The organism is Haloglycomyces albus DSM 45210 (assembly GCF_000527155.1).
Taxonomy (GTDB): domain Bacteria; phylum Actinomycetota; class Actinomycetes; order Mycobacteriales; family Micromonosporaceae; genus Haloglycomyces; species Haloglycomyces albus.
Genome location: NZ_AZUQ01000001.1, coordinates 802,446 through 860,116 on the forward strand (window position 1 = coordinate 802,446; position 57,671 = coordinate 860,116).

Annotated in this window: 47 protein-coding genes, 1 pseudogene and 1 riboswitch (2 of these 49 cut by a window edge); of the genes and pseudogenes, 30 read left to right on the forward strand and 18 right to left on the reverse strand. The window is 60.8% G+C overall.

Features of this window, described 5'->3' with window-relative positions; translation table 11 throughout:
- Both HALAL_RS0103775 and HALAL_RS0103780 read left to right on the forward strand, forming a co-directional pair.
- A protein-coding gene (locus HALAL_RS0103775) for a type VII secretion protein EccC (protein ID WP_025272719.1) crosses the window boundary here: on the forward strand, window positions 1-2,279 show its 3' portion. Its footprint begins 1,765 nt before the window's first position; the window shows 2,279 of its 4,044 coding nt (coding positions 1,766-4,044); the start codon falls outside the window, past its left edge; it ends in the stop codon at window positions 2,277-2,279.
- Between the two features lie 110 nt (window positions 2,280-2,389).
- Window positions 2,390-2,944 carry an isochorismatase family protein gene (locus HALAL_RS0103780; RefSeq protein WP_025272720.1) on the forward strand — a complete coding sequence of 185 codons (555 nt, stop codon included), beginning with the start codon at window positions 2,390-2,392 and terminating at the stop codon, window positions 2,942-2,944.
- Between the two features lie 4 nt (window positions 2,945-2,948).
- Here HALAL_RS0103780 and HALAL_RS0103785 read toward each other — a convergent pair whose 3' ends face one another.
- Together HALAL_RS0103785 and HALAL_RS0103790 are read right to left on the reverse strand one after the other, a co-directional pair.
- The gene (locus tag HALAL_RS0103785) at window positions 2,949-3,716 is read right to left on the reverse strand and encodes an isoprenyl transferase (protein WP_025272721.1); all 768 of its coding nucleotides are present in this window, start codon (window positions 3,714-3,716) and stop codon (window positions 2,949-2,951) included.
- 818 nt (window positions 3,717-4,534) lie between these two features.
- A complete protein-coding gene (locus HALAL_RS0103790; protein ID WP_025272722.1) occupies window positions 4,535-6,376 on the reverse strand; it encodes a phosphoenolpyruvate carboxykinase (GTP) in 1,842 nt (613 codons plus the stop codon).
- An 834-nt stretch (window positions 6,377-7,210) separates the two neighbouring features.
- Between HALAL_RS0103790 and HALAL_RS0103795 the strand changes: the two genes are divergently transcribed.
- Together HALAL_RS0103795 and HALAL_RS0103800 are read left to right on the forward strand one after the other, a co-directional pair.
- A complete protein-coding gene (locus HALAL_RS0103795) occupies window positions 7,211-8,464 on the forward strand; it encodes a hypothetical protein (protein ID WP_156937584.1) in 1,254 nt (417 codons plus the stop codon).
- A gap of 48 nt (window positions 8,465-8,512) precedes the next feature.
- On the forward strand, window positions 8,513-9,145 hold the full coding sequence (locus HALAL_RS0103800) for a hypothetical protein (protein ID WP_025272724.1): 633 nt from the start codon (window positions 8,513-8,515) through the stop codon (window positions 9,143-9,145).
- An 18-nt stretch (window positions 9,146-9,163) separates the two neighbouring features.
- Here the strand turns inward: HALAL_RS0103800 and HALAL_RS0103805 are convergent, their stop codons facing one another.
- Entirely contained in the window at window positions 9,164-9,910 is a 747-nt protein-coding gene (locus tag HALAL_RS0103805) for a Fic family protein (RefSeq protein WP_025272725.1), read from the reverse strand.
- Between the two features lie 395 nt (window positions 9,911-10,305).
- Between HALAL_RS0103805 and acs the strand changes: the two genes are divergently transcribed.
- From acs to HALAL_RS0103820, 3 genes are all read left to right on the forward strand, one after another.
- Window positions 10,306-12,264, forward strand: a complete 1,959-nt coding sequence (gene acs / locus HALAL_RS0103810) for an acetate--CoA ligase (protein WP_025272726.1) — start codon at window positions 10,306-10,308, stop codon at window positions 12,262-12,264.
- A gap of 367 nt (window positions 12,265-12,631) precedes the next feature.
- Complete coding sequence (nhaA, locus tag HALAL_RS0103815; RefSeq protein ID WP_025272727.1) at window positions 12,632-13,876, forward strand: Na+/H+ antiporter NhaA; 1,245 nt, start codon at window positions 12,632-12,634, stop codon at window positions 13,874-13,876.
- A gap of 136 nt (window positions 13,877-14,012) precedes the next feature.
- Window positions 14,013-14,951 carry an alpha/beta fold hydrolase gene (locus HALAL_RS0103820; protein ID WP_025272728.1) on the forward strand — a complete coding sequence of 313 codons (939 nt, stop codon included), beginning with the start codon at window positions 14,013-14,015 and terminating at the stop codon, window positions 14,949-14,951.
- Window positions 14,952-14,977: 26 nt separating this feature from the next.
- Here the strand turns inward: HALAL_RS0103820 and HALAL_RS17320 are convergent, their stop codons facing one another.
- On the reverse strand, window positions 14,978-16,006 hold the full coding sequence (locus HALAL_RS17320; RefSeq protein WP_025272729.1) for a GNAT family N-acetyltransferase: 1,029 nt from the start codon (window positions 16,004-16,006) through the stop codon (window positions 14,978-14,980).
- A 728-nt stretch (window positions 16,007-16,734) separates the two neighbouring features.
- Here HALAL_RS17320 and HALAL_RS0103830 point away from each other — a divergent pair.
- The 3 genes from HALAL_RS0103830 (at window position 16,735) to HALAL_RS0103840 (ending at window position 18,498) form a co-directional block, all read left to right on the forward strand.
- Window positions 16,735-16,986 carry a hypothetical protein gene (locus tag HALAL_RS0103830; RefSeq protein WP_025272730.1) on the forward strand — a complete coding sequence of 84 codons (252 nt, stop codon included), beginning with the start codon at window positions 16,735-16,737 and terminating at the stop codon, window positions 16,984-16,986.
- Window positions 16,983-18,071, forward strand: coding sequence for a hypothetical protein (locus tag HALAL_RS18435; RefSeq protein WP_156937585.1), 1,089 nt, complete (start codon window positions 16,983-16,985; stop codon window positions 18,069-18,071). Before HALAL_RS0103830 ends, HALAL_RS18435 begins: the two co-directional genes overlap by 4 nt.
- Before the next feature lie 190 nt (window positions 18,072-18,261).
- Entirely contained in the window at window positions 18,262-18,498 is a 237-nt protein-coding gene (locus tag HALAL_RS0103840) for a hypothetical protein (protein WP_025272732.1), read from the forward strand.
- A gap of 763 nt (window positions 18,499-19,261) precedes the next feature.
- On the opposite strand, the gene HALAL_RS0103845 is transcribed toward HALAL_RS0103840, so the two are convergent.
- Both HALAL_RS0103845 and HALAL_RS0103855 read right to left on the reverse strand, forming a co-directional pair.
- Window positions 19,262-19,864, reverse strand: coding sequence for a hypothetical protein (locus HALAL_RS0103845; protein ID WP_025272733.1), 603 nt, complete (start codon window positions 19,862-19,864; stop codon window positions 19,262-19,264).
- Between the two features lie 379 nt (window positions 19,865-20,243).
- Window positions 20,244-21,410, reverse strand: a complete 1,167-nt coding sequence (locus tag HALAL_RS0103855; RefSeq protein WP_025272735.1) for a helix-turn-helix domain-containing protein — start codon at window positions 21,408-21,410, stop codon at window positions 20,244-20,246.
- 152 nt (window positions 21,411-21,562) lie between these two features.
- On the opposite strand from HALAL_RS0103855, the gene HALAL_RS16485 reads away from it, so the two are divergent.
- From HALAL_RS16485 to HALAL_RS0103870, 3 genes are all read left to right on the forward strand, one after another.
- The gene (locus tag HALAL_RS16485) at window positions 21,563-21,751 is read left to right on the forward strand and encodes a hypothetical protein (protein WP_156937586.1); all 189 of its coding nucleotides are present in this window, start codon (window positions 21,563-21,565) and stop codon (window positions 21,749-21,751) included.
- A gap of 208 nt (window positions 21,752-21,959) precedes the next feature.
- On the forward strand, window positions 21,960-22,097 hold the full coding sequence (locus HALAL_RS18440) for a hypothetical protein (protein ID WP_156937587.1): 138 nt from the start codon (window positions 21,960-21,962) through the stop codon (window positions 22,095-22,097).
- A gap of 2 nt (window positions 22,098-22,099) precedes the next feature.
- Window positions 22,100-23,134: an rRNA adenine N-6-methyltransferase family protein gene (locus tag HALAL_RS0103870; protein ID WP_035534345.1), complete on the forward strand. Its 1,035-nt coding sequence runs from the start codon at window positions 22,100-22,102 to the stop codon at window positions 23,132-23,134.
- A gap of 754 nt (window positions 23,135-23,888) precedes the next feature.
- Here the strand turns inward: HALAL_RS0103870 and thrC are convergent.
- The 5 genes and pseudogenes from thrC to HALAL_RS0103895 all read right to left on the reverse strand — a co-directional run.
- Window positions 23,889-25,154 (reverse strand): threonine synthase, encoded by a 1,266-nt coding sequence (gene thrC, locus HALAL_RS0103875; protein ID WP_025272738.1) that lies wholly within the window; start codon window positions 25,152-25,154, stop codon window positions 23,889-23,891.
- A gap of 11 nt (window positions 25,155-25,165) precedes the next feature.
- A riboswitch (SAM riboswitch) is annotated at window positions 25,166-25,282 on the reverse strand.
- Between the two features lie 117 nt (window positions 25,283-25,399).
- Window positions 25,400-26,206: a dihydropteroate synthase gene (gene folP, locus HALAL_RS0103880; protein WP_025272739.1), complete on the reverse strand. Its 807-nt coding sequence runs from the start codon at window positions 26,204-26,206 to the stop codon at window positions 25,400-25,402.
- Between the two features lie 132 nt (window positions 26,207-26,338).
- Window positions 26,339-27,097, reverse strand: a complete 759-nt coding sequence (locus HALAL_RS0103885) for an HAD family hydrolase (protein WP_025272740.1) — start codon at window positions 27,095-27,097, stop codon at window positions 26,339-26,341.
- A gap of 151 nt (window positions 27,098-27,248) precedes the next feature.
- The gene (locus tag HALAL_RS17325) at window positions 27,249-28,517 is read right to left on the reverse strand and encodes a DUF5667 domain-containing protein (RefSeq protein WP_156937588.1); all 1,269 of its coding nucleotides are present in this window, start codon (window positions 28,515-28,517) and stop codon (window positions 27,249-27,251) included.
- A gap of 237 nt (window positions 28,518-28,754) precedes the next feature.
- Window positions 28,755-29,300 (reverse strand): annotated as a pseudogene (locus tag HALAL_RS0103895) (ECF subfamily RNA polymerase sigma factor, BldN family); the annotation flags it as partial.
- Window positions 29,301-30,359: 1,059 nt separating this feature from the next.
- On the opposite strand from HALAL_RS0103895, the gene HALAL_RS0103900 reads away from it, so the two are divergent.
- From HALAL_RS0103900 to HALAL_RS0103935, 7 genes are all read left to right on the forward strand, one after another.
- A complete protein-coding gene (locus HALAL_RS0103900; protein WP_025272743.1) occupies window positions 30,360-30,617 on the forward strand; it encodes a glutaredoxin family protein in 258 nt (85 codons plus the stop codon).
- Between the two features lie 155 nt (window positions 30,618-30,772).
- The gene (locus HALAL_RS0103905; RefSeq protein WP_025272744.1) at window positions 30,773-31,498 is read left to right on the forward strand and encodes a redox-sensing transcriptional repressor Rex; all 726 of its coding nucleotides are present in this window, start codon (window positions 30,773-30,775) and stop codon (window positions 31,496-31,498) included.
- A gap of 4 nt (window positions 31,499-31,502) precedes the next feature.
- Window positions 31,503-32,822, forward strand: coding sequence for a glutamyl-tRNA reductase (gene hemA / locus HALAL_RS0103910; RefSeq protein ID WP_025272745.1), 1,320 nt, complete (start codon window positions 31,503-31,505; stop codon window positions 32,820-32,822).
- 4 nt (window positions 32,823-32,826) lie between these two features.
- Window positions 32,827-33,753: a hydroxymethylbilane synthase gene (gene hemC / locus HALAL_RS0103915; RefSeq protein ID WP_025272746.1), complete on the forward strand. Its 927-nt coding sequence runs from the start codon at window positions 32,827-32,829 to the stop codon at window positions 33,751-33,753.
- 214 nt (window positions 33,754-33,967) lie between these two features.
- Complete coding sequence (locus tag HALAL_RS0103920; protein WP_025272747.1) at window positions 33,968-35,542, forward strand: uroporphyrinogen-III synthase; 1,575 nt, start codon at window positions 33,968-33,970, stop codon at window positions 35,540-35,542.
- A gap of 163 nt (window positions 35,543-35,705) precedes the next feature.
- Window positions 35,706-36,683, forward strand: coding sequence for a porphobilinogen synthase (gene hemB / locus HALAL_RS0103925; RefSeq protein ID WP_025272748.1), 978 nt, complete (start codon window positions 35,706-35,708; stop codon window positions 36,681-36,683).
- 379 nt (window positions 36,684-37,062) lie between these two features.
- On the forward strand, window positions 37,063-37,623 hold the full coding sequence (locus HALAL_RS0103935) for a dihydrofolate reductase family protein (RefSeq protein ID WP_025272749.1): 561 nt from the start codon (window positions 37,063-37,065) through the stop codon (window positions 37,621-37,623).
- A 44-nt stretch (window positions 37,624-37,667) separates the two neighbouring features.
- Here HALAL_RS0103935 and HALAL_RS0103940 read toward each other — a convergent pair whose 3' ends face one another.
- The 3 genes from HALAL_RS0103940 to mqnE form a co-directional block, all read right to left on the reverse strand.
- Window positions 37,668-37,913 carry a DUF4229 domain-containing protein gene (locus tag HALAL_RS0103940; protein WP_025272750.1) on the reverse strand — a complete coding sequence of 82 codons (246 nt, stop codon included), beginning with the start codon at window positions 37,911-37,913 and terminating at the stop codon, window positions 37,668-37,670.
- A 103-nt stretch (window positions 37,914-38,016) separates the two neighbouring features.
- Window positions 38,017-38,436, reverse strand: a complete 420-nt coding sequence (locus tag HALAL_RS0103945; protein WP_025272751.1) for a hypothetical protein — start codon at window positions 38,434-38,436, stop codon at window positions 38,017-38,019.
- Between the two features lie 17 nt (window positions 38,437-38,453).
- A complete protein-coding gene (gene mqnE / locus HALAL_RS0103950; RefSeq protein WP_025272752.1) occupies window positions 38,454-39,629 on the reverse strand; it encodes an aminofutalosine synthase MqnE in 1,176 nt (391 codons plus the stop codon).
- A gap of 381 nt (window positions 39,630-40,010) precedes the next feature.
- Here mqnE and HALAL_RS0103955 point away from each other — a divergent pair, with 381 nt between their 5' ends.
- Together HALAL_RS0103955 and HALAL_RS18445 are read left to right on the forward strand one after the other, a co-directional pair.
- Window positions 40,011-41,465 (forward strand): C40 family peptidase, encoded by a 1,455-nt coding sequence (locus HALAL_RS0103955; protein WP_025272753.1) that lies wholly within the window; start codon window positions 40,011-40,013, stop codon window positions 41,463-41,465.
- A 291-nt stretch (window positions 41,466-41,756) separates the two neighbouring features.
- A complete protein-coding gene (locus tag HALAL_RS18445) occupies window positions 41,757-44,063 on the forward strand; it encodes a hypothetical protein (RefSeq protein ID WP_156937589.1) in 2,307 nt (768 codons plus the stop codon).
- On the opposite strand, the gene HALAL_RS19165 is transcribed toward HALAL_RS18445, so the two are convergent.
- Window positions 44,060-44,188, reverse strand: coding sequence for a hypothetical protein (locus HALAL_RS19165; protein WP_281171597.1), 129 nt, complete (start codon window positions 44,186-44,188; stop codon window positions 44,060-44,062). The two genes, HALAL_RS18445 and HALAL_RS19165, sit on opposite strands and share 4 nt — an antisense overlap.
- 172 nt (window positions 44,189-44,360) lie before the next feature.
- Here HALAL_RS19165 and HALAL_RS0103975 point away from each other — a divergent pair, with 172 nt between their 5' ends.
- The 7 genes from HALAL_RS0103975 to mqnC all read left to right on the forward strand — a co-directional run bounded on the left by HALAL_RS0103975 (window position 44,361) and on the right by mqnC (window position 52,131).
- On the forward strand, window positions 44,361-44,654 hold the full coding sequence (locus tag HALAL_RS0103975) for a YrhK family protein (protein WP_025272756.1): 294 nt from the start codon (window positions 44,361-44,363) through the stop codon (window positions 44,652-44,654).
- Window positions 44,655-44,861: 207 nt separating this feature from the next.
- Window positions 44,862-46,169 carry a DUF2254 domain-containing protein gene (locus HALAL_RS0103980; RefSeq protein WP_025272757.1) on the forward strand — a complete coding sequence of 436 codons (1,308 nt, stop codon included), beginning with the start codon at window positions 44,862-44,864 and terminating at the stop codon, window positions 46,167-46,169.
- A gap of 111 nt (window positions 46,170-46,280) precedes the next feature.
- On the forward strand, window positions 46,281-48,623 hold the full coding sequence (locus HALAL_RS0103985; RefSeq protein WP_025272758.1) for an FdhF/YdeP family oxidoreductase: 2,343 nt from the start codon (window positions 46,281-46,283) through the stop codon (window positions 48,621-48,623).
- A 230-nt stretch (window positions 48,624-48,853) separates the two neighbouring features.
- Window positions 48,854-49,174, forward strand: coding sequence for an HPr family phosphocarrier protein (locus HALAL_RS0103990; RefSeq protein WP_025272759.1), 321 nt, complete (start codon window positions 48,854-48,856; stop codon window positions 49,172-49,174).
- 47 nt (window positions 49,175-49,221) lie between these two features.
- Window positions 49,222-50,067: a menaquinone biosynthetic enzyme MqnA/MqnD family protein gene (locus HALAL_RS0103995; RefSeq protein ID WP_035534350.1), complete on the forward strand. Its 846-nt coding sequence runs from the start codon at window positions 49,222-49,224 to the stop codon at window positions 50,065-50,067.
- A 116-nt stretch (window positions 50,068-50,183) separates the two neighbouring features.
- Window positions 50,184-50,960, forward strand: coding sequence for an FAD-binding oxidoreductase (locus HALAL_RS0104000; protein ID WP_025272761.1), 777 nt, complete (start codon window positions 50,184-50,186; stop codon window positions 50,958-50,960).
- A 19-nt stretch (window positions 50,961-50,979) separates the two neighbouring features.
- Window positions 50,980-52,131, forward strand: coding sequence for a cyclic dehypoxanthinyl futalosine synthase (mqnC, locus tag HALAL_RS0104005; protein WP_025272762.1), 1,152 nt, complete (start codon window positions 50,980-50,982; stop codon window positions 52,129-52,131).
- A 36-nt stretch (window positions 52,132-52,167) separates the two neighbouring features.
- On the opposite strand, the gene HALAL_RS0104010 is transcribed toward mqnC, so the two are convergent.
- From HALAL_RS0104010 to HALAL_RS0104020, 3 genes are all read right to left on the reverse strand, one after another.
- Window positions 52,168-53,874, reverse strand: coding sequence for a CDP-glycerol glycerophosphotransferase family protein (locus tag HALAL_RS0104010; protein WP_156937590.1), 1,707 nt, complete (start codon window positions 53,872-53,874; stop codon window positions 52,168-52,170).
- 169 nt (window positions 53,875-54,043) lie between these two features.
- Entirely contained in the window at window positions 54,044-55,744 is a 1,701-nt protein-coding gene (locus HALAL_RS16490; protein WP_025272764.1) for a CDP-glycerol glycerophosphotransferase family protein, read from the reverse strand.
- Window positions 55,745-56,034: 290 nt separating this feature from the next.
- A complete protein-coding gene (locus HALAL_RS0104020; protein WP_025272765.1) occupies window positions 56,035-56,823 on the reverse strand; it encodes an IspD/TarI family cytidylyltransferase in 789 nt (262 codons plus the stop codon).
- Window positions 56,824-57,106: 283 nt separating this feature from the next.
- Here HALAL_RS0104020 and HALAL_RS0104025 point away from each other — a divergent pair, with 283 nt between their 5' ends.
- Window positions 57,107-57,671 carry the 5' portion of a phosphocholine cytidylyltransferase family protein gene (locus HALAL_RS0104025; RefSeq protein ID WP_025272766.1) on the forward strand. Its footprint extends 128 nt past the window's final position, so the window shows 565 of its 693 coding nt (coding positions 1-565); the start codon lies at window positions 57,107-57,109; the stop codon falls past the right edge of the window.

Here is a 57,671-nt window from a genome sequence, read left to right on the forward strand (position 1 = left end):
GTAAAAACGGAGCCGACCTGGAGCCCTTGCCGGCCTTGATGATCGTGGCCGACGAGTTCTCCGAAATGTTGGTGGCCAAACCCGAGTTCATCAACGTGTTCCTGCAGATCGGACGTATCGGGCGTTCCATCGGGGTCTACATGCTCCTCGCCTCGCAGCGTCTGGAAGAGGGAAAGCTCAAGGGTCTCGACACCTTCCTGTCCTATCGCGTCGCGCTGCGTACCTTCTCCGCCTCCGAATCCCGCACGGTCATCGGTACCGGGGACGCCTACGAACTACCGCAGGCACCCGGTCACGGTTACCTACAGATTCCCAGTGAGGGACTGGTCCGCTTCCGCGCCTCCTACGTCGGTGGCGACTACAAGCGAACCTACAAGCGCCACACGTCCAAAGAAGAGCGTGCCGCGGCCGTACAGCACCGCGTCCAGCGCTTCCTGCCCGGACACGTGGAACTTCCGCCCGAACCGGAGCAGGAGAAGAAGCCGGAGGACGACGGCGACGAGGTCGTCAAGATCATGGGCGAGGACGGGCAGCCGTTGTCCGAACTCGAAGTTCTGGTCAATCACGTTCGCGGCCAGGGCAAACCCGCGCACGCGGTATGGCTGCCTCCGTTCGACAAGCCGCCCACAATCGACGAGCTGCTCCCGCCGCTGGAAGCCACTCCCGAGCGTGGCCTGTCGGTGCCGAACTTCCCGCTGAACAACAAGCTGACCGCCATCGTGGGTGAGGAAGACCGTCCACGCGAACAGAAGCGTGTGCCGTTCACCGTGGATCTCTCGGGTGCCGGTGGTTCGCTCGCCCTGGTCGGTGGGGCGCAGTCCGGTAAGTCGACCATGCTGCGCAGCATGGTCTCCTCGCTGTGTCTGACGCACACTCCACGCGAAGTTCAGTTCTACTGCCTGGACTTCGGTGGCGGTACGCTCCGCGGCCTCGCCGACCTCCCGCACGTGGCCGGAGTCTTCGGCCGCCGCGACGAGGAAGGCATCCGGCGTACCTTCCAGGAAGTGGAGATGATCCTCAACGAGCGTGAGGAATACTTCACCAACAACAACATCGACGGTATCGGTACCTTCCGGCGTGGAAAAGCCGAAGGTAAGTTCACCGACGACCCACGCGGCGACATCTTCCTGGTCATCGACAACTGGTTGACCGTCCGCGAGGACTTCGACAACTTCGTCGACACCGTCCGCACCATCGGTAACCGTGGTCTCTCCATGGGAATCCACGTGCTGGTCACCGCCAGCCGTTGGGGCGACATTCGTATGAACATGCGCGACATGTTCGGCACCAAGTTGGAGCTCAAGCTCTCCGACAACATGGAGTCCGAAGTCGACCGCAAACTGCAGCTGAACGTGCCGAAGAACCGCCCGGGACGCGGTCTGACGTTGAACAAGCTGCATTCCATGGCCGCCGCGCCGCGCATCGACGGCATCCGCGACGCCGACGACCTGTCGCCCGGTGTGGAGGACATGGTCAAGCAGGTCAAACAGGCCTGGCAGGCCGAGCCTGCCCCGCCGTTGCGTCTGCTGCCACGCGAAATGCCGCCGCAAGAGCTGCTGCAGGTCGCCGAGAACAGCGCCAAGCCGGGTATTCCCATCGGCATCAACGAAGCAGGGCTCAAGCCGGTGCATTGGGACCCCAGTCAGGACCCGCACCTGCTCATCTTCGGCGAGGCCGAATGTGGGAAGACCAACCTGCTACGCCACATCGGTCGCTACATTCAGGACAACTACGACCCGAAGAAGGCCAAGATCCTGAACATCGACCTGCGGCGCGACATGATCGAACAGATCACCAAGCCGACCTTGTTGGATTACGTCATGAGCACCGACAAGATGAAGAAGGCCGTGGAGGGCATCGCGCCCCTCATCGAGAGCCGACTGCCCGGCGACGACGTCACCCCGCAGCAGCTGCGTGACAAGTCCTGGTGGAAGGGCCCCGAACTGTTCGTCATCGTCGACGACTACGAAACGACCGGTTCCGGACGCACCAACCCCTTGGCCAAGTTCTCGGACTTCATCGGGCAGGGCACCGACATCGGTTTCCACTTCATCATCGCCCGTCGCATGGCCGGTGCCGCGCGCTCCGGTTCCGACCCGGTGCTCGGAAAGATCAAGGACGCCGAGTGTCCCGTCTACGTGATGAGTGGTCGTAAGGAAGAAGGAAACATCGTCAACAAGCTCCGCCCGAAGCCGCAGCCTCCGGGCCGAGGCACCCTCGTCACCCGTAAGGACGGCGAACAGCTGGTGCAGACGCCGATGATGCCGTCGCTCAAGTAACTCGGCGGCGTTTGACGGTCTGAGCAGAGCGAACGGGGGTCCCACCGCTGTCGGTGGGACCCCCGTTCGCGTCGTACGCACGGCATTGCCTCATGCGTTATGCTGAAGACATGAGTAAGGCACTGATTGTCGTAGATGTACAGAACGACTTCTGCGAGGGTGGCTCCATGGGCGTCACCGGCGGGGGTGCCGTCGCGGAGGCCATCACCGACCTGATCCGCAATTCGCCCAAGCGCTGGGACCACATCGTGGCCACGCGCGACTGGCACATCGATCCGGGCGGCCATTTTTCGCCGGAGCCCGACTTCCAGGACTCCTGGCCCCCGCACTGTGTCGTCGGCACCGACGGAGCCGAGTTCCACCCGTCGTTCAACTCCGAGGCGGCCGAAGCGATCTTCGACAAGGGCGCCTACGACGCGGCGTACTCGGGATTCGAAGGCAACCGGGGCGAGGTATCGCTCAACGACTGGCTACGGCAAAACGACGTCGACACCGTCGACATCGTGGGGATCGCGACCGATTACTGTGTGAAGGCCACCGCCGCCGACGCCGCCGACAACGGATTCGACACGACGGTACTGGTCGACTACACGGCCGCCGTCGCCGAGGAATCCAAGACCACCGCCCTGGACGACCTCCGCGAACAAGGCGTCAGCATCGCCTAAACGCTCATTTCCCGTAGCGTCGATTACGGGTGGCGAACGACCGCAGCGCACGCAGAAAGTCAACCCGCCGGAAACCCGGCCAATACGTGTCGGAGAAAAAGAACTCCGAATACGCCGACTGCCACAGCAGGAAACCGCTGATGCGCTGTTCCCCGCTGGTACGAATGATGAGATCGGGGTCCGGCTGCCCATTGGTGTACAGGTGCGAGGCGATGGCCTCGACATTGATGTCGGCGGCGACGTCCCGCAGAGAACGGCCCTTGGCGTCCTCACCTTCCAGATACGAACGCACCGCGTCGGCGATCTCCTGCTTACCGCCGTAACAGACCGCCAAATTCACCCGTACCCCGCTCTTGTGCGCGGTACGGTTCTCCGCCTGCTTCAAAGTCTTGGCGTGCTCGGTGTTGAGCAGATCCAGAGCGCCAACGACCTGCAGTTTCCACGGCCGCTGGGGTTCGGCCAGCTCGTCCGCCAACTCGGCGATGATATCGAGCAACGGCTCGACCTCGTCCTTCGGTCGAGACAGATTCTCCGTCGACAGCAGATAGATGGTGACATGGCGAATGCCCACTTCATCACACCAGGCCAGCATGCGGTTCACGTGCTTGGCCCCGGCACGGTGCCCGTCCGCCGGGTCTTTGTACCCCATATCGCGCGCCCAGCGACGGTTACCGTCGATCATGACGCCGACGTGCTGCGGCAAAGTACGACCCGCGAGCTCCTTGGTGAGCCGGCGTTCGTAGATTCTGTAGAGAAGTTGAGAGAACACCACACCCCCATTGTATTTTGGTTGGTGGGTGGGTGACCGCTCAGGCCCCTGCACACCACGCCGCCTTTGGTTGGTGGGTGACCGCTCAGCCTGTCCCAGGCACTCCATATTTGCGCTGCGGGGGATTCTCACGACCTGAAGGTCGCTACGATTCCTCCTCGCGCAAATCTGCAGCACCTGGAACAACCTGAGCTGCTCTCCAGCTCTACCGCCGCTGTACTCCGCGCCTACGGCGCGTCGTTTGCGGCTCGCCGGTTGGCTTATCCGTGGGACCAGTCTGGCGGTTGAGCTCTTGAGGACAAAACAGGCAGCTCGACCGCCGAATACACGAACTTCGCGCTGTTAGTGGCTCGCCGGTTGAGTTAGCGGTGGTCTGGCTCTCCCTCGACGTACATACGTGTCTACCAGCACATATGCGCATTGGGTTGGAAGCTCATCTTGCGATCAATCGAGGAAATCGATGAAGCGGTGTCGGAATCTGGAGACCAATGAGATGTCGGAAATGACACTGTGACTCTGAGATTAATTCGGAAAATGACGTTTCCCTCAGCTGAATAAGCGGACGTATTCGGGATACCCACAGGGAATAATCCAAATGTCATGCCGCACGATCGCGGCATTAACTCGGGGTGCCGTCCCCTCCGGCGCGTCGAATACGTGCCGAAGAATCCAGTTCGATTGCATACGTGAAACGGAAATTCGGGTAATCCCGAATACGTCCGCGCTCGGCGCGCTTGCCCAAAAGACGCCGATGTCCCTGCGGCTCCGTCTCCCGGAACCGCAGAGGCCAGGGTCGGTGCGGCTCGCGCCGCACCGAGAATCTACTTGTTTTCGTCGATGACGTTGATGCCGAGGCGGTTTTTCAGGGTGTCGAGTTCCGACCACAGCATGGTGGGCAGGCGCTCGCCGATCTTGGAGAACCACTCTTCCACCAGCGGAATCTCTTCTTTCCACTCGTCGACGTCGACCTTGAGCGACTTCTTCAGGTCGTTTTCGTCGAGGTCGAGCCCCGATACGTCGATGGATTCGGGCGTCGGGTTGAATCCGATGGGCGTCTCCACCGCGTCGGCGTTGCCTTCGATGCGCTGCACGATCCACTTCAGTACGCGGATGTTCTCCCCGAAGCCGGGCCACAGGATGTCGCCGTCTTCATCGCGGCGGAACCAGTTGACGTAGAACACCGACGGGAGCTTGGACTCGTCGACGGCTTCCTTGCCCATTCCGACCCAGTGGTTGAAGTAATCCCCGGCGTTGTAGCCGATGAACGGCAGCATGGCCATCGGGTCACGCCGCACCACACCGACCTTTCCGGCGGCGGCAGCGGTGGTCTCACTCGACAGCGTCGCACCCATGTAAACGCCGTGGACCCAGTCTCGCGCTTCGGTGACCAGCGGAATGGTCGTGGCGCGACGACCGCCGAAGAGGATCGCGTCGATCGGTACTCCACGCGGGTCCTCGTAGGAGTCGGCCAGAATCGGGCACTGTTTGATGGGGGTGCAGAACCGGCTGTTGGGGTGCGAGGAGGGCTCTTCGGAGTCGGGGGTCCACTCGCGGCCCTTCCAGTCGGTGGCCTTGAGCGGCGGTTCGCCCATGCCTTCCCACCACACGTCGCCGCCTTCGGTCAACGCGACGTTGGTGTATAGGGTGTGACCCTTCTCCAGGGTGCGCATGGCGTTGGGGTTGGTCTTGTAGTCGGTTCCCGGAGCCACGCCGAAGAGGCCGTATTCGGGGTTGGACGCCCATAGACGGCCGTCCTCTCCGAAGCGGAGCCAGGCGATGTCGTCTCCGAGCGTCTCGACCTTCCATCCGGGCAGCGTCGATTCCAACATCGCGAGGTTGGTCTTACCGCAGGCGGACGGGAAGGCGCCGGTAATGTGGTAAACCTTGCCTTCCGGCGAGGTCAGACGCAGGATAAGCATGTGCTCAGCGAGCCAGCCCTCGTCACGTCCCATGGCCGATCCGATGCGCAGCGAGTAACACTTCTTGCCCAGCAGGGAGTTACCCCCGTAGCCGGAACCGTAGGACCAGATTTCGCGGCTCTCGGGGAAGTGGGAGATGTACTTGGTGTCATTGCACGGCCAGGCCACGTCGCTTTGGCCCGGCTCCAGCGGAGCGCCGACGGAGTGCAGTGCCGGAACGAAGTCGGCGTCGGCACCCATGGCTTCGAGGACATGGGTCCCCATGCGGGTCATGATGTGCATGGAGATGGCGACGTAGGCGGAGTCGGTGAGCTCGACTCCGAACATCGGGCGCTCTGCTTCGAGAGAGCCCATGCAGAAGGGGATCACGTACATGGTGCGACCGCGCATCGAGCCTCGGTAGAGCTCGGTCATGGTCTCGCGCATGTATTCGGGAGAAGTCCAGTTATTGGTGGGACCGGCGTCTTCGGGCTCGGTGGAGCAGATGAAGGTGCGCTCTTCCACTCGGGCGACGTCGGTGGGGTCGGTACGGGCGAGGAAGGAGTCCGGCTTTTCGGGAATCGGCTCCAGGGTCCCGAATGCGACCAATTCACCGGTGAGGCGTTTCCATTCGGCGTCCGAACCGTCGCACCACACGATTTGATCGGGAGTGGTCAGTTCGGCAACCTCGGCTACCCACGCCAGTAGCCGTTCGTGTTGAGTCGGAGGGTTTTTCAGGCCGGTAACGATGGTAGCGCTGGATATATCGCTCACTGTCACTCCTTTGTGCAGTCGCGGTCGGCTGGCTCGGATGGCAGTTCAGCTGGACCACGGGTGAAAACAGCTAGAACCCGAACGCGCACGCACGGCAAACCGGTCGCCGAACCTACCTTCGGTAACCGGTTCCGCTTCAGGCGGCATAGCCCCTGCGCTTTGCGTTCTGGCCGTCAATCCTCGGATCAACGGTGCTAACCCGACAATACCTTTCGGGGGATTATTCGCGCATCATTCAAACACGAGCAATGGATATATTGTGTAGCAAGTCTCGGAATTATAGCGGAAGTGTGCGCATTTGAGCGCAAAATAAGCACAATTGTTGCTTTGGCGCGCGATTTCAATCGCTCAAGTACGCAAGGGGCGGCAACTCGTCAATCTCGATGTTTTATTACTCAACAGAATGAGGGGTGGTGTGCCCCGGAGGGCCCTAGGACACACTACCCCTCAGTAATATTCACGTTATTAAAACAAAAGCGACTAGTCCGCCCGCTCATTGCAGAAGACGAGGCTGCGGGCAGCACCGGTCTCCATCGCCTGGCGTACAACCCCGCAGCATAGACAGATAACACAATATCAAGCCCTGTCGCCGTGACCGCTCCCTTTGCCGCACTGAATCCATGACGTCATCCGCCGGTGCCTGACTCCAAGGCACTCGGCATTGTAGAGGAGCAGTATCGATTACAAGTCGAATATGGCGCTTTGACGCTATAGGCACTGGAAGCCTGAGGAAGTAACCGACTACACACAAGTATGATACGTTATACCTACATACAGACACCTAGTGATGTGTCTATTTCGCAACCAATTTTGAAAGGATCATGAATGAATCAACCCCCCGTTCTTTCTCCCCCTGACCGGGTTCCGAGATCCACATTGCGCTGGAGCATGATGTGCGCACTCGTAACTACTTGTACTGTCGCTCTATCCGTGGTAATGGGATCATCTGTCGCCGCGAATGAAAGTGAATCCGAGCCGACGGCAATGACGGTTCGGCTATCGCAGGAAGTCTCGACCGCCAACGCGGTCACAGCCGCACTCTGGCCCCGTGACACAGAGGTGCTTGACGTTAAAGATGGAGAAGAGGTTCCACTCGTTCAGCTTCCCCAATCCGCGATAAAGCAACAGCGGCCAAACCTGTTCGAGGTACACCTCAATCCAGACGACATTCCGGACGGCTACCTGGATAAACAAGGAATGGCCGACATTGAGGTCTCCGTCCGAGACACAAAACAACATTTGGCCGGTCAATCCACGGGAACGGTTCAACTTGGTGTGGGTAAGCTCGAAGGCACCTGGGTAGACGCTGGAGCATACGACGAAATCGTTGCGGCAAGCCGCTCCTCTGAACCGGAATCGGTTGGCCTTGAAGTCAATATGGACTTGAAAGAGACCACAACCACTGGCGATTCGGATCGTCGGACCGCCTCCGGCGACGAGTCACCAACGTGCATTGCATGTGTATGTGTACCGTCACCGACCAAACTCTATGAAAAGTCGGTGTGGGCGACGATTTCCACCGCCTACCCCAAGGAGAACGGCCAGTCGAAGGCTTGGCTGGAATACTCAAAGAGTTACAGCCATTCGTCCACTTTTGGAATGGCAGTCAATTTCGGGGGTGGCTTTGAGTCCAGTGGAACGAGGACGGTGAGCGGCTCCTGGGGACAGAAATGGGCGGCTGAAAGTGCCAAGAGAAGCTTTCGAGTGCAAGTTGCGTACGGCTACTACCGTTACGACTATAAAGGGACCGACTGCGACGGTGATGAAGAATCGTATTACCGTTGGCGTCCTATACGAGAGACGGGCGGTACCAAGGATATAAACCTCAGCATCAACCCGAGTTTTTCCGATCACTGCACCACTGTTTCTAAAGGAATCTGGTCTCGTTATCGTGGCGATGGGAAAGCCTATACGAACAGTCGCGGAGTGAAGATTCAGGATTACTTGGGATTCAAGCTCAGCGTGAAGTCCAATTTCGCGACCGAGAAAACACTTCACTATAACGCTCCATACGAACGAGAGATGTGTGGAAACGACAGTCGGGGCATAGGTTTCTCAGGCAAACACAGAGAGCTGTAAACCGTTGAGGGGTAGTCGTGTATCGGCTACCCCCGTATAGGAGTGTTGATGAAACCAACTGCTATCGCAAGCGGTCTTCTGGTTTGCCTGCTGTTGCTGGGATGTTCCAGTGAAGAGCGACGTCATACAGAGCAAGAGGGCCCCTTGTCACTTCTCGAACCGTCTCAAGGGCTCACCAGCGTTGTCATAGACGATGAGGACAGTGGCTCGGCCACGTTTGGCTCGTATCTGCCATGTATTTTTGACGACTTCGACGATTCCGAAATCACTCTAACCGACGTTCGTCCCCATTTCGAATTCGGCAACGAGGAGTTCGATCTGACTATTCGCCGCTTCGATCGCGGATCCAGACGAGATCTACCTCCATTTTCGATCACAAGCATGAAAGGGACCCCATACGAACCAGAAGATCAATCGGCGGAGGACGTCGGCAATGATCTCGAGGAGTTTAGCGAATTGACGACCACTAAAACCTGCGCCGATGCAGCCGAGGACTCGGCGGTAACAGAACTGATGATGACCTTTCATTCCGACGGCGAGGGTGTGATCGTCCACGGGTTCGAAGTCGATTACGTGACCCAGGATGACGACGAGTACACCTATTACAGCGAGCTGTACATGGTGCTCTGTGGCTCCGAAGTCGACGTGGTAGACGAAGACGACGTTTGCAATCACCAGTAAAGAGGCAATCGGAAATGCCTAGCCCGCGCGCTCGTTGCAGATGGCGAGGGTGCGGGCGGCACCGGTCTCCATCGCCTGGCCGTAGTGCTTCAGCCAGCTACGGACACCGTCCGGCGTTCCGGTGCTGAACGACTTGGACGAGCCGACGTATTCGGGCTGGCGTTCCTTGTGTCCCAGGTTCAAGGCGATGAGGAAATGCGGGTCCATGCCTTGCTCGGCCAGAGTCAACTTCGCCGCGGCTCGTGCCACGATGTCGTTGGCCAGTGGGAAGGCCTGCAGGGACAGCAGTTCACCGTGGATCACGGCGGCTCGCAGGGTCGGGGGCAGATCGCTGGTCGGATTGGAGACCAGAGCACACAGCGCGTCCATGCGGGCCGAACCCGTTTCGTCCAGGTTCGGGCGGCCCGGCTGCGGGCTCCCCTGGGAGACGTCGAAGTCGCTGGTGGCGAACATGTGCAGACGGGCCAATACGTATCGCGGCGATGAGCGCCATACGCCTACCAAGGACGGTAGGGCCTCATTGACCCGAATGGCCCCGCGCACGGTGGCATCGCTGCCGTCCCAAGCCCGTAGCGAGTCGACGTCGAGTTCAAAACCTTCCAGCTGCAAGGTGGCAGCCGTTTCTGCGAGCGCTACCTCGTCGGCGACGGCGGTGTGGTCGCTTTCGAGGCTCTTGTGCCACATCATGCGTTCGACTGTGGCGCGCGCGTTCTCAAGCGCGTCAGCGACTTCGGACAGTTCCATCAGTGGTGCTAGTGGATCCACGGCTGCGAGAGTACTCCCGTCATGTCTCGAATTGATATCAATGGTCTCTCTTGTGGTGTTATTGATGGCCCATAAGCTGGACTTTTTTCATCTACCGTGTTACAAGTACTCGCTATCCTCCGATCCCGACACACCCTTTTTCATTAAACGTCCGCCATCAGTCCAGTTAAGAGCCTTGCAAGCGCATGGACGACAATCCGGTGTTATAAATCTCTTGTTAATTATCGGCAATATTTCATGCGCACATGTTTACGCTTTTTGCACATTTGGGTTCGTTTTTCGCGTTATCCACTCAAGGGGGCGCAGATGACAGTCGCTACGCAAGGTTGTAGTGTTACAGAACATAGACTTGTTTCACAAACCTGTGATCGCGTGGATACATTAAGGAGCATCTGGTGGCTGACAAGAACAAAGACACTCTTGCCAACCTGCTTAATGAAGACCGGAGTTTTCCCCCACACGCCGACTTCGCCGCTGCAGCAAACGTGAAGGCGGACGCCTATGAGGAAGCGAAGAACGACCGCCTGGCCTTCTGGGACAAACAGGCGCAACGCCTGGACTGGACGAAGAAGTGGGATCGGGTACTCGACTGGTCCAACGCACCGTTCGCCGAATGGTTTGTGGGCGGAGAGCTCAACGTCGCCTACAACTGCGTGGACCGGCACGTCGAAGCCGGGAACGGCGACCGGGTGGCCCTGTACTGGGAAGGCGAGCCGGGCGACGACCGCCGTATTACGTACAACGAACTGTCCGCTGAAGTCAATCGCGCCGCCAATACCTTGACCGACTTCGGCATCGAGGCGGGCGACCGCGTCGTAATCTACATGCCGATGGTTCCCGAAGCCGCGATCGCCATGCTGGCCTGCGCCCGCATCGGGGCGGTCCATTCGGTCGTATTCGGTGGCTTCAGCGTGGACGCCCTCAGCGACCGTATCCAGGACGCGGGCGCCAAGATGGTCATCACCGCCGACGGTGGCTTCCGTAAAGGCAAGCCGTCGGGCCTGAAGGAGACGGTGGACGCAGCCGTCGAACGCTGCGACACGATCGAGAACGTTCTGGTCGTGCAGCGCACCAAACAGGACGTGGCGTGGACCTCCAAGGACCACTGGTGGCACGAGACGGTATCCAACGCCTCGTCCGAGCATCAGCCGAAGAGTTTCGACTCCGAACATCCGCTGTTCATTCTCTACACTTCCGGCACCACGGGGAAGCCGAAGGGAATTCTGCACACCTCCGGCGGCTACCTCACGCAGACGTCGTACACCCATCACGCGGTCTTCGACGCCAAACCCGACAGCGACGTCTTCTGGTGCACCGCCGACGTCGGCTGGGTGACCGGGCACTCCTATATCGTTTACGGCCCCCTGTCCAACGGCGCCACTCAGGTCATGTACGAGGGAACACCCGATACCCCGCACAAGGGCCGGTTCTGGGAGATCGTGGACAAGTACAAGGTCACCACGCTCTACGCCGCCCCGACCGCGATTCGTACCTTCATGAAGTGGGGAGACGACATTCCCGCGCAATACGATCTGTCCTCGCTGCGTCTGCTGGGCAGTGTGGGCGAGCCGATCAACCCGGAGGCCTGGATGTGGTACCGGGAGAAGATCGGTGGCGGCACGGCCCCGATCGTGGACACCTGGTGGCAGACCGAGACCGGTTCGATCATGATCTCGCCGCTTCCGGGTGAGACGGCCACCAAGCCCGGTTCGGCACAGGTCCCGCTCCCGGGAATCAGCATCGACGTGGTGGACGACGACGCCAAGTCGGTCGGTGCCGGTGGCGGTGGTTTCCTGACCATCGGGGAACCGTGGCCGTCCATGCTGCGCGGCATCTGGGGCGACGACGAGCGTTACAAGAAGACCTACTGGTCTCGTTTTGAGAACCTCTACTTCGCCGGGGACGGCGCGAAGCGCGACGACGACGGCGACCTGTGGCTGCTGGGCCGGGTCGACGACGTCATGCTGGTCAGCGGCCACAACATCTCCACTACCGAAGTGGAGTCGGCGCTGGTCAGTCACGAAACGGTAGCCGAGGCCGCCGTGGTCGGTGCCTCCGACCCGGTGACCGGGCAGGGCATCGTGGCGTTCGTGATTCCGCGCGGCGAGGCCGATTCCAGCCCTGAGCACCTCAGCGAACTACGCAATCACGTGGCGCAGACGCTGGGACCGATCGCCAAGCCGCGTCAGGTCATGATGGTGGGCGAGCTGCCCAAGACGCGTTCGGGCAAGATCATGCGTCGGCTGCTACGCGACATCGCCGAAGACCGCGAGCTCGGCGACGTCACCACCTTGCAGGACTCCAGCGTCATGTCCCGCATCAAGGAAGGTCTCTCGACCGGTTCCGACGAATAGGGTTTCACTACCACGGCCGCTCCTCGAATCTCGGGGAGCGGCTTTCGCGTACCCCGGAATTTTAAGAATTTTCAAAGAATCGGCGTTCTCCGCAAAACGCACGATTGCGATATATACTCACTGTGTTACGCACCTTCACGCGAACTCCACTCCACAAGTGAGCGCCTTAGCTTCCTACCCAAGGATTCCGATGATGACAATCGCGCCTCCGCACCACCGTCGATGACCGCGATCCCGCCGGTGACGCACCAAATAGAAGCAGGAAACGAACTATGGTCGTTTATCGACCACTCCGGTAAAGTATCACCGGGATATCCCAACGTAACCGACGTCAGGCCCTAACAAGCCTGCCCTATTAAGGAGCCCGATGCCGAAGCGAATCTCCCAGAAAGTACGCAAGCCCCAAGAAGAGCTTCTCAGGTTTCTTCGCATCGAGACCACCGGTGGAATACTCCTCCTCGTCGCCGCCGTCCTGGCCGTCATAGTCGCCAATTCGCCCTGGGGCGAGCTCTATTCCGACGTCCAGGCCACCTACCTCGGTATCGACGGCATTCTCAAAATGAATGTCCAGCACTGGGCGTCCGACTTCCTGCTGGCGTTCTTCTTCCTCGTCGTCGGTCTCGAACTCAAACGCGAACTCGTCGTCGGCCAACTGCGCGACCCCAAAAAAGCCATGCTCCCCGTCATCGCAGCCGCCGGCGGAATCATCGTCCCCGCCCTCGTCGCCGTGGCCATCACCTGGGGAACCGACGACGTCGGCAAAGTCTGGCCCGTGCCCGTCGCCACCGACATCGCCTTCGCACTGGCCGTCCTGGCCGTATGCGCCCGCTCGTTGCCCTCCAGCCTGCGCATCTTCCTACTGACCCTCGCCATCGCCGACGACATCGGAGCGATCGCCATGATCGCGTTCCTCTACAGCAACATCGAGCTCTGGCCGCTCGTAGCCTTCGTCGTCACCCTGGCGCTCTGGATCTTCCTGCAACGACGCCGCATCAACAGCGTCTGGATCTACATCCCACTGGGACTACTCGGCTGGTACTTCCTCCACGAAGCCGGAGTACACGCCACCATCGCTGCCGTACTGTTCGGACTCGCCACCCGTGTGAAGCCCGATAAGGGCGAAGACACCGAACACACGCCCTGCGTCAAAGCCGAGCACGCCCTACAGCCGTTCAGCGCCGGAATCGCGGTACCCGTATTCGCCTTCTTCAGCGCGGGAGTGGCCGTCAACGCCGACACCATGCAGGAATTCAGCTCCAACAACGCCGCGCTCGCCGTGGTGGCCGGACTGTTCTTCGGTAAGTTCGTCGGAGTGACCGGTGGTGCCTGGCTGGCCGCCAAGTTCAAACTCGGCAGCCTGTCCGACGACCTGAAATGGACCGACATTTCGGCCGTCGCCATCCTCTGTGGTTGCGGATTCACCGTGGCACTGCTGATCGCCGAACTGGCGTACCCAGGCGGAGACCTCGCCCAACAGCAAGAACTCGTCAAGACGGGTGTCCTGGTCGGCTCCACGATCTCCGCCATCGTCGGCGGCAGCATCCTCGCCCTACGCTCCCGCGTCGTCGGACGACAGAAGCAGGCGAACGAAACCGAAGAGACGGCGACCTAAACCCAACGCCGCCTCCCAAGAGACGGCCAACAACCGAACGAACCGAGCCCCGGAGATCCGACGCGCGTCAACAACGGATCTCCGGGGCTCTTCCATCGGCCACGCAACATGTCGGACGTATCGATACACTCATAGAGTGTCCAAACAACGCCTACAGCAATACTCCGACAACCTTGCCCTGCTTCCCGGCGATTGGAACCACCACTTCGTAGACGCCAACGGCCTGCGGTTCCACGTCGCCGAAGCCGGAAGCGGCCCCTTGATCCTCCTGCTCCACGGATTCCCCGAATTCTGGGGTACCTGGACACATCAGATTCCCGCGCTGGCCAACGCCGGTTACCGCGTCGTCGCCGCCGACCTGCGTGGATACGGTGCCAGCGACAAGCCACCACGTGGCTACGACGCCTACACCATGGCCGCCGACATCGTCGGCCTCGTACGCGCACTCGGCGAACGACAAGCGCACGTCGTCGGGCACGACCTCGGAGGCATTCTGGCCTTTGCCGCAGCCTCGTTTCATCCGCAACAGTTCCAGTCGCTCACCATCGTCAGCGCCGCCCATCCACTGCGGCAACGTGCGGCTCTAGCAGTGGACCCACGCGGTCAACTGGCCGCCTCCAAACACCTGCTGGCATTTCAACTCCCCCGCTACGACCGGCGCTTGATCGCCGACGACGCCGCCCAAATCGGGCGGCTCATGGGACGTTGGTCGGGACGGCAATGGCGCGAGACCGAAGATTTCCGGGAACATGTGAGGCTGTGCCGCAACATGATGCAGATTCCCCAGGCGGCGTTCTGCGCTTTGGAGGCCTTCCGCTGGCCGTTCCGCACCTCAGTCGGCCTGGCAGGACGGCGATTCGTCAAACTGATACAACAACCCTTTGACGTGCCGACTCTGCAATTGCACGGCGACAGCGACACCTGCGTACTGCCGCGCACCGCACAGGGTTCCGGCCGCTACGTCACCAATACCTACGAATGGCGGTTGATTCGCGGTTGTGGCCACTTCCCGCAACGGGAACGGCCGGAACAACTCAGCAAAGAAATCCTGGATTGGGTCAACCAAAATGCGTAAGGTCGGCCGACCCAATCGTTCTGGACTCACTCCAGTTTCTTCTGAAGCACGCCTTCCTTGCCGAACAGGCGGTATCCCACCGCTTCATTGATCGCGATCATGTGATCGTTGACCGTGGCGTTACCGGTGGCCACGTACTTCATTCGCGGACGGTAGCTCTTCAAAAGCCGCTGATTGGCGATCTTGACCAGCAAACCGAGGCGATGTCCCCGATGTTCGGGGTCAACGACCGTATCGCCTTGGTGCGCCCAGGTTTCGCTACCGGCTGGAACCGAGATATTGGTGTCGGCAACGACCGTATCGCTGGAACGATGCACCGCGACCGTCTGCAGAGCCAGGTCTCCACGCCGGAGTTTCTCCACGCGCTCGCGTTTGATGCGGGTTCCGTCTAGGTCGGCGGGCTGCAAGTCCCAATCCCCCAACGGCATATCGGTGAGTAGGTACTCCTCCATGCGAGCGACGCCGTCGAGATACTTCTCTGGAATCATGCCCACCCAGCTGACGATGTCGTAATCGGTCGCCTTGGGTTCGGCTTCCAGCTTCAGCCGCTCGATTTCGTCTTCATCGACCGATTGCAGATCGACCCGACGGAGGTCCTGGGTGTTGGCGTCCTTGTATCCGAACTTGGCACCGAAGGGAACGGCCGTGTCGGGTACTTCGGTCTCGCCGTAGGGCAATACGGCCCAGGCTTGCAGCGACGTGCGCCCTTCCTCGCGGGCGACGTTTTCCAAGAACTCCACGAATCGGCTACCGATGCCCCGGCGACGATATTCGGGATGGACTTCCAGCTCGAAGTCGAAAATGTGGGTATTGTCGGCGTCTGACAGATACCCCTTTGCCCAGGCGACAAGTTTTCCGTCGACGAAGCCAAGCCAACGTTTGGTGCGAGCGTACTTCTCACTCGCGAGAAGTTCAGCCAACAGGCTCGCTTCACTCACGGGCGGCAGTTTGGAAAAGTCATTTTCCTCAACCAGCTTGATTAGGTCGAGCCAGTCATCAATGTGTCCGGGATTGTTGGGGTCAAGTGGAACGATATCGAGCGCGACTTTAGCCATGCTCTGAGTTTCCGGTACCGATCACCATTGGTCAATCGAATTTCAATTCGGGCTTTGCGTTTCAACTGTTCTTCACAGCACCCGATCAATCTACCCGGATACAAGCGAAACCGCAGTTGGGAACCAGAGTCAAGTATCTGACACCAGAATACGCATTCGGCTTGGCCGACACGCGTTTGTGGTTGTTGACTTTAAGTTAGCGATGCGCGACACTAACGCACGCTGGGTGATCCCGATGGTCATCCGGGGGTCTTTGGTAAATATCCAATTTGCCGAAACCAGCGACTCGCCAGATACAGCTGACAACTTGTGCTGGCGAGTCGCCCCCAAACTACAAAACCCCGAAAGGAGGTTTCGTGTTCTCACACATCGTAATGCATCGTGCGCGTCTTTTCCAGTCACGAGCCGGTGTCGCTGGGCGCGTCAGTTACTACTGATCTCGCACCTGACCGGCTTATTCACTACATTCACTACTGATACCAGCTAGTTCCTTATCCGCGTGTGTCTAGAAACGGTCGACCGTGGTCGCCGTTGGAGGGCACTCGTCTACCCCGTCATGCCGTAACGCAGGACATTGCGTCAATAGGCAGCGCCTGGACGGGAAGAATCGCGGATTATCCGGCTGGGGTCATTGGGTGTGTGGTGGCCGGTCTCGACTGTTTGTTCTGTGCTTTTTCATCGTTTTTCACTTATCCTCCGATCCCCGGGGAGAATGGAGACCCACCATCATGCCTGAACTCTTGGGCACACTGACATGGGACGACTCCCGTGTCGACATTGTTCAACGCTTCGGACGCGACACCGTCTGGATCACCATTGACAACGACCTGGCCGCAATTGTCCACGTGACCGGTCAATTCCTCCGTCCATACAACGGCTGGACCATCCCCGACGACATCCAAACCTGGCTACTGCGCGAAGCGATCGCCGCGCATATTCTCCAATCCTTCCACCGCACCGGTGAGGAGGCGGACCAATGAACACCAACACCTCCACACTCTTCGCCATTTACGAAGTCCTCCTCATCGCCTACCTACTAGCCGCTCCACTGGTCCTCCTCCGAGCCCGGGTGTGGGAGGCTCAACCTGCCACTGCTGGTGCAGCCTCCGGAGGTCGGCCGCCCAACCACAGCAGAGGTGAGGGAAGTGCCGCCTGGCCTCGGCAACTCTGGGAGCGACTGCGCCGCAGCGACACCCACGATCAAGTGCCGATGGGTCGATCCACCGAGTCGGATGGCACCAGGTCGTCGTCATCTCGGCAGGCGTGGGTTCAGCATATGGACCCGAGCGGCCCGCATTCGGCAACCACAGTGGGGCACCAGCGGCATCGATCCGATAACCGAGAATGCTGGGGCAATCGGGAACAGGATTCGGCCCAGGGAGTCTGGAGCTCGGTGTATCGCAACTGGGGTGCGGGCCGTCAGAAGCAGAGCCCGGGTCGTCACCGGGCGTTGCGTCGGTCGGACTCCTACTCCCACCGCACGGGTCGGAAGGTGACCGGTCGCCGTCACGTCTCCCACCGATACACGACCCGACGATCGAAGACCCACCGACCGGTAACTGATCTGGCTACGGCCCACCGGCCGGTATCCCACCCGCTTGTGGCTGATTGGTCGGCGGATGGTCGGGCTCAGTTTGTGGGGTCGCGTCGGCGGTGGTTGACTCCGCACACCGACCCACACCGATCCATGAACGGGCCATTGATGACCAGCGTGGGCTTCCTCGGCTACCGAGTCGAGGTGCGGTATGTGTCGCTCATGTCGGCCACCATCATCGCCGTCCACCCCGCCACTGGACAGAGAATCGTGTTGGGTTCGATCCTATGGGACGCCAAATACTCCGACCACGTCCTCTGGGCCGACACGCCAGCCCGCCAGAGCCTCGTGCCCAACGGCAGCTTCAACTACTTCTGGCTCAACGAACGCCTCATCGCCCACGTTGAGGCGATCTTCCATGATCGCACCCAACCGGCTTCGGTGGTCTCGGATCCCAGGGAGGTGACGGCTAACCATGCCAGTGCGTTATATGCCGATCGGTACGTTCAATCTAGGCACCATCGCGCATGAGGAGTATCGCTTCCACGGACGCCTGGATGTTTGTTCCTCGAACGTGTTCCTGTTCCACATCAATGAAGCCGACAACGATCACCCGCCAAATTCTGTGCGGAGATCCGGACCGCTTGCAACGTCTAGCGCTGTTTCTAGTGTTCCTACCGGTCATAGCGACGGTTGGGGTGGAGGCCCCGACTACGTCGATATGTCGTTTGAACGCGAGCCTCCGGACGTGTTGGCCAACTGTGCCGATCTGATCAAGCCCACCATCGTGCTCTACGACGACGAACTGTTTCAACGCACGGTTACCAATCCCAACTGGCTACACCGCCTATCGGCCACACTCCAGAAGACGGTTGGGCCGCATCTCGACCCCCAACGAGCAAGGGTTCCCCGCACGGGCAACCCACCTCGACCGCGTCGGATGCTGCGGCCCAAGTGATCGCACCGAGCCACGTCACACAGCACTACAAATACCACCAGCCGTGAGGCGTGCATTGTCTTTACTCCGGTTTCCTTCTCCTGACAACCGGCGCTGCGGGAGAGGGGGACCAGGCCCTGTCGGAGCTCTGGAAGGTGGGCAACTCCGATAGGGCCCTTTAATTACGTAAGACCCTGCAAATACGATTCCGACATGCCCAGAGGCGAATCTTGGTTTGCCCATAGTCGGCCTGACAATCACAAGCCATTTGACCAGACCTCAGCATTTGATTTCGCCGAATCTGAAGCAGTCAATATTTCGTCCACCTTTTCGAGTCCTTCCTCCAACGACCCCAAGGTGTCATCTACCAGACTGCTACTGGACCCCTCCGTCGCGCGTTGGATCGTTTCCAACGCTTCTTCAACCTGTCCTCGGGCAGTCTGAACGTGCGCATCACATTCTGTGCGAACTGAGTCAACAAGGTCGAATACAGCTGACTTCAGTTCCGCAACACTACCGGAACTCCCAACTGACGGACCCGATCGTGCGGCCACCCATGACGTAGCGGCATGCTTGGCATAAGCCGCAGCAGCTCCACCAGCAGCAGCCCCTCCCGCCACGCCAGCAGGTCCAAGCGCTTTAAATCCACTAAACGCGCCAGCTGCCGTCGAAACCCCACTCACGATGTTATGAAGGAAATCTCCAGCAAATCGACTGCGGTTCTTTGATTTAGCAATCTTAAATACTGAGGGCTGTCCTCGTCCTTCAGGTTTCCCAATGCCCCTCATTTAGCAGGCTCCAAATGTCCACATTGCATTGAAATCATCAAAGGTATATCTGACATGAAATCGGTGGCAATCGCTTTAACATCTGCGGTATTCGCCATCTCTGCGATCTTTTCGCATGCCCCCCAAATAGATACAAACTTATGGGCTAGAATCCAGACCCCTCTGTTTAGACCACTGATCTCAATATAGTTTTCTTGATCTGGACCGATGCGGAACTTGTCAGGTGAATCAGGAAGGTTTCCCCAACTCACAGCAGTAGGAGCCATCTTGAATGACCGCAGGAATGATTCAACAGAGTCCGCCTCATAATCGAATTGAATGAGAAGATTTAGTTCTTTCAATCGAAAGAAGTGCCGTTTGATTTCGAGTCGATTCAAGTGGTCGTTTTCTGATTGAACATCCTTTACAAGACTGTCGATCCCGTACTTGCGCTGGCTATGTAGCTCGGCATTATGATGACTGATGCGCCAAACGGCCCATTCTTCATCTGTGACTTCTACGGTCTCCATGCCGAGTTGGACTTCACAACACTCAAGTTCACGGTTTTCATTGAAGTACGGCCCAAGCGATGTGCCTACAGGGATGATTGTCTTGACCATGAAGTTGCCTCCTATATGGCGTCCTTATACGCTTCAGCTGTGCTAATAGCTTGTGTTATTACAGCATTGAACGAACTGGATTCCTGACTACAACGCGCGAACGCCGAAGCGGCGAGCAACCTCGGTGACCGGATACCCGTCTAAAACTTCTATCACCGCTCGAAAGCGGTACTCGACAATCCAGTCTGCTTCGTTCTCCACCGATATGAAGAGAAAGCGTAAGTGAATACCCATCGCATTTAGGTCAGAAGCATCAATAATGTAATGAGCCCGTAAGCCTGCGGAAAGACCGTCAAAGGCCTTCAGAAACCTTGGTATCAAGGAAGTCCAGAGCCTTCACACACACTGGAATTACGTGCTGGCTTCCGGAGCAATAATATCACTCACGGAGTGATTCAATCCTGGCCGTGTAGTCCTCTGCCAACGCAGGGGAACATTCGTCAAGCGCCGACTCCAGCTCAGCAGCAACCATAACCAAAGACGGAAGACTCTTTCGAGCCCCTTCAAGGGCCTGCACTCCAAGTGCATGAGCTTCTTGAGCCTCACCTTGGTGCGCCGCTACAACTCCTAGAGTCAAACGCGCCTCAGCCATTCGCATCGGGCTCAAATCCTCTCCACTTCGACCCGTGCCTTGGCGCAGGACTTCGTAAGCATGGGAGGAAGCAAGGGTGTCAGCACCAGCGAGACGATACGTATCCATTGCGTAAAAGTTATGTTTTGCCGGATCAACGACAAAATGGTGGTCAGTCCGATCAGGTATCGACATTGATTCCACTACTTGTCGCGAAGCATCCAGTGCTGTTCGCACCTGTTGGGCATTCCCAAGCCGTGCAAGTGCCTTCGCTTCCTGCGAGAGAAGTTGGGCTGATACATAATAGTTTCTTCCAACCCCGAGGCCGGCTTTCGTTTCCGTGAGAACGTCCCGGTATCGACCTTGTGTGAGGTTGAACCAAGCTGACATCTCAAACGACCATGCTTCAATTTCCCGGTGCCCTGCTTCCTTAGCGAGATCCCGAGCGGCACGTCGCGTTGCTTCGGCTCCACGGCGCAATCCCATGTCATATTCAAGGCATCCCGAAAGTAGGGCCAACCAACCTGCTGAGACGAGAAGTTCCCGATGTTCTCTCAAACCTATGGGGCGTTGTAGGAGTCCTGACGCCTCGGTGATTACCTGCTGTGTTTCAGCCCGAAGTGTGGGCGCAGGCGTGTTCTTGTAGCGGCAGCAGAGTTCGAAGACGGTTGCTTCTAGCTGATCAAGCGTCTGCGTGGAGGTATCACGTGACCTGAGCCGATCTAGCAGTTCTACGGTCTCCAGCGGTCGCATATCCTGCGCATCGATGTTGTCTAGGTGAGCGACCCCAATCAATTCTCCCTTGGCCCGCAACGCCTTATCAAGGTCCTGGACTTGTTGCCCACTTGGCGCATGTTTCCCGGTTTCCCAGAAACCGATATATTGTCGCGACCATCCCGACCGCTGCGCTAGTCCAGATTGCGACAGGCCGCGCTCACTTCTCAGTCGTCTCAAGGTCTCTGGGAAGGTCGCCATCGTAATTAGCAGTCCTTAGCAGTTAAGTCGTTGACCGGCATCACATGTTTAAACAATCATAGACCCATGGAACAGGAAAAGTACACCCGTGGAACGCAATGTCACCTCACAATAGCCAGTAAATTCTCCGAGGTCCTCATATGAATTGGCAGGTGACTATTGATCACGATGGTGCGGAGTTCCGCTCCCCTCAAGGAGAACTGGAATTGAGAGTGGGTAGACGAATAGGCGATGTCGAGTACTACTCGGTTCTTGCCGAACGCGCCCCCGCTTCCCAGACCTATCTCCTCTGCAAAGCACTTGACCTGCTCCCAGACGACTTTTTCAGCCAAATGACCTAATCCCGATGGTGCACCCCGTGTCGGGGACTGAGGTTGCGCTGGTTGGGGTTCCTGACCGACACCGGGAGCCCCTATTGAGACTGCCCGTCCCGCCCAGGCCTCCCTCTGGGGCAGCAGTCACAGGACGGGCACCGGTGGCCCGGCGACCTGGCAGTTTACCCGGGCCACCACCAACCCAACAGAAAATACGAGTAGAAAGGAGTATCCCATGGGCAAGAAAGACGACCGGGACATGGGTGAAGGTAAACACTCGAAGGAGACACGCACCGACGGCCACAAGCGAGGCTCACGAGGCCCGTTCGTTGACCCCAACCACGGCGGCAAGAAAGGCAAACGCGGTAAGTAGTCATGGATCAACACTGGAAACAGATGCTCACGCAACTGAAGGGCGACGGCTACCTCCTCTCCAAACGTTGGGAGGAAGCGTTCTCCAGTGTTGACCGGGCCGCCTTCCTCCCTCCACGCATCGATGGGATCGAGAAATCTCGCCGTTTCAACGAGTGGAAGGAAGCGGCCTACTCACTGCGGTCGATCGTCACGAAACGGAAGACGAACGGGACACCGGCCAGCTCGTCGAGCGACCCGCGCGTCATGCTCGACATGCTGGAGACCCTCGAGTTGAAGCCCGGCATGACGGTTCTGGAGCTTGGGACGGGCACCGGATACAACACCGCCCTGCTTTGTGAGGTCGCAGGCACGGAGAACGTAACGTCCATCGACATCGACTCCGACGTAACGCTGTCGGCCCGGATTAAACTGTCCAGCGCCGGATACCCGTCGGTCATGGCATTGACGCGGGACGGCAAAGAAGGGCACGCGTCGAAGGCGCCGTATGACCGCCTGATCGTCACCTACGCTGTGGATCGTCTTGAACCGGAATGGCTACAGCAGATCGCCGACGGCGGTTTGGTCATCGTCCCGTGGGAGAACGACCTCGGCTCACAGGTGGTCGCACAGTTCCGAGTACATAGTGGGCAGGCGACAGGGCGTGCGACGGCCGAATGCGCGTTCATGTTCGACCGCTCCGAGCACGAACCGAAGCGCACCCAGAGCGCCGCAACCTACAGCACGACCACGAATTTCAGCCCCCAGTATTTCCGCGAGTACGCCTCGGCGGACCTCTGGATCATCGACCAGATTCCTGGAATTGCCCTCTACCCTCACGACGACGTGTACATGTTCACGCGCGGCTCCGATGTGGCGCTGCTCGGTTTGGAGCCCGACGAGGACGAGCGCTACCCGGTCATGGGCGATGGAGACCCGGGTTTTTGGGATGAGATCGAGCGGGCGTATTCCTCATGGTTCGTGGCGGGTCGTCCTTTCTATGAGGATTACCGCCTGAAGGTCGACCCGTCCGGCATCATAACCGCCGAAGTGAGGTAGGCAGAGACGACAGGCCCCGGCCCTAGTGGCCGGGGCACCTTAAAACTACCCCCAAGGACAACCCAACTGGCGAGCTTCGAACGAAGTGTAGAAGCGGTAGAGCTGGAGAGGAGCTCAGGCGGTTCACAGTGCGTTGAATAGTGGGGTTCTCAGGTTCCAGGCGTGCTTCAGCACGTCGGGTTCTGAGAACACCGCTAGGCGACGTGCTGTGGAACGGCTGAGCGGTCCCCCACCAACAAACCTGGTCGGGGGATGTAGGACCGAGTCGGCTGGCGCTGCTCGACAAAGTCTTTACCCCGGGACGCTTGGTCGACCGGGGAATATCGCTTGGGCCCTACAATCCCCCGCACACAGTATTTTGCTCTCCGTGCGTGACGAAGTCAAGCCAAACGAGTTTGAAAAACTGTCGGATAGCTGACAGAAAGGTATTGTGCTGCAAGTTGATCGGTTATGTTTCAGGGTTCTTCTAATTTAACATTATTAAACTACAGCACGCGGGTATTTCAGTACCCGAAACGGTGTGGTTGACCCTCCACGGTCGAAATGTCCGAGGGAAGGCCCGTGTGGGTCCGAGCCTCCCCTCGTCGTCACGGGAGACGAACAACGGTCCCACCTGCAAAAGCGCCACGTCAGTCTACCGCCGACCAGTGCACGCTCGGCACGCGTTAACCGTCCCGCCTCCAGGTGGGATCTTACGGAAGAACGTATTGCCCCGGTTGAGAGCAATACGCTCAATGCGAGTTGTGGAGCCATCCTAGCCCAGCAGACCCTCTTGCTTCGCGGATTTGAGGGAAGGGTCCACCGTATGGGTGGGGCCTACCAGGTCACCCACCGCGTCCAAGGTCTTCAGACCTTCCCCGGTGTTGTAAACGACGGTCTCGGCGTCCGGATCGAGTTTGCCGTCGCGCAAGAGCTTCCGCAGCACGGCCACCGACACGCCTCCTGCCGTTTCGGCGAAGATTCCGGTCGTGGCCGCCAGCAGGCGAATGCCTTCACGGATCTCGTCGTCGTCGACCTTGTCGAACGCGCCGCCGGTGGAGCGGGCCGACTCGATGGCGTACGGTCCCGCTGCCGGGTCTCCGATATTGAGGCTCTTGGCGATCCCGGTGGGCTTGACCGGATCGATCACGTCGGTATCGGCGTTGAAGGCGTCAGAGATAGGCGAGCAACCGGCCGACTGCGCCCCGAAGACACGTACTTTCCCCGAGTCGGTCAGACCGATGTCCACGCAGTCGTCGAACGCCTTGTGCACCTTGGTCAGCAACTCGCCGGACGCGGCGGGTATCACGACCTGTTCGGGGAGACGCCAGCCCAGCTGCTCGGCGACCTCGTATCCCAGGGTCTTGGAACCTTCGGCGTAGAACGGGCGAATGTTGACGTTCACGAAGGCGGTGTTTTCGAATTCGTCCGTTTCACACAGCATGGAACACAGCCGGTTCACATCATCGTAGGAACCTCGTACGGCCACCAGGGAACCGCCGTATACGGCGGTAGTGATGACTTTGCCACGCTCCAGGTCGTGCGGAATGAACACGATCGATTCGCGTCCGGCGCGAGCGCCGTGCGCGGCAACGGAATTGGCGAGGTTTCCGGTGGAGGCGCAGGCGAATCGGTCGAAACCGAGGTACCCGGCGGCGGTGAGTGCCACCGACACTACTCGGTCTTTAAAGGAATGGGTGGGGTTGGCGCTGTCGTCCTTGACCCACAGTTTTCGCATGCCCAGTTCCCGGGCCAGGTTGTCGGCCTCGATCAACGGTGTCATTCCCGGATTGAGACTGACACGGTCGGAGGCTATGTTTCCCACAGGGAGAAGTCCGGCGTACCGCCAAATGTTGTGAGGACCGGCTTCGATCTGTTCGCGTGTCACGCGTGCCAAAGCGGTCGAGTCGTATTCCACTTCCAGGGGACCGAAACACTGCCAACAGGCATGTTGCGCAATAAGATCATAGGTTTTTTCGCAATTGCGACAGATGAGACCTACGGCAGGCGTCGGGCCGAAAGAAGTACGTGCGGATGACATTAGAGGCTCCTCCCTCATCTTTCCCGCTCAAATCTGGATCTCAGCACGGGCCGGATTTGGCACCTGCCTTTTCAAGGTGGTTGCCGCAGTATCAACGGGCCGGTCCCCTCAACTGCTCTGGATGAAGTACCTCTCGGATGCTACGTGCCGGGTTCACACTTTGACAAGAACTTCCCATATACCGGAAGCCGGAACCGCGTCATCAGTATTGGCACCGCTCTTATCAGCGAATACGCCGACCCCTTCTAGTCGTCGGCGCTTTCGGCTCGGGTTCGGTTCCACACCGCTCGCACGTCGAATGTGGACTGAATGTCGTGGACGCGCACTCCCCACGCGCCCGCTTCGAAGGCCAGCAGGCTCGTTGCCGCCGTCGCGACGTCTCGACCGGCGGGAGGACGCGCCTTCTCATCCGATTCGGCCAGAAGCCGGCCTAGATACGACTTACGCGAGGATCCAAAGAGGACCGGATAGCCGAGGGCGACGAACTCCGCCAAGTGCGCCTGTAGGGTCCAGTTGTGTTCGGCGGTCTTGGCGAAGCCGATTCCGGGATCGATGACTAGTCTGTCGGCGTCTACTCCCGCCTCGGTGGCGGCTTCGACGCGGTCTTCCAACTCTGCCTTGACGTCCGCTACGACGTCGTCGTAGTGGGCCAGCTTCTGCATGTCGGCGGAGTGGCCTCGCCAGTGCATGAGAATCCACGTCGCCGAGGAGGAGGCGAGCACCGACGCCATGTCCGGGTCGGCCAGGCCGCCCGAGACGTCGTTGACGATGCGCGCACCGGCGTCGATCGCCGCTCGTGCGACGGCCGCGCGCATGGTGTCCACCGAAACGGTCACGCCACGCGAGCTCAGCGCCTCCACCACCGGTACGACCCGGTCGATTTCGGTGGCGGCGTCGACTCGCTGGGCTCCGGGCCGAGTTGATTCGCCCCCGACGTCGATGATGTCGGCCCCGTCGGCGGTCATCTTCAGGGCATGAGAGATCGCATCGTCATATCCGAGGTAGCGTCCCCCGTCGGAAAAGGAATCCGGCGTTACATTGAGAATGCCCATTATCTTCGGTGAATTCACAGGCCCATAGTGGCAGAATCTCCGGGCCGGTCACGACGTTACCGCCACATAGGGGGTGGCCGATCACCAGACCGATCATCGATAAGTGTCATTTGAGGACACGGCGTTCGTGAATTACCAGGAGCCGAAGAGGCGATTGCGGTAATTGAAGGTCGGCCAATTGTTCCGGTGCGCATGCCGTCCCAGTTTACGGTCGGGGTTGACCGCGACCGGCTGTCCAACCGCCGAGAGCATCGGGATGTCGTTGGCCGAGTCGGAGTAGGCCGTCGAGGCGCGCAGGCTGATGTGGCGCGATGCGGCCAGTTCCTCCACCGCTACCGCCTTTCGCTCGGCATGGAGAATGCCGCCTTGCAGTTGTCCGGTGTATTGCCCGTCGCTGACCTCGGCGATCGTTCCGAGTGCGCCGGTGAATCCCAGGCGAGCGGCGATGATGTCGGCCAGTTCCTTCGGTCCCGCGGTGACCAGCCAGACTTCGTGCCCCGCGTTGAGATGTGTTTCGGCGAGACGCCGCACCGGATTCAGGATGCGCGGAGTGATGTCGCGATCGACGATTTCCGCGCAGATGTGTTTCAGACGCCGCACGCTCGTTCCGGCCACCAGCTCCAGCGTGGCGGCTTTGACCGCGTCCATATGGCCGCGGTGCTCGGAACCGAAGAAGCGATACCGAATCTGTTTCCAGGTGAAACGGGCGATGGCGCGCGGCGGAATGATGCCGTGACGGACGAGACCTTTGCCCAGCCAGTACATCGACGCCCCGTACATCAGGGTGTTGTCCACGTCGAAGAACGCGGACGCCTGTGCGGTCTTGGTACAGAGCGGTTCGGAATCGGATATGGAAGTCAGGATGAACCCTTCTGCCGTCGTCGTAGCCATCGGTGGGAGTCGGTTCGAATGCCCCTCACCAGGCTATCCGCTGAGGAGAGAATTCGGTGTAGAGCGGGGCACGAATGCCGCTGTGAGATGCGTTGCCTATCTCGCTTGAATCTCGGTCACCCCGCCGAACTGTGCGGGGTGACCGAGTACGTTAACCGAGCAGACGAGAGAGAACATCGCTGAGTTCACCCAAAATCGGGTCGTCGTCCTCTCCAGATTCGTCCTCGTTGGATTCATCGATGTCATCAACGTCGTTTTGCGGTGAATTACCGCTGTCGGAGGTGTCGTCGGAATCGGTGGGTTCGTCGTCGTCGGTGTCGTCGTCTTCGGTATCCCGACCGGTTTCATCGGACCGCCCGGGTTCGGCCGGTTCCGGATCGCTCGGGGCATCGCCGTCCGGCTCTCGGTCGGATTCCGGTGCGTCGGCGGTACCAAGGCCCTGACACTCCGCGGGTTCAGGCCCCAGAAGGTCGGTGTTCTCGCCGGTCAACACGGCGAACTCCGCGTCACAGCTCAACGATTCCCGGAGAGCCAGGGAGCGATGCCCGGCGTCGCCGAGCAGTTCCCACAGATCGGCCGCTACTTCCGATCCCTCTCCGCTGCTCGCCTGGGCGAGCTGTTCGGTGACGTCTCGTTGCTCGTTCACGAAGAGATCCACGTGGTCCAAGGCGATGACGTTGTCGTCCTCGACGGCGATGCTGTGAAACAGCGCCGTACCGTCCACGACATTGCCGTAGGCCGCTTCCAGCGCCTCGGCTTCGGCCTCCGGGTGCTCGGTGAGCTCCCGGGCCTCGCTGATACGGGTCGAGGCGAATTCGAAGTACAGCTGCGCCTTGGACATATCGTTTCCGGCGAGCGCCAGCTGCGCCCGTTCGGTCGAACGTTTCACTCCGTAGAGCGTGTCGCCCGGCAAGGCGTCGCCGCTGGCGGCGGATACTCCGGATACGGCTACGGTTCCGCCCAAGAGAGCGGACACGACTGCGATGCGGCGTCCTCCTCGGGGGCGTTTGACGAAGAGGTCGTCTTGGACCGGTGCCGCGTTGGAACGAGGTACTTGTGCTCGAGCGGAGGCACGGGCGGTAACGCCGATGCCTTCGTCGGCGGCTATGGCCATGAGACGGCGTCGCGTCGCATCGCGCCATTGGGTATCGGGTTCGGTCGCCTCGTGGACCTGCGTGCCGAGTCCTCCCAGGCGTTCCCCGGTCGACAGCATGGCGGCGAATTCTTCCGCCGCGCCGTCGGAGAGCTTTCCCAGTGAGTTCGGCGGCAGTCCCCGTTCGGCGGCGGGGTCTTCGGTTCGTTCGGGTTGCGCTGTTCGTGCGGCGTCACCCAGTGAGTTACCTGAATCGGTCGAGTGGAGGTGGGTAGGGTCGTCGGAATCCAACAACACGGCGAACTGCTCCGCGCGTCGTTTTTCCATTGGGTTGATCATCACCGGGCACACCTCCTCTCGATGTGATAGACGGTCTTTACATCTATCAACGACCATGGGGCACCGGAGGTTACGGTCCTCTTCATCCTGGAGTCCTGTGTCACCGGCTCATCCCCTGGTCATCAACTGTGTGTTGGTGCGGTGTCGTGTCGACGACATCCCTGGCGTGTGACGTCGTGTGTTCCGGCGCAGTCGGTGTGGGGTGTTATCCAAAACGGGTGGCTCCTAACCGTTGAATCCTTCCGGAAGCAGTCGCGCCAAGGTACGTACCGCTCGGTACTGCAAGGCTTTGACCGCCCCCTCGTTCTTCCCCATGGCGCGGGCGGTCTCCGCAACGCTGAACCCTTGCAGGAAACGCAAGACAATGCATTCCTGCTGGTCGGGATTCAATTTCTTGACCGCGGTCAAGAGCGTCGCGTTGGTGAGCTTGTCCAGTGCTGCGGATTCCGGAGAGTTCGATCCTTCGCTGTCGGCCTTTTCCGACCCGATGACCTCGGATTTGGCTATTTCCAGGCGATAGCGACCCGACTTATAGTAATCCACCACCAGGTTGCGGGCAATGGTGATCAACCAGGCCCCGAAGGCCCGACCCTGCCATTTAAAAGAAGTAATACGGCGCAGTGCGCGCACAAACGTTTCGGAGGCGAGGTCTTCGGCCAATTGGATCGAATTCACTCGAAAGTATATATACCTATAGACCGTGTCACTGTAATGGTCGTAGATATCGCCGAAGGCCTCGCTTTCGCCCGCTTGAGCGCGCTCCACGAGATCGGTGATGCGGTCGTCGTCGATGGAATCGTCGCGACGATGCCGCCCCGGCTGAGCGGGTCCGGGAACCGTCGCCTGTCCCATCCTGGTGGTGACGGGCGAGCCGGTCACCGTCGGCGCCGCGGCACGCGTGTCCGTGTCCAGCCGCAGCAACATGGCAATGGCCTCTTTCAGCGACCCCAGGTTTCGGGCCGCTTCCCTAACGCTGAATTCATTGAGCGCTGGCATGGAAACGTTGTCGAATGCATGAAGACTCGGTTGATAACCGGGCACTATTGGCCTCCTCGGTAGAGGGGTTGGGCCTGACAGGTCGTGACGCCGTGAGCGGCAGGCATATGGTTTTGATCGCCTCGCTTCGGCCCCGAATTCGGATGCCCTGACAGCGGTTCGGCGGCGGCACACTGAATGTTTCCCCGTCCAGCCGAATCCGTCGGCTCCTCGCACCGTGTTCCCCGGGTTCGTCGTCCGCAAACGTCGGCCCCTGCGGTTCTGCGAGTGCCCTGCTGCACAGACATCCGTGCTTTGCCTTCCACCGCACGGATACACGACCTTCCTTCGCGTCATCGTCGATCGATTCCGGTGCCTTACCGCACCGCAACCCATCGTCGCCACCGGAATTGGCTTCGTTGAGCTTAAAAACCGTCGCGCCGAATCCGAGGCATTTCACTCCGGCGTGTCGTGAGTGTTGGGCAATATTCATCTGACTGATCGATCGCCATGCCCGCACGATCGGTGTCCGCGTATGCTGGTATCCCACCTTCACCCTCCCCACTAAGGTGCTGTAATACCTGAAACGAGGCCGCGTTCCGAGGTCCCGTCGCCTTCCTCGGAGAAGTTGCGCCCCATAGGTGTCACGCTCTGCGCCCCACCGCGCAGTCGGCCGAATGGATCTCGTCGTTGGTTTTCGACGGGAAAGCATTCACGAGATAAATTCGAGCTGTCGTGGAGATCAATCGTGACCGAGAATGTACGGCACGTGTCGCACACACTGTGCGACATTGCGATCTATTTTCTGACAATCCCGTTACGGCACTCGCCGTCCGTCTGATAACAAGGAGTGACATGCCTGAATCACCAGCGGAAACACCGCGTGAACGAATCACCCTGCTGACCACTGAGCACTGTCACCTGTGCGAGCAGGCGCGCCAGGACCTGGATTCCGTCACCGCGCGGACCGGGGCTCCCTGGCGGGAAATCGACGTCGCACAGGACCGGGAACTGGCGATCGAATACGGCGACCGGCTGCCGGTCGTTCTCCTCGACGGGAAAGAACACGCTTATTGGTCGGTGGACGCCGACCGACTCATCGCGGATCTCTAACAACAGGCCCGGGTGGCGGAACCGCGGTACAGGCAATTTCTATAAAGTCACTTAGCTATATATGAAGAATTATCTGGCGCGCAATCACATTGCGGCGGCGATTCCAGATATCCTGGTCCGAAACATCTGAATGGAATCCCGTCGATAGGAGATCAATGGCGACCTCCCAGAATTCCCGCCGAGAGACCGAGGACATCGCACCCACCGCCGCATTCCTTCCCGATCAGAGCACCGACGCCGCCTCTCTTCCCACCACCACGGTCAATCGGCTCCCCGAGTACCTCCGGGCCCTCCGGGCGCTCGCCGACGACGGAGTGGAGACCGTCTCCTCCGATCGACTCTCCACCGACACCGGAGTCAGCCCCGCCCTGCTTCGCAAAGACCTCTCGCTTCTGGGGGCGTCGGGACGGCGCGGAATCGGGTATGACGTTACAAATCTCACCGTTCATCTGCTCAATGTCCTCGGGCTCACACGAATCTCACGGGTCGCCCTCATCGGGATGGGGCACCTGGGCCAAGCCCTGGCCCGATACCCGGGGTTCCGTTCCCGAGGCTTCCACATCATCGGCGCCTTCGACTCCGATCCGGCGGTGGTCGGCAAGCGGATTCCGCCGCACACCGTACGTGACGTGCGTGAACTTCCCGAGGCAATCGATCGTTTCCAGATTACAATTGGCGTGATCACCACCCCGGAACACGCGGCACAGCGAATAGCGGACATGCTGGTCAAAGGAGGCGTCACCAGCATTCTCAACTTCGCTCCGTGTCTGCTCAGCGTGCCGGAAGGTGTGGCGGTGCGCAAAGTTGACCTGGCCGTTGAATTGCAGCTTTTGTCGTTCCACGAGCATCATAAGAATCCGGAAACCGTGAGACAGGATTGAAAACGTGAACCTCCTGGTTGTTGGCCTTTCCCACCACAGTGCGCCCATCTCTGCGCTGGAACAGCTCGCTTTCAGCGATTCCGAAGCCGAAGCGGCGGTAGGGCGATTGATCGACGGGGGTGCGGTTTCCGAGGCCGTCATCCTGTCGACCTGCAATCGGGTGGAGGTCTACGCCTCGGCACCCACGTTCCACGGGGCGCTCACCGCGATCGTCGACGAACTCCAAGGCCGGTGGAGCGAGCTGGACTTCGCCTCGGTCGGCTACGCCCGACACAACCACGACGCCATCGACCATCTCTTCCGAGTCGTCTCCGGACTCGACTCCATCGCCGCCGGAGAAGCACAGATCCTCGGACAGATTCGCACCGCCTACGACCGCGCGGTGGAATCCGATCAAGTGGACCGGCAACTGCACGACCTCTTTCAACGTGCCCTGCACACCGGAAAACGGGTACGTACCGAGACCGACATCGAAGACACCGCCCCGTCCATCATCACCGCCGCACTCCAGCACGCCGGAGAGCACCACGACCTCAGCTTCGAGGACGCTCGAGTCGTCGTGCTCGGGGCCGGAGCGATGGGTGCGCTGGCGGCCGCGACCGTGGCCCGTTATGAGCCCAAAGGGCTCACCATAGTCAATCGCGACCCCGACAAGGCCGACGCGCTCGCTCGGGAATGGCAGGCGGAATCGGGCCGCTGGGAACAACTGGGCGAACTACTTCCCCAAGCCGACCTGCTCATCACCGCCACCGGAGCCCCTGAACCGGTCGTCGACCGCACCATGGTCTCCGGCGTCTCCGAACTCCTCATCGTCGACGTGGCGCTGCCGCGCGACACCACCTCGGACGTGTCGTCCCAAGCCGGGGTAGAGGTCATCGACCTCGGCGTCCTCCACGACGCCGCCGAAACGCACGGCTCGCAGACGGCTCTGAGCCAGGCGGAAGAGATCATCCGCGCCGAACGCGACGAATACCTCGAACGACTGAGGGCCGAGGCCGTTACGCCCACCGTCGCCGCCCTGCGAGGCGCGGCGGACGACATCGTCACCGCTGAACTGGAAAAACTGGCACGCCGAGACGATTTCACCGACGCGCAGCGAGCGACGGTGGCTGCTATGGTACGACGAGTGGTAGGACGGCTTCTGCACGAGCCGACCGTCCGAGTCCGCCAGTTGGCCGGACAGCCGGGCGCTCCCGACTACGCTCAGATCCTGAATGAACTATTCGCGCTGGACTGCGACGACCTCGCCTCCGCTTCACACGACGTGCTCGCCGAAGCACTCAAAGTCCGCCCGGTCTCCGGCCCGGCGCAAGAAGGGAATTGATTCAATGACCATCCGCGTGGGAACCCGTGGTTCACAACTGGCGGTCGCCCAGAGCGAGACGGTCGCCGCCGCGATCGAACGGGCCACCGGCGAAAACGTCGAACTGGTAAAGATCACCACCACCGGCGACACCTCGTCGGCCCCGGTCACCCAGCTCGGTGTGGGCGTCTTTGTCAATCAGCTCCGCAACGCCCTCCACGACGACGAGATCGACGTGGCGGTGCACTCCTTTAAAGACCTGCCCACCGACCAGCCCGAAGACCTGGAGATCGCCGCCGTCCCACCGCGCGCCGACCCACGCGACATTCTGCTGGGCAGTCAGAATCGCACCCTGGACGAACTGCCCGCCGGAGCCCGCATTGGAACCGGATCACCGCGCCGGGCCGCCCAGCTTCTGGCGATGGAACGCGGCTGGGAGGTCGTACCGATTCGCGGGAACATCGATTCCCGTTCCGCGCGCGTCGGCAAAGACCTGGACGCGGTCGTTCTGGCCGCCGCCGGCTTCCACCGCGTCGGACGTGAGAGCGAAGTAACCGAGTTCATCGACCCTCTCACCATGCTTCCCGCCCCGGCACAAGGTGCATTGGCGGTCGAATGCCGCAAAACGGACAAGACAAACGCAGCGATTTTGTATAAACTCAACGACCGGAACGCAGAATTCGCTACCGCCGCCGAACGTGCCATTCTCGCTCGGTTGGAAGCCGGATGCTCCGCGCCGGTCGCCGCGCTGGCGGACACCTCCCCTGCGGACGAGGACAACCCCGAGGCCCTTGACCTCTATCTTCGAGCCTTGGTCGCAGCCGAGGACGGTTCGCGGGTGGACAAGCTATCGGTCACAGCCACGGTGACAAAACCGGAGGAGGCCGCTACGGTTGGAACTCGATTGGCAGAAGAACTGCTCGATGCGGGCGTGACACTGGTGAGGAAATAACACCGCACCGCAGCGCGGAGACCGACCGACGGATTTCGCGACGGATGGGTCGCCACGGCCCATGTGAGTGGAAAGCGCGATGGCACGGCGGCGACTGGACCGATTCAGCCGTCACCTCACCGCTTGACGCCGGCGTTCCCGACCTTCTCAAGTGAGCGTCCACGCCGCCAGAAGGTAATTGTTGTATAGCTACTTGTACTGATGGAGATACTAGATGAGCCGTAAGCTGGTAGGTCGAGTTCGATTTATCGGAACCGGACCGGGAGACCCGGGTCTATTGACGAAACGTGCCCTGGATGCGATTGCCGAGTCCGATCACGTCTACTATGACCGGTCCCTACCGTCGGCTCTCCACGAATTCGCCGCCCAACACGCGGGAGGCGAAGAAAAGATCAAGCTGATTGAAAACTCCCCCTCCGACCAGGCACGCATCATGGCCGACGCCGCCGCGAACGGGGAAAACATCTGCCGACTCTTCGTCGGCGACGTCTACCCCAACCGCCACGCCAAAGCCGAGATCAAAGCCGCCTCCGAGACCGAAGCACGCTTCGAGGTCATCCCCGGCATGAGCCACGCCCAAGCGGTATCGGTCTACGCCGGAATGCCGCCCGAATCCACCCGCACCGTCATCGACATCGACGACATCGCCTCGCTGGAGCCGATGGCGCTCGCCGACGCTGTCAAGCGCGGCTCGTTGACGGTGACGGCCGACGTTTCCGACCTCTCCAGCCTTCGCGACATTCTGCTCGCCGGCGGCGTCATGGGCGACACCCCGGTGGCCGTCACCGGTGACGCGACCGGAGAGACGCAGTACACCACCACTTCCGCGGTCGACACCTTCGTGGAAGCGGCGCTGGGCTACGCCGGTCAGGTCGTGTTGACCATCGGCCCCGGCGTTCCGATGCGCGGAGAGCTCGGCTGGTGGGAATCGCGCCCGCTGTACGGCTGGAAAGTCCTCATCCCCCGCACCAAGGAGCAGGCCGGGGTCATGGCCGAAAAGCTGCGCTCCTACGGTGCGATTCCCTGCGAGGTTCCGACCATCGCGGTCGAACCGCCCCGGACCCCGGCGCAGATGGAACGGGCCATCAAGGGTCTGGTGGACGGGCGCTACGCCTGGATCGTGTTCACCTCGCAGAACGCCGTCAAGGCCATCTGGGAGAAGTTCCAGGAACACGGACTGGACGCGCGTGCGTTCGGCGGTATTAAGATCGCCGCCATCGGAGAGGCTACCGCCCAGGCGGTCCGCAACTTCGGTATCGAACCCGAGCTGCTCCCGAGCGGCCAGCAGTCCTCACAGGGCCTGCTGGAGGTCTTCCCGCCGCACGATTCGGTGCTCGACCTCGTGGGCCGCGTCCTGCTGCCACGGGCCGACATCGCCACCGAGACCCTGGTGGCCGGATTGACCGAACGCGGCTGGGAAGTCGACGACGTCACCGCCTACCGGACGGTGCGCGCCTCGCCTCCGCCGGCCGAGATCCGTGACGCCATCAAGAGCGGCGGCTTCGACGCGGTGCTGTTCACCTCGTCGTCCACGGTGCGCAACCTGGTGGGTATCGCCGGTAAACCGCACCAGCGGACCGTCATCTCCTGCATCGGGCCCGCCACGGTGGAGACGGCCAACGAGTTCGGTCTGCGCGTGGACACGAAACCGGAGAACCCCAACATCACCGAGTTGATCGAATCGCTGGCCGATTACGCCGACGAACTCAAGAAACGCCTGGCCGAAGGCCCGATCAAGACCCGACGCGGGCAGAAGATCCAAGGGCCGACGGCGCTGCGTTTCCGCTAATCGGTTAACGAAGTCACGGCGACGACAGGCGTCGATCGTGACGTCACGGGGCGATGGACGAGTAGTTTGGAAAGTGTCCGGGTGCGATGGCATTCGGACACCGCCACTCTCGGCCATCGCCCCTCTTCGCATCTGGAACACAGAATTTCACGAGGAGCTCACCATGAGCCAATTTCCCAGTCAGCGCCCACGACGGATGCGTCGTTCCCGTGGCCTCCGCAATCTCGTGGCCGAAACCCGCGTTCACCCGAACGACCTGATCCTGCCGGTGTTCGTCAATGAGAACCTCAACGAACGACGCGCCCTCTCCTCCCTCCCCGGCGTGTATCAAGAGACCTTGGAGTCGGTGACCGACGTGGCCGCCGCCTGCCTCGACGCCGAGCTCGGCGGCATCATGCCGTTCGCCATCCCCACCGAACGCGACGCCACCGGAAGCGCCGCCGTCGACCCCAACGGCATTCTCGCCCGTACCACCACGGCGATCAAAGACAAGGTCGGCGACGACCTGGTGGTCATCCCCGATCTCTGCCTGGACGAGTTCACCGACCACGGGCACTGCGGGGTACTGGACGACCGGGGAAACGTCGCCAACGACGCCACCCTGGAGCTCTACGGCGAGATGGCGCGGGTACTGGCCGCCTCCGGAGCCGACCTGCTGGGTGCGTCGGGAATGATGGACGGCCAAGTGGGCCACGTGCGGAGTGTCCTCGACGCCGACGGCCACAGTGACACCGGGATTCTCGCTTACGCCGCCAAGTTCGCCTCGGCGTTCTACGGCCCCTTCCGCGAAGCTGTGGACTCGCAGTTGCAGGGCGACCGCCGCACCTACCAGGAAGATCCCTCGAACGCGACCGAGGCGCTACGGGAGATCGACGCCGACGTCGAGCAGGGAGCCGACATCGTCATGGTCAAACCGGGAATGCCCTACCTCGACATCGTCGCCGCTGCCGCCCGGCGCGTGACCGTACCGGTCGCCGGTTACCAGGTCAGCGGGGAGTACGCCCAGATCAAGGCGGCCGCGGAGCGCGGTTGGATCGACGGACAGGCCGCCATGTCCGAGGCCGTCCTGTCACTCAAGCGGGCCGGGGCCTCCATGATCGCCACCTACGGTGCCCTGGACGTGGCCCGACACCTCCGCTAGGGCCGAGCGAGACGGCGTCGGCAAGCAATCCGCCGCAGCACGTAGAAAAGCGGGTGCCCTGATAGGCGCCCGCTGGTACGTGGCAAGCGTCGGAGCCGGGAACGCCGCAAGACAGTACGCCTGTGCACCACAGCCGAAACGGTTCCGACCTCCGGACGTGCGCTATGAGGCGCCACAGGAGATACAGCTACACCTCTCGATATCTAATCATGGTTGTGCGCAATCGCCCTCGTCCTTTGATATAACCATGGTCACCATCGAGATCGATCCAAGTTTTCCCGTCGAATGCGATGATTTCGCACTTACTCCCTCGTCGATACAGGTACAACAACCGTATCCGAATAAGAAAACGGCACAGTAGCTGTGGAAGGTAATACCAATGCGTACTCTGATCATTTCCGCGTTCGTTTCGCTTGACGGTGTCATGGAAGCACCTGGTGGCGGCGGTGACTATCGCAATGCCGACTGGACCTTTAAAGACGTGCCCTTTGTCGAGGACGTGTACGAGATCAAGGGTCGGGAACAGGAAGAAGCCGGCGCCATGTTGCTAGGCCGCAGGTCGTATGAGGAATTTCTTCCTAGTTGGCCTTCGATGGACGAGTTCGCCCGGTACAACGCCATGCCGCGGTATGTCGTGTCCACAACCCTGAAGAAGGACGACCCCGCTTGGCCCGCCACCATCTTCGACAACCTGGACGACGTGGCCAGGCTGAAGGAGTCCGACGGCGATCCCATCATTGTTCACGGCAGCGCCGAACTGGGGAAGAGCTTGGCGGACGCGGGCCTGGTGGACCGGTATCACCTTCTGGTGTTCCCACTGTTGCTCGGCGCGGGAAAGCGCCTCTTCAGCGAGACGGACAAAGACTCCACCAAGCTCAAGCTCGTCGAGCACGAGGTGTATTCCAACGACGTCCAGAAACAGGTCTTCGACGTTCTTTAAGCCGTCACAAAGCGGGGCGAGCAGGGCGGACGTTCACACCCGCCCTAATCGTCGCCTTCGAGCTCCTTGCGAAGCTTCGCCTTCTGCTCTTTACGCTCCTTGACGGTCGTGTCGATGGAGGTGATCATGTTCTCTCGCAGACGCCGCAAGGCGAACAACGACAGTCCCATCGACGCGACGACCGCGATCACCAGCGCGAGGAAGACGTCCTCAATGATGAAGAGCAGGGGGATCGCGAACAGGGCGAACAGCCCGAGGCGGGCCCCGATGTAGGTAAGGGTCGGATTCATAAACTCGTCTTTCCACCAGCATCGTCGTTACGCTGCTTGGCCACTGGCGTCACACGGTCCGTCCGGAGGTGTTTCCCGGTAGCGGCGTTACCTTCGATGATACTTAGCCTTGATCGCGTGAACCAAACGCGTCGATCCCGAAGTGCCATACCACCGCGTACACGATCGCTCCGATCGCCGAGGCCACCGCGCCGGAGTAGAGCGGCAACCAACCGTCGGGCAACACCACATAGGTGGCGATACCGCCCGCTACCCCGATGACCAGGCTCAACCCCGCAATCCCGACTCGAGCCGGGGCCTCCCGATGCCGTTTGAACTCTTCGGTGAAGGTGAACAGGCACATGAAGGCCGTGGCCCAGCCGGAGACGTATCCGATTCCACGGCCCCCGATGAGGCTGAAGAGGACGTCGATGCCCGCCAGGATCACAAACCCCAGAACCAGCATCGCCAATACCGTCCCCACGAGTTTGGGCAGGGTGTCGAGCGGCGTGGACTGGGGCGATCGATCCGATTCGGTGCTCATAGAGGCGACATCAATCCTTAAAACATGACGGAGCCGGGGACCGCCCGGCGTTCGGCCAGACTTTGCGGCCCTTCGTATTCGCGCATCACCTCGTACTTGGTGTTGCGCTCGACCGGCTTGAAGCCCGCGTCGCGGATCAGCTCCAGCAGGTCCTCGCGGGTCATCTTGTCGGGGGTGCCGTAATTGTCGGCGTCGTGGGTGATCTTGTACTCCACCACAGAACCGTCCAGGTCGTCGGCCCCATAGCTGAGCGACAACGACGCCACGTCGAGGCCGTGCATCACCCAGAAACACTTCACGTGGTCGAAGTTGTCCAGCATGAGACGGGAGACCGCGAAGGTCTTGAGCGACTCGGTCGACGAGGCCATGGTGGTACGCGACTGGATCTTATTGCGCACCTTGCCGTCCTGCGAGTCGTGGAAGTCGTGTTGGTAACGCAGGGGAATGAACACCGCGAACCCGCCGGTTTCGTCCTGTAGTTCCCGCAGACGCATGACGTGGTCCACGCGGTGGCGGCGCTCTTCGATGTGGCCGTACAGCATGGTGGCCGGAGTCCGCAGTCCCTTCTGATGGGCCTTGCGGTGGATTTCGGACCACTCTTCCCAGTGGCAGTCGTGATCGACGATGTGCTGCCGGACCTCCCAGTCGAAGATCTCGGCTCCACCACCGGTCAAGGACTCCAGCCCGGCGTCGATCAGCTCGTCGAGTACCTCGTCCAAGCTGAGTCCGGAGATCTTTTGGAACCACTGGATCTCGGTGGCGGTGAAGGCCTTGAGATTGACCTCGGGGAGGGTTTCCTTGAGTTCCTTGAGAACACGCGGGTAGTAGCGCCACGGCAGGGTGGGGTGCAGCCCGTTGACGATGTGCAGTTCGGTGGGAGCGTCGCCCTTCATCTGCTCGGCCAGAGCGACCGCCTGCTCAATGCGCATGGTGTAGGCGTCGGCCTCGCCGGGTTTCCGCTGAAAGGAGCAGTACGAGCAGGCCGCCGCGCACACATTGGTCAGGTTGAGGTGGCGGTTGACGTTGAACATGGCGACATCGCCGTTCTTCTCCGTGCGCACCCCGTGGGCCAGACGCCCCAACCAGGCCAGGTCGTCGACTTCGTACAGCTGCACACCGTCCTCGTAGGTCAGGCGTTCACCTGCCGCGACCTTCTCCTCGATGGAGTGCTTAAAGCGTTGCGTGTCGTCCATATGCCCTCTTTCTCCTCCAGCCTGCGACGCGGATACTCCCCAGCCTAACGCTGAAATGTGGATATCCCGGCCCGGTGCGGACGCCTGTGACGCCATATATCCCCACGATCGGCACCGATCGCTCACATATGGTCATGATTCTCACTGCCCCACAAGAATTTCAAAATTCATATCTTCAACGTTCGATGCCTTTCCGGGATGGATTTTGCATCATCGGTACGGTAGCCTGTGACAAGAATCGTCGCATGAATCCCATTCATCTGACGGTTGTGCCGCCGGATGAGGCGATGGGATTCATGAGCACGTGTTGACCATAATGGTCGTGGACCGACATCGGCCCGCCACCGACCGACGACCTCCCGGATAAAGGAACCCCACAACATGCGTTTGACTCGCGAAGTATCGCGTTGGATCACAGCGTCCGGCGCTGCGGTCGTGCTGACTCTGGGTGCGGCCCCCGCCGCGGCGGAGCCGGGCTCCGACGTGCCCGATAATGGGGAACGTCCCGTCAACGGAGGCGGTACGGACGAACCGGTGGAACGGCCCGAGGCCGAGGGCCCCTTCGCCGAGGAAATCGCCGACCTCACCACCGAAGTCGCCCAACTGGGCGGCGAGCGCACCGCTACGCGGACCGAACTCGACGGGCGCGAGGAAAAGCGGGACAACGCCTTGGAGAATCAGGAGTCCGCCGAGGAGGCCGTGGCGGACGCCAAGGAGGCGCTCACGGAGGTCGCCGACGACGCCTATATCGAGTCGCAGTCTGACGGCACTCCTTGGGAAACCGACCTTCGCGACCTTCCACGTGGTTCCTCGGAATGGGAGCAGGCTCTCCTTGATCTCGATGAGGCGCAAACCGATCTGCGTTTCGCCGAAGCGGTTCTGGATGCCGCGGAGTTGTCGGTGGATCGTTCCCAGACGCGTTGGGAGGACGCCGAAGAGGCGTATCAAGAGGCGCAGGACGAACTCGACGAGTACATCGAGAAGAACGAAGAGGAACTGGAGCGGATTGAGCGCGAGCGCGAAGAGAGCGCCGAGCGCAATCGTTCGGGGATTTCCACTGATATCGATGGCAGCTACGCCGCCGAGGAGGCCGTCGCGGCCGTGGAGTGGGCGTTGACGCAATTGGGCAAGCCGTATCGTTGGGGTGCCAGCGGTACCGCCGAATTCGACTGTTCGTCACTGGTCCAGGGGGCCTATAACTCGGTGGGATTCTCGCTTCCACGCGTCGCCAACGACCAGTACTTCGCCACTCGCCACAATTCCGTGTCGGTCGAGCAGCTTTTGCCGGGTGACCTGTTGTATTGGGCGACGAATACCTCGGACTGGAAGTCGGTCTATCACACCGCCATTTACATCGGGGACGGCAAGATGGTGCAGGCGCCCCGACCCGGAGACGTGGTGAAGATCAGTTCGGTGTGGTTCGGCGACTTCATGGGTGCCACCCGCGTGGTCCCGGCTAAGAACGAGCCTCCGGCCGACGACGGACCGACACCGGAGCCGACTCCGACCGATGATCCCAGCCCTACGGACGAGCCCAGTCCCACTGAGGAGCCAAGTCCGACCGGGGAACCGAGCCCCACGGAAGAGCCCACTCCGACGGACGAACCGAGTCCCACGGAGTCTCCCAGCCCGACCGAGGAACCGAGTCCGACGGACGAGCCCGGACCCACCGAGGAACCCAGCCCGAGCCGGCAGCCTTCGCCGTCACCGTCTCCTACTGAGGACGAGGACGACTCGCCGTCACCGTCGCAGAGTCCGTCGCCGAGCGAGGGAACCGGTTCCCAGCAGTCGCGAACGTCCGGCCGTGAAGACGGCGACAAGGACTCGGCCCGATAGGGCGCGCTTTCGCCTCGGGGTCGACGGAGGCCGGACGATGTCGGCATGGCAATCTGGAACTAGCCTGAAACAGAAGGTTTTTCTGAAGCGTCGGCTGCGCATGAGAGTGTAACGCCGATCCATGTCGGCTGTGCTGAAGTTGTGTCGAGCGGTGGGACGGCCTAGAGTGTTGTGGCACGGGCTCGATGTTCCCGACAGCCGCCCTCACGGCCGTCGGTAGGTGTGGTTTCGTCATCGGGTCGGGCCTCAGCGATCACCGGGACAGAGCAAGCGCGAGTACGAGGAGTTTTGGTGGACGACAACACGTGTAGTTCCTGCGGGCGGCAACGCGGACCCCATGATCAGCGCTGTCCGCAATGCGGCGTACCGACTCCGCCTCCCTTGGGAGGTTTTCCCGCCGCCCCGCCTCCTCCGTCCGCTATGCCGCCGCCCGCCTACGGCCAATCGGGGTACGGCTCCGTCCCACCGCCGCCGTCTGGAAACCCGGCTCAATACGGGGGTCAGCCTCCCTCCGGTGAACAGGCTCAGTTCGGTACGCCGGGACAGAACACGGCTGCCGGACCACAGGGATACTCCATGTACGCGCCGCAGCCGCATTCGGCACCTCCGCAGGCCAGTGCGTCGGTTCCACCGCCGCCTGCTCCACATCAAACGCCACCGGCGCAGGGATATGCCGCGGTTCCGCCACCGCAGCAACCGTCGGCACCACCGCCTTCCCAACCTCAGGGACAGGCGAGTCCGCAACCGTACGGACAGACCGCGCCTCCGCCCCCGCAGCAATCCATGCCGCCGGCATACGGACAATCGGCTCCTCCTCCGGCACCAGGGTATTCGCCTCCGGTGTACGGGCAGTCGCAGCCGCCCCCGCAGCAGACTCCCCAACCCACTCCGCCGGGAAACGCGGCACCGCAGGGATTCCCTCCTCGGGCACCGCAGGAGCAACCTCCTGTTCCCCCGCAGCAGGCCGCGCCGCAATACTCGGCACCTCAGTACTCCGCACCGCAGTATTCGGTGCCGCCACAGCAGTCGGCTCCGCCGCCGGCGCAGGCGAGCGTTCCAAACAATGTCGGCGCGCAGCAGGCACCCAACGCGCCGACTTCATCCGTTCCGCAGGCACCGGCTCCGTCCGGACCGATGCCGCAGAACCCCGCACCGAGCGGTTCCGAGCCACAGCATCCCGGATCGGTACCCCCGGCACAGCAGAACGCCGTTCCTCCCCATGCGGTACCGCCACAGCCGACCGCCCCGCCACCCGCACCGAGTGCGCCACCGCAAACACCTACCGGTCCTACGCCTCCACCGTCGTCGGGGTTCCAGATTCCATCTGCCGCCCCGTTGTCCGGTTCGGACCTCTTCCGGCCGCATGTGACGCCGTCGGAGGAGTCGGTCGATCAGTCGGCGGCCGGTTACGAGCCTCCCGCGCCTAAAGAGGTCACTCCGCCGTCGACGACCTCGATGTTCGCCACCCCGGCCGACACGACGGACTCGAACGACACGGTGTCCTCTTCCGAACCGGGCGAATCGGTGAGCGAACCGGGCCCCGCACCCGATGGCGAGAAATCCGACGATGCCGCCGCCGTGGAACCCCACGAGGAGGCCGACGACAACGATCGGGACACCGCAGCACAAACTCCCGAAGCCGCGACGGCGTCGACCGAACCCGAGGCCTCCGCGCCGACGACGGATTCACCTGCGGATACGCCGCAAACCGACTCTCCCGCCGAACACGCCACGTCCGGCCAGGCCGACCAGGAGGCGGTCCAGGTGCAAGCGGAGTCCGCGCCGGTGGAAGTGGCTAAAGAAGACCCCATGTGGGACGACGGCGAGGACGACGGAATTCCAACCGACAACCTGGATGACGAGTCCGCCGATCTCATTGCCAGCCTTGGCAGCGATGTCGAAGGGGAGTCGCTGGAACTCTCCTCAGCAGAGCAGCGGGACAATACGTCCGCGACGTTGACCGAGGCGACGGACGAATCCGCCACCACCGCTGCCGACGAGGCACCCGCATCCGAGACGACACCGGAATCCGACGATCAACCGGCGGAGTCGGTCAGCGATGAGGCCCACGAAGGAAGCGCCGCTACCGCAGGCGACGCCGAAACGGCTCCGGAGACGACCGCAGCGGTGGCCGAAGACGAGTCGTCACCGACGGCTGGGGAGGCGGAGAACGAATCCGCCGAATCCGAAGCGCACTCGGTTGCGACGACGACCGACGAGTCGACCGTAGAGGAACGGTCGTCCACCCACGACGAGGCCGCGGAAACCTCTTCGGACGCACCTGTCGAGTCGGAAGCGTCCGAACCCGACCCGACAGACGACGACACCGCGTCTCCGACCGAAGCAGACGTCGACGCGACCGAGCCGCCCAATGAAAGTGATTCGGCGCAGGAGGTCCCTGCCGTTCCCGAATCGGCCGCTGCAGAGCAGGCCCAGGTGGAGACCGATGAGGTAACCACGGCCGACGACGCCGACTCACCCGACGAAGCGGGGCCGGAATCCGAGGCGACGCAGGAGGCGGACGTTCCGCCACCACCAGCACTGCAGTTGGAGATTCCGCTGCCGTCCCAGAAATCCGCCACGCCAAACCGCGATTAGCACGTCGGCGAATCCTGGGAGAACGTACGGTCGTCGGCCCATAGTCGGAACGAGAATCGGTCGACGACCGGAAAAGCCGCCGCTCCACCGCCGATAATCAGCGGTTGTCCGAGTATGAAATCCATACTCTGAATTGTTTCCCGGATTCGTGAAACTGTTCAACGAGCGTGCAAACTCGATTCGTCTGTTCTGAGAATATCGTCGAACACTGTTTTATTGCTTCATCGCGACGGGCTTCCTCACCGAGGAGAAATCCGATTATCCGCCGTTCGCCTGAATTTTTGTTAGCATCAGGTGATGAACAGCTCCGATGAAAAATCGTTGACTTTTAAGATCGGACATGATGAGTTGGTGATCCGGCAGCGGTACGAGGCGCTGAGCATTGCCAACGATATTATGATCGGACTCTGGTTCGTCATCGGGAGTATCATGTTCCTCTCTCCTTCGTTGGCGGAACCGGCGGTATGGCTGTTCATCCTCGGATCCACCCAGATGCTGATTCGTCCCGTCATTCGTTTGACACGACACCTCCATTTGCAGAGATTCCATCCGGGAAGGTCGTCCGTCGTCGAGTCGCCGCGCGATTTTTAAATCATGGCCTGCCCCGCCCTATAAAATTGACGGGACGTCGTCTCGCGCCTCCACATGATTCGACGTGTGCAACGTTCATGCTTTTAGCAGCACACATTTGCCATACGGTGACAATTGTTGCCGACGCGCGAAAATTGATTTTATGAATTTATTGCACGTTTATTGGGAAGAGCCTCCCCCGTTTCACTCCACTTTCATAATGAGGCGATGAAGGTTATCTCTGCCAAGCGGCACCACGCGCTGTCGTTGACCCGCGAGCATGTGCGCAATTCCTTCATTGCGGTACCGCTCGTCTCCATCGTCGCGGCGGCCGCCCTGGCAGGCGCGGCGTGGTGGATCGATGACGCTCTCAGCGGCTCACTGCACGGGCGCGGGGTCGAATCGTTCTTTATCGCCTTGGCGGGACCTGCCGAAACCATGGTGAACTCCGTATCGTCCGCCATGCTCACATTCGTCGGCGTCGTCTTTTCGATCTCCCTGGTCGCACTTCAGATGGCGGCGAACTCCTTCTCGCAACGTGTACTGCTCCTGTACATCCGTTCACGAGTCACCAAGGCCGCCTTGTCGATCTTCCTCGGCACGTTCGTATACTCCATGATCGCGACCCTCCAGTTCACGAACTACGACAAGGACTCCCCCAACACCACCGTTCCCGTGGTCGCTTCGGGACTTACCGTCGTTCTGGTCTTTACCAGCCTGGTTCTGTTCATTGTGTACGTCAACTCCACCATCCGGCTCCTCCGCCTGTCGGTCATCATCGACGTCGTGGCACACGAATCGTTGACAACCATGCGATTCCTGCGCCGTGACCGTGAGGAAGCGGTCGATCGACCTCGCCCTGAATTCGACGACAGTCCCATCGAGCTGATTCATACGGGAAAGTCGGGCGCGCTGCAGGATATGAACGTCGGCCGCCTCGTCCGCTACGCTCGGCGCCGCGACGTCGTCATCGAATTGATTCCCCGAGTCGGGGACTTTCTGACCAGCGGCACCCCCGTCGCCCGAGTCTACGGTGGGACGTTCTCCGCCCACCGGCTCGGAAAATGCCTCACCACCGGCACCGATCGATCCGACTACCAAGACCTTGGTTTCGGACTACGTCAACTGGTCGACATCGCCGCTAAAGCACTGTCTCCGGCCGTCAACGACCCCACATCCGCCGTTCAAGTCATCGATCGTGTTCAGGAGATCATCGGTCATCTCGCCGTCACTCCGATAGACGAGGTCGCCTTCTGCGACGGCGACGGCGCGGTACGCCTCTTGGTCAACCATCACAGATGGACGGCCCTCGTCGAACTCGCCTTTACGGAAATCCGCACCTACGGAGCATCATCACCACAGGTCACCCGACGCCTCACCGCGGCCCTCAACGACCTGATACGGATGTGCCCCACCGATCGACGGGAAGCCCTGCACCACCAACTCGCCCTGCTGCGGGCAGACGTCAACACCGCCATGCCCACGACAGCGGACTCCGCCTATGCGCTGACCCCCGACCGGCAGGGCATCGGCTGACCCGTCGACGTGGGCAGCGACGGACGTTCCACCCGGCCTCTGCGCCTCCAGCGCCACCCGGCCTCGGCAATAACCGTGCCAAAACCACCGAAGTATGAGGGAATAGGCAGCATGAGCGACAACCACGACGAGCACCTGGATGCGGGCCAAGACTTCACTGACAAGAGACCCCACCGGGTCGGCCCCACGCCGCAGGGCAAGCCGGAATCGAAGCCGTACACCCATCCCGCCGCCGGGTGGGGAGCGGCCAAAGCAGTGACCCGCTTTATCGCAAAACAAGGCGACATCGTCGACGGTCCCCGCGCGATCTTTAAGATGAACCACGAAAACGGTGGCTTCGACTGCCCCGGATGCGCGTGGCCCGACAGCCTTAAAGGCATCCACCTCGACATCTGTGAAAACGGCATCAAACACGTCAGTTGGGAATTGACCAAAAAACGCGTCGATCGCGCGTTCTTCGCCAAGCATTCCGTATCGGAATTGGCGCGATGGAGCGACTTCGACCTGGAAAACCAGGGTCGTCTCACCGAACCGCTGGTGTATAACCCTGATACAGACCATTACGTCCCCATCACCTGGGACGATGCCTTCCAGCTGTTCGGCGATGTCGTCCAGAGTCTCGACTCCCCCGATCAGGCGGCGTTCTACACTTCCGGACGCCTGGGAAACGAGGCCACGTTCCTCTACCAGCTGATGGCACGCGAACTGGGCACCAACAATCTGCCCGATTGCTCCAACATGTGCCACGAAGCCAGTGGTCGGGCTCTACAGGCCTCGATAGGAACCGGGAAAGGAACCGTCGACCTCAAGGATTGGGAGGAGGCCGACGCCCTGTTCATCCTCGGCGTCAACGTGGCCTCCAACGCGCCACGCATGCTGACGTCGCTGGTCGAGGCCAATAAGCGCGGAGCCGAGATCGTACACGTCAACCCCCTTATCGAATCGGCGGCGAGGAAAGCGATCATCCCCCACGAATTCCTCGCGATGGGGACCTTCCACTCCACACCGACCAGCAGTCTCAACCTACAACCGCGCACCGGTGGGGACATGGCGCTGATGCGGGGCATCGCCAAGACCCTCCTCGAATGGTCCACCGACGACCCGAAGGCCGTCGACCGGGAATTCATCGAACGCTATACCACCGGCTTCCACCGGTACCGAAAACTGTGCGAATCGACTCCGTGGCACGACATCGAAGAGCAGTCCGGTCTGTCGCACGACGACATCGTCTCCGCCGCCACCGTCTATCGCAACGCCGACCGCAGCATCATCAGCTGGTGTCTGGGCGTGACGCAGCACGATCACGGCGTGGACACCATTCGCGAGATCATGAACGTACTCCTCCTACGCGGCAATCTCGGGCGAGAGGGAACCGGTCCCTGTCCCGTACGTGGACACAGCAATGTGCAGGGCAACCGAACCTGCGGTATCGACCATCGTCCAGACCAGGCGTTTCTCGATCGCCTCGCCGACGTCTGCGGAATCGACCCTCCCCGAGAATGGGGAATGGACACCGTCGACACGATCAAAGCGATGCACAACGGCGATGTCAGCGTATTCGTCGGCATGGGCGGGAACTTCGCGCTCGCGGCTCCCGACACGCCTTATACGTATGAAGCGCTACGACAATGCGAGCTCACCGTTCAGGTGAGCACCAAACTCAATCGCAGTCACCTGGTGCACGGCAAACGAGCCCTGATCCTGCCATGCCTGGGGCGAACGGAAAAAGACGTTCAGAACGCGGGGGTTCAAGCTACGACGGTCGAAGATTCGATGAGCATGGTTCACCGGTCGGTGGGAATGAAGGACCCCGGTTCGCCACATCTACGTTCCGAGCCGGCCATCATCGCCGGTCTGAGCCGTGCCGCTTTGCCGAACAGCTCCACACCGTGGTCGTGGTACGTCGACGACTACGACCGTATCCGCGACACCATGTCGCGGGTGATCGACGGATTCGAGGACTTTAACCGCCGCGTACGACGCCCACTCGGATTCCGAATTAAACAACCGGCTCGTGAACTGGTGTTTCTCACTCCTTCGGGCAAAGCCGAGTTCTCTACGGCCACACTGCCGAACGTCGTACCCGACGCCGGAATGCTCTCGCTGGGAACCATGCGTTCCCACGACCAGTGGAATACCACGATCTACTCCGATAACGACCGGTATCGCGGCATCACGAACCTGCGCACCCTGGTTTTCATGAACGAGGCGGACATGCGCGAGCGCGGTTTGAGCAAGTTCGATCCCGTCGATATCACGAGTACGGCCAAGGACGGTTCGCATCGCGTCCTGCGGGACTTTCTCGCCGTCCCCTACGACATTCCGCCCGGATGCGCCGCCGGGTACATGCCGGAGATGAACGTGCTCTGTGCGCTCGACGATTACAGTAGGCAAAGCGACCAGCCGATTATGAAACACTTGAAGGTCACCGTCAACGCCGCGAGCTCTCCGTAGTCATGGTCCCGAGGCGACCGTCTGTGGGTGGACCACCGGGCTCAGGTCTCCGCCGAACCGCGATTAATTCGCACCTCGCCCGTCGATAACGCCGGTGGGAAATTTGCGCAAAATCCCCCATAATCGCTGGAACCGCTCCAAGCTGGATACAAAACCGGGTAGCCGACTACGGGGGCGTATTCCGCCGCTCGTCATCGGGTACCGCTTTGAGGCTGAGGAGTTGACTTCACATGCCCGAACGGCGCGTCACAGTGACGACCGAGGTGGGAATCCAGGCTCGACCGGCCACGAATTTCGTCGATACGGCCGCCGAATCCTCGGCTCCGATCTACCTTGCCAAGGGTTCGGGGGAGCCGGTCGAAGCGAAATCCATCCTGCAGGTTCTCGTTCTCGACGTACGCCAGGGAGACGAGGTCGTCATCACCGGCGACGATGAGAAAACACTGGACAAGCTCGTCGCCTTGGTGACCGGCGAACAGGGCGACGACACCGCCTCCGCCACCGACGACACCTCGCGCTCACGTGACCTTGGCGACGACGAACGCGATTAGCGCACCAGGGGGCTCTCTCTGAGCGCTACGGTCGACACGTGGAGCAGATGAAACGCCCCCGAGTGGGCCATATTGAATTCCTCAACTGTCTACCCATCTATTGGGGTCTGGCCCGAACGGGAGCCCTGGTGGACGTGGAACTGCACAAAGACACCCCTGATCGGCTGAACGAAAAGCTCGTCTCGGGCGAACTCGACGTCGGACCCATCAGCGTGGTCGAGTATCTGCGTCACCGCGATCGTCTGCGGCTCATCCCCGACATCGCCGTTGCCGCCGACGGTGCGGTTCTCTCGGTCAATCTCGTGACCAAGCGCCCCCTCGCCGAACTTCCCTCTCAGCCGGACATCGCCTTGGCCGCCACCTCCCGAACCGGGGTGGCCCTGGCTCGTCTGTTGTTGGAACAGCGGTACGACCGCCGACCTCGCTATCGGCATGCGTCTCCGGTACTCCACGAGGCCATGGACGACGTCGACGGTGCCGTGTTGATCGGAGACGAGGCCCTGCGGGTTCACCATTCTCCCGGCACGCTGCACGTCACCGACCTGGCCGCCGCGTGGAAGGAGTGGACCGGCCAGGCCATGGTCTTCGCCGTCTGGGCGGCTCGCGACGACTACGCGCAGGACAACCCGGACACCGTCGCAGGACTGCACAAGGCGTTCCGGGAATCGATCGCGATTTGCGAATCGGAGATGGAAACCGTCGTGGCCTCAGCGGCTCGCTGGGAGCCGTTCGCTCCGGAGGCACTGGCCGAGTACTTCGAACACCTCCAGTTCAACCTGAGTGACGACCATGTGAAGGGCCTGGTGGAGTTCTCACGTCGCGCGGAGGAATACACGGGAGTGAGACCATTGGAACACCCGCGGTTCATTGAACCTACGCCTGGAATGCCTTAGTGTGCTTAAGGTAAGCCTAATTTGACCGAGCCCATTGCCCACAAACAGGGGCTCGACCACCACCTCGACGATGAGCACCGGACCGGAGACGACCCCGACCGGCAGGAGAAATCAATATGAGCGTCACCATTACCAAGTCGAAGAAAAAGCGCCCCAGCTGGCACAAACTGAACGTCAGCCGGATTCGCCACCTCACAGCCGACTCGGTCGAAGTGACTCTCCACGTTCCCGAAGAGCTGCGTCCGGCGTTCGCCTTCCAGTCCGGGCAGCACCTGACCTTCCAGCGTCTGGCTCCGGACGGTACCGAGATCCGCCGCTCCTACTCCATCGCCTCCACCCCGGCCGAATTGGAACGTGACGGATCACTGCGCATGGGAATCAAATCCATCCCCACCGGTTCGTTCTCCAACTTCGCCAACCGGCAATTGACCGAAGGCGAGACTCTAGAGGTCATGCCGCCGATGGGGCATTTCACGACGGACTTCGAGAGTGGGAAACACTACGCCTCGGTCGTGGCCGGATCGGGAATCACCCCGATCATCTCCATCGCCACCACCGCGCTGGAGACGGGCGCGACGGTCACGCTGCTGTACTCCAACCGCAGCGCCGAGACGGTCATGTACGACGCCGAGCTCCGCGAACTCAAGGAGACCTTCGGCGACCGTCTACGCCTCCACCACATCCGCACCCGCGAGGAAACCGACCACCCGCTGCTGTCGGGGCGTCTCACCCCCGATCGGATGCGCGACATCTTCCGCGAAAAACTCATCGACCCCGACGGCATCGACGAATGGTTCCTCTGCGGCCCCTATGAACTCGTGCTGGGAGTCAAGGAGGTCATCGAAGAGACGCGGTCGGCAGAGATCCACACCGAGCTGTACTACGTCGATTAGCGGGGTTACCCTCGAGAGCATGGCTCACTCTGACGATATTCTCGCTCGCGCCGCCGACGGCGATCGCATCTCCGACGACGAAGCGCTTCACCTCTACACCGAGGCTCCCTTCCACGCGCTCGCGGAAGCCGCCAACCACGCACGGCAGCGCATCATCGGCGACAATATCGTCACCTACATCATCGATCGCAACATCAACTACACCAACGTGTGTACGACCGCGTGCAAGTTCTGCGCCTTCTACCGAGCCCCGAAACACTCCGAGGGCTGGACGCACGACAACGCCGAGGTACTCCGGCGCTGCGGTGAGGCCGTCGATCTCGGCGCCACCCAGGTGATGCTGCAGGGCGGCCACCACCCGGACTTCGGCGTGGAGTACTACGAGGAACTGTTCTCCACGGTCAAGGAGCACTATCCCGAACTGGTCATCCACTCCATCGGCCCCAGCGAGATCGACCACATGTCACGCGTCAGCGACATCGCCGTCGACGAGGTCATCCGGCGCATCAAAGCCGCCGGACTGGACTCGGTGGCCGGGGCCGGGGCCGAAATGCTCCCCGAACGCCCCCGCACGGCGATAGCGCCGCTCAAGGAAAGCGGTCGCCGTTGGCTGGAGATCATGGAGGTCGCCCACAACCACGGACTGCGGTCGACCGCCACCATGATGATGGGAACCGGGGAGACGGCCGCCGAGCGCATCGAACACCTCAGCCTCATCCGTGACGTCCAGGATCGGACCGGCGGTTTCCGTTCCTTTATCCCTTGGACCTATCAGCCGGAGAACAACCACCTCAAGGGACGCACTCAGGCGACGGCCCTGGAATACCTCCGTCTGCTCGCCGTCGCCCGGCTGTACTTCCACAACATCGTTCACCTGCAGTCGTCCTGGCTGACGGTCGGCAAGGCCGCCGGGCAGCTCAGCCTGCACCTCGGCGTGGACGACCTCGGATCGATCATGTTGGAGGAGAACGTCATCTCCTCCGCCGGAGCGCGGAACCAGTCCAAACTGGGCGAGCTGGTCAATCTCATCCGTACCGGGGATCGGATACCGGCGCAACGCAATACGACCTATGAGCGTCTCGCCGTGCACTGGACGCCCGAGGACGACCCGTCCGACGAGCGGGTGCGTTCGCACTACTCCACCATCGTGGCCGACCTGCAGCAGGTCTAAAGCTCTAAAGCGTCGTCGTGGGCCGCCGCATTCGGTTCACACTCCGGATTCGGCGACCCAGGCACGCTTGACCACCGGCTCTTCGTACGTTTCGCGGCAGGCTTCCACGAATCGGTCGATCAGCATTTCGGGCGGAACGTCGCTGAGGTAATACGCCCGCATCCGTTGTCGCTCTTCTGCCTTGGTGTCGTAGTGCATGAGTTCGTCGAGAACTTCGTCTATATTGGACAGATCCGACCGCAGGAGGTACGACGCTCGCGAGATGGGGAACTCATCAACGTAATCCGCACCGAAACCGCGCGGATCGGTCATGGCGAACGGTCGGCCGGAGTAGAGCCAATCCGAGGCCGTCCCGCTGATGTCGGTGATCGCGACATCAGCGGCGTTGATGCAGTCGATCAATCCCATGTCGATTTCAGCGGCGGCACCGAACCGATGGATTCGATCGCTTTTATCCTGGTCGTCGGCCAAGATCCGCTGCACCTGTGCGACCGCCCGTGAGTAGTTCGGGTTGGCTTTGGTGTACGGGTGCGAGCGAAACACGACGTTCGCATTCCGTCGCAACAACGCGGCCACGATCCGATGTGCTTGGGCCAACGACGAATAGTCGGCCTCCGAGTTCAATCCGGCCCACGTCGGGGCGTACAGAACGGTCGGCCGGCTCGATTCGCCACCGTCTCGGCTGCGACGGTCATCCGTATCGACCGCGTGCAACTGTGGACGACCGATAATGCGGAACTTGTAGTGGGGAATGTCGACGCCGTGCCTGTGGTAGCGATCGACGCCGCCTTGGCCCGCTACGAATACCCGGTCGTACATCAACGAGACCGCCGAGCGGCTGATCGCCTTGTCCGAATCACCGTGCATGAGCTGTATATGCATCCGGTCGCCGTTCTTGACCACCTGAGTGTTCTTGATGGCGTGATTGCAGTAAAAACACGCCCGTACCGAATCCAGCATCAAACGATCCAGAATCGATTGGGCCGGGGCGAAAACGATCGGCCTATCCGTTTCACGCGCGATGGCGTTGAACAGATAGGGCTCGCGGACGACTATGAGGAACGGGTCGGGAATCGCGTCGAAATAAGGCAACCACATCTTCAATTGATATTGAGAACCGGGTGTGCCCGCGAAATGGATGATGAATCGCGGCCGCAACCGCTCGACCGCCTCAACGACCTCGTAATCGACCGGATGTGGATCGTTCCGACGCCGCCACAAGCCGATAAGGCCCTGGTAGAAAGCAAAGGACACGACCAGAATCGTGATTGCCGATACGAACAGATCGATCGCGCCCTGCCATCGCCCGTCCGGGACAAAGGCGGCTACCGTGACGAGAACGAGCACGGAATTGCCCATTTTGGTGATCCTGCGACGGCTGACCCAACGACCGGATTGAGAGCGGCGCACATCGAGATTGTCGGCCTCCAAATAGCCGATGTTGAGCGCGCGACGCACGTACCCGCTCAATGCCACGAACGCAATGCACAGGAAGACCGCGACAAGCAGAATCCGGTCCGGCTCCAGCCGCCACACCTGTACCGCCACGGCCGATAGGCTCAGCAGGCGGGTGCTCATATAGGCGGCGATGTTGCGGCGGCACCGATACCAGACGAATCCCAGGACGCCCAGCGCGAGAACAAGCCCGATATAGCTGTGCGGAACCACGAGGGCGAAGGCGACGGCCACGACCGCTCCCAGGCTCACCCCCAGGCGAACCAATCGACGCAATTGAGCCTTCACGGTCACATCTCCGTTGACAGGCGACCGTGACCGCGAGCGCCCTTCCCGTCGCTCCAGAGGGTCTGTTCATGTGCCCACGGCACCGTGCCGCCACTCAACGCCGTTCCTGCCATTGCCCTCACACTCCCATTACTGGGACACACTCGACACCAAAGAATATCCTTTGATTCTAAATGCCGGCGTTGGCTGCGGTGGCATCCTTGACCACCGGCGTGGCGTAGGTTGACCGCACTGTATCCACAAAGGAGGATATGAGTTCCTCGGGTTTGATGTCGCTCAGATAATGTGAACGAATCCGTTCCCGCTGAGGTTTCTTACTGTCGGTATCGAGCAGTTCGTCGAGTACCTCTTCCAGGTTCGACAGGTCGTGCCGGAGGAGATAGGAGGCCCGTGAAATCGGGAATTCGATCTCGTACTCGTCTTCGAATCCTTGCGGGTCGGTCATGGCGAACGGTTTCGCGGAGTACAGCCAGTCGGAGGCCGTACCCGATACGTCGCTGACGGCGACGTCGGCCAGGTTGATGCACTCGGCGAGAGTCAAATCCGTTTCGGCGGCGGCACCGTATCGATGGTTTTTTCCCGTTTGAGCGGCGTCGTCCGCCAGTTTGCGTTGGATGTTGTCGCGAATGCGTCCGTAGGCCGCGTTCGATCCGGTGTAAGGGTGCGTACGGAACATGATGTCGACGTCGCGACGCAACAGGCTGTCGACGATGTCCTCGGCTTGGGACAGTGAGGAGTAGTCGACCGTGGAATTCATACCGGCCCAGGTCGGGGTGTACAGCACGACCGGGCGTTCGCCGGTGGCGCGGAACCGTTCCCCGATCTCGATCTCGTGTAGCTGCGGACGCCCGATGATGCGGAACTTGTAGTTCGGGATGTCCACGCCGTGCTGGTGATAACGATCGACTCCCGCTTGTCCCGCCACATAGACCTGGTCGTACATGAGAGCAAGAGCGGAACGGCTGATCGCCTTGTCGGAGTCACCGTGCATGAGTTGCACATGAATGCAGTCACCGTTACGGATGAGGTGAGCGTTCTTGACCGCGTGATTCGAATAAAAGCAGGCGCGGACCGTCTCGGGAAGCAATTGCTCCAATACCGCCTGGCGGGGCGCGTACACGATGGGAGTGTCGGTGATCTCGGCGGTGCCCTCCAGTAGATGGGCATCGCGAACCACGATCAAGTACGGATCGGGCACCTCGTCGAAGAACGGGAGCCACATGTTGATGTGATACTGCGAGCCCGGCATTCCCGCGAAGTGAAAGATGAATCGCGGCTGCAGCCGTTCCACCGCCTCCATGACATCCGCATCGACCACGTGGGCATCATTGCGGCGCTTAACTATTGAATCAAGGACCCGGAGGCCGATGACCCCGAGCACGGTAGCGGTGCCGGCCAACATTACGATGTCGACGCCCAGCTGCGCCCATCCGTCGGGAATAAAGGCGACCAAGACAAGCGTGGTACCCAGTGCGTTGGTTGCCTTGGTAGCGACTTTGGGAGCGGTGAGCCGCCGAAACAGTGAGCGGTGCACCTCCAAGTTGTAGGTCGCGAGGTAATCGAAGGCCAGTCCTCGCTTGATGTAGTTCCCGATGGCGAGGGTTCCGGCAAAGGCGAGAGCAGAGGCGAAATAGGCGTACCGGTCCGGTTGGATCATCCAGATGTTACCGACGACGGCCCCCACGCCCATCATGCGAGGCGCTATGAAAGCAGTAAAGTTACTAGTCGACCGGTACCAGGCAAACCCCAAAACCAGTGCCGCGAAATAGACCGCCAGAAGCGACTCGGGATATACAAAGGCACTGACGAGAGCGAGTAGCCCCAGTATATTCACCGCACTACGCAGCACTTTATTCAACTTTGCCTTCATTGACCTCAACTTTCAGGATGGACCATCGCACCGAGCCGGCGAAGTTCGCGTATTACCGGTGTCTCGCTCCCCGCGCACCGCGGCGGTGAACCGTGGGTACTGACGCAGGTACACACCAATGGATGGATCGCTTAAATCTTTCTGTATGGTACGTAAACGCGAGTGATGACCACAAATTTAGCCGATCGGTCTGTGAGTAGGCTTACGAGCGCCAATTCATGCCGCCACGACCGTACAACCCGGATGGATGTTCCGTCTCACCTCGCCACATAGGTGACAGTCATTGGCTTTCACGGATTCCGGTCCGTCACCCAATCCCGTAGCGCACCGTCCAAGTCGTCGTCTTGGCGTGGCAAGCGCAGAATCGTATCGGCCATGACCATGTCGATGGGGCGGGTGACCTTGAAGTTCGTCTCCTCCCCCGCCACCACGGAAACATCGACGTCCGGCAGATATCGGTGTACGACCGAGCAATCGTCGGTGACTTGAAAATCAGGATCGTCTCGAGCTCCGTCGAACGCCCGCGACAGAACGTCGAGACGGAACCCTTGCGGAGTCTGCACCCGCCGCAGGCGGCTGCGTTCGGGCACCGACTCCAGAATCTCCTCACCCTCGACGTCGGTCGTAGTGGTAATCATCGTGTCGGCGGCGCCAATGGCCACGTCGACCGCTGAATACGCCTCCAAACGGTCGACGACGTCACCTATCAATCGTTGCGAGACGAGAGGCCGCGCGGCATCGTGAATGAGAACTTTGCGCGCCCCGTCGTGCCGGGCGTTCAGATATCGCAAAGCGGCGGCCGTACTGTCGCTCCGATCCCGACCACCCGCAATGATCTCCGGTTTTACCGCGAGATCACTTGAACGCAACGTCCGCTCCGCCTGAGCGTGGAACTCCGCCGCCATCACCACGAGGACCTCGTCCACCATGTCGTGCTCGGCAAAGGCTCCGACGGACCGCTCCAGCAGGGTTTTCCCCGCGACCTCCATCAGCTGCTTGGGGACCTCGCCCGCGATACGCCTGCCGATCCCTCCCGCCAAGACCACCGCCGTCACCGTCGCTGGATACCGCTTGAGCATGATTGACCACCGTCCAAATGTCGTCCCGTATCGCTCGAGGTGGAGCGCGCTCGCACCGAGGCGGCACACCTCAACTCCCCGTTGTGAAACCACTCACTAAAAAGGGTCGAGCCATGCTGCATATTACCGTTTTACCTACAAATTCAACCGGAATTAACTGAGGTAATATCGTGGCACTGTAGCCGGCGCGATCCACGAACCTCGTCGACGGCCGGTGGATCGGCGTTTCCCATCGAATTGCGGCGCTATCGCAGCACATTGTTACCGGAAGTAAGGATATTACATGTCACTAAACATCGTCATTCTGGCCGCCGGGGTCGGCTCTCGCCTCGGCAAGCCACACCCCAAGTCCCTAACACAGCTCAATACCGGTGAAACCATCATGGGACGCTCACTCCGGCTACTCACGTCCCGCTTCTCCCGCGTCACTCCGCAACTCGTCGTGGGCTTCAAAAAGGAAGTCATCATGGAAGAGGTTCCGGACGTCGGATTTATTTACAACCAGAACTACGGTGACACCAATACTTCGAAATCCCTCTTGAAAGCCTTGGAAACCTTGGGTCCCGGCGGAGTTCTGTGGCTCAACGGCGACGTGGTCTTCGAACCTCAGGTTCTCGACGCCTTGCTTCCCCACATTGCCACCGACCGCTCCTTCATCAGTGTCAACACCGCGTCGGTCAGTGATGAAGAGGTGAAGTACACCCTCGGTCCCGACGGCTACATCAACCAATTGTCCAAGAAGGTGGAAAACGGCCTCGGTGAAGCGGTGGGCATCAACTACATCTCGGCCGACGACCGGATTCGCCTCACCCAGCGCCTGCAGGAAGTCGACGACCAGGACTATTTCG

Coding starts and splice junctions, on each gene's coding strand:
- HALAL_RS0104020 (WP_025272765.1), bottom strand. CDS start 56,823: ATGCTCAAGCGGTATCCAGCGACGGTGACGGCGGTGGTCTTGGCGGGA.
- mqnE (WP_025272752.1), bottom strand. CDS start 39,629: ATGGACGACACGCAACGCTTTAAGCACTCCATCGAGGAGAAGGTCGCG.
- nhaA (WP_025272727.1), top strand. CDS start 12,632: ATGCCGAAGCGAATCTCCCAGAAAGTACGCAAGCCCCAAGAAGAGCTT.
- HALAL_RS0103900 (WP_025272743.1), top strand. CDS start 30,360: ATGCCTGAATCACCAGCGGAAACACCGCGTGAACGAATCACCCTGCTG.
- HALAL_RS17325 (WP_156937588.1), bottom strand. CDS start 28,517: ATGGAAAAACGACGCGCGGAGCAGTTCGCCGTGTTGTTGGATTCCGAC.
- HALAL_RS18440 (WP_156937587.1), top strand. CDS start 21,960: ATGGGCAAGAAAGACGACCGGGACATGGGTGAAGGTAAACACTCGAAG.
- HALAL_RS0103940 (WP_025272750.1), bottom strand. CDS start 37,913: ATGAATCCGACCCTTACCTACATCGGGGCCCGCCTCGGGCTGTTCGCC.
- HALAL_RS0103780 (WP_025272720.1), top strand. CDS start 2,390: ATGAGTAAGGCACTGATTGTCGTAGATGTACAGAACGACTTCTGCGAG.
- HALAL_RS0103990 (WP_025272759.1), top strand. CDS start 48,854: ATGCCCGAACGGCGCGTCACAGTGACGACCGAGGTGGGAATCCAGGCT.
- HALAL_RS0103800 (WP_025272724.1), top strand. CDS start 8,513: ATGAAACCAACTGCTATCGCAAGCGGTCTTCTGGTTTGCCTGCTGTTG.
- HALAL_RS0103870 (WP_035534345.1), top strand. CDS start 22,100: ATGGATCAACACTGGAAACAGATGCTCACGCAACTGAAGGGCGACGGC.
- thrC (WP_025272738.1), bottom strand. CDS start 25,154: ATGTCATCCGCACGTACTTCTTTCGGCCCGACGCCTGCCGTAGGTCTC.
- HALAL_RS17320 (WP_025272729.1), bottom strand. CDS start 16,006: ATGGCTAAAGTCGCGCTCGATATCGTTCCACTTGACCCCAACAATCCC.
- HALAL_RS0103855 (WP_025272735.1), bottom strand. CDS start 21,410: ATGGCGACCTTCCCAGAGACCTTGAGACGACTGAGAAGTGAGCGCGGC.
- hemB (WP_025272748.1), top strand. CDS start 35,706: ATGAGCCAATTTCCCAGTCAGCGCCCACGACGGATGCGTCGTTCCCGT.
- HALAL_RS0103945 (WP_025272751.1), bottom strand. CDS start 38,436: ATGAGCACCGAATCGGATCGATCGCCCCAGTCCACGCCGCTCGACACC.
- HALAL_RS0103920 (WP_025272747.1), top strand. CDS start 33,968: ATGAGCCGTAAGCTGGTAGGTCGAGTTCGATTTATCGGAACCGGACCG.
- HALAL_RS0103885 (WP_025272740.1), bottom strand. CDS start 27,097: ATGGCTACGACGACGGCAGAAGGGTTCATCCTGACTTCCATATCCGAT.
- HALAL_RS19165 (WP_281171597.1), bottom strand. CDS start 44,188: ATGGATTTCATACTCGGACAACCGCTGATTATCGGCGGTGGAGCGGCG.
- HALAL_RS0103995 (WP_035534350.1), top strand. CDS start 49,222: ATGAAACGCCCCCGAGTGGGCCATATTGAATTCCTCAACTGTCTACCC.
- hemC (WP_025272746.1), top strand. CDS start 32,827: ATGACCATCCGCGTGGGAACCCGTGGTTCACAACTGGCGGTCGCCCAG.
- HALAL_RS0103955 (WP_025272753.1), top strand. CDS start 40,011: ATGCGTTTGACTCGCGAAGTATCGCGTTGGATCACAGCGTCCGGCGCT.
- HALAL_RS0103840 (WP_025272732.1), top strand. CDS start 18,262: ATGTCGTTTGAACGCGAGCCTCCGGACGTGTTGGCCAACTGTGCCGAT.
- HALAL_RS0103985 (WP_025272758.1), top strand. CDS start 46,281: ATGAGCGACAACCACGACGAGCACCTGGATGCGGGCCAAGACTTCACT.
- HALAL_RS0103845 (WP_025272733.1), bottom strand. CDS start 19,864: ATGGTCAAGACAATCATCCCTGTAGGCACATCGCTTGGGCCGTACTTC.
- HALAL_RS0103905 (WP_025272744.1), top strand. CDS start 30,773: ATGGCGACCTCCCAGAATTCCCGCCGAGAGACCGAGGACATCGCACCC.
- HALAL_RS0103935 (WP_025272749.1), top strand. CDS start 37,063: ATGCGTACTCTGATCATTTCCGCGTTCGTTTCGCTTGACGGTGTCATG.
- HALAL_RS18435 (WP_156937585.1), top strand. CDS start 16,983: ATGAACACCAACACCTCCACACTCTTCGCCATTTACGAAGTCCTCCTC.
- folP (WP_025272739.1), bottom strand. CDS start 26,206: ATGGGCATTCTCAATGTAACGCCGGATTCCTTTTCCGACGGGGGACGC.
- HALAL_RS0103980 (WP_025272757.1), top strand. CDS start 44,862: ATGAAGGTTATCTCTGCCAAGCGGCACCACGCGCTGTCGTTGACCCGC.
- HALAL_RS0103795 (WP_156937584.1), top strand. CDS start 7,211: ATGAATCAACCCCCCGTTCTTTCTCCCCCTGACCGGGTTCCGAGATCC.
- HALAL_RS16490 (WP_025272764.1), bottom strand. CDS start 55,744: ATGAAGGCAAAGTTGAATAAAGTGCTGCGTAGTGCGGTGAATATACTG.
- HALAL_RS0103975 (WP_025272756.1), top strand. CDS start 44,361: ATGAACAGCTCCGATGAAAAATCGTTGACTTTTAAGATCGGACATGAT.
- mqnC (WP_025272762.1), top strand. CDS start 50,980: ATGGCTCACTCTGACGATATTCTCGCTCGCGCCGCCGACGGCGATCGC.
- HALAL_RS0104000 (WP_025272761.1), top strand. CDS start 50,184: ATGAGCGTCACCATTACCAAGTCGAAGAAAAAGCGCCCCAGCTGGCAC.
- HALAL_RS0103830 (WP_025272730.1), top strand. CDS start 16,735: ATGCCTGAACTCTTGGGCACACTGACATGGGACGACTCCCGTGTCGAC.